Here is a 53,855-nt window from a genome sequence, read left to right on the forward strand (position 1 = left end):
ACCTGAGCCTCCATGGTTATGCCCAAGTGTCCGGTCGAAACGGGGGCCAGTTCACCGTCGCCATCGGGATCAAGGCCCCGGACGAGGCAGCCGCCCTCCCACGGCTCGGCCGCCCCTTGGGCCAAAGCCAGCGCCGGCGCCAGGGCAGCGCAGGCCACGATCACGCGCAGAGCCTTATGAAGCATCACACCCTCCCCAGTGCAAAACCCTTGGCGATGTAGTTTCTGACGAACCAGATCACGAGGCCGCCCGGGATCAGCGTCAGCACGCCGGCCGCCGCCAGCACGCCCCAGTCGAGGCCCGAGGCCGAGACCGTCCGCGTCATGGTGGCCGCGATGGGCTTGGCGTTCACCGAGGTCAGCGTGCGCGACAGGAGCAACTCCACCCAGCTGAACATGAAGCAGAAGAAGGCCGCCACTCCGATCCCGCTGGCGATCAGCGGCATGAAGATCTTCACGAAGAAGCGCGGGAAGGAATAGCCGTCGATATAGGCGGTCTCGTCGATCTCCTTCGGCACGCCGCGCATGAAGCCCTCGAGGATCCAGACCGCCAGCGGCACGTTGAAGAGGCAATGGGCCAGCGCCACCGCAATGTGGGTGTCGAACAGGCCCACCGACGAATAGAGCTGGAAGAAGGGCAGCGCGAAGACCGCGGGCGGCGCCATGCGGTTCGTCAGCAGCCAGAAGAACAGGTGCTTGTCGCCCATGAAGCGGTAGCGCGAGAAGGCATAGGCCGCGGGCAGGGCCACCGTGATCGAGATCGCGGTGTTCATCACCACATAGGTCAGCGAGTTCACATAGCCCATGTACCAGGCCGGATCGGTGAGGATCGTCCGGTAGTTCTGGAACGTCAGGTCATGCGGCCAGAGGGTGAAGCTGCGCGTGATCTCGGCGTTGGTCTTCAGGCTCATGTTCACGAGCCAGTAGATCGGGATCAGCAGGAACAGCAGATAGAGCACCATCACGAGGGCCGAGCCGGGGCGCTTCATGGCCGGACCTCCGTCGGGCTGCGGGCGGGGCGGGCGGTCATGGCCGGTCCTCGCGGTCGAGATTGGTCATCACGGTGTAGAACACCCACGAGATCAGCAGGATAACGAGAAAGTAGATGATCGAGAAGGCGGCGGCGGGGCCGAGGTCGAATTGCCCGATGGCCATCTTCACGAGGTCGATCGACAGGAACGTGGTCGAATTGCCGGGCCCGCCGCCTGTCACCACGAAAGGCTCGGTGTAGATCATGAAACTGTCCATGAAGCGCAAGAGCACCGCGATCAGCAGGACGCCCCGCATCTTGGGCAGCTCGATGTGGCGGAAGACGGCCCAGCGGCTCGCCTGGTCGATCTTGGCCGCCTGGTAATAGGCCTCGGGGATGGACTGGAGCCCGGCGTAGCACAGGAGCGCCACCAGCGACGTCCAGTGCCACACATCCATCACGATCACCGTGACCCAGGCGTCGAGCCAGTCGTTCGTGTAGTTGTAGTCGATCCCCATCGCCGTCAGCGTCCGGCCCAGAAGGCCGATGTCCACCCGGCCGAAGATCTGCCAGATCGTGCCCACCACGTTGAACGGGATCAGCAGCGGCATCGCCATCAGGATCAGGCAGAGGCTGGCCCAGAAGCCTTTCCTGGGCATGTTGAGGGCCACGAAGATCCCCAGCGGCACTTCGATGGCAAGGATGATCGCGGTGAACAGCACCTGCCGGCCAAGCGCCGCATGGATGCGCTCGGAGGTGATGGTCTCCTCGAACCATTCGAGCCCCGCCCAGAAGAACTCGTTGTTTCCGAACGTGTCCTGCACCGAATAGTTGACAACTGTCATCAGCGGGATGACGGCGGAGAAGGCCACCAGCAGCAGCACCGGCAGCACGAGGAACCAGGCGCGGTTGTTCCAGCTCTTGTCCATCAGGCGGCCCTTCGGTCGCCGACCGGCTGCACGCGCCAGTCGTCGGCATAGACGTTGATCTTCTCGGGGGCGAGATGCAGGAAGGCGCTCCCGGTGGTGGCGGGCCGATCCTCGGGCAGCAGCAGGTACACGGGCTGGCCGAAGGCCTCGCCGCGCAGGATCCGGTGGCGGCCCACATCCTCGACGCGGCGGATGGTGACCGGAAGGCCCGCGTCGGCGAGCGAGACGAACTCGGGCCGGATGCCGATCTGCACCCGCCCGCCGGTGGGCGGGTAGGTCGCGCCGAGCGGGACAGGGTGGCCCATGACGCGGGCCATGTCGCCCGACACCTCCGCCTCGAAGAGGTTCATGCCGGGCGAGCCGATGAAATAGCCCACGAACGTGTGGCCCGGCGTCTCGAACAGCTCTTCCGGCGTGCCGGTCTGCACCACGCGCCCCTCGTGCATCACCACCACCTTGTCGGCGAAAGTCAGCGCCTCGGTCTGATCGTGCGTGACATAGATCATCGTGTGCCCGAACTCGCGGTGCAGCCGCTTGAGCTGGGTGCGCAGCTCCCATTTCATGTGCGGGTCGATCACCGTCAGCGGCTCGTCGAAGAGGATCGCGTTCACATCCTCGCGCACCATGCCCCGGCCGAGGCTGATCTTCTGCTTGGCATCCGCGGTAAGTCCGCGGGCGCGGGTGTCGAGCGCGCCTTCCATGCCGATCATGCGGGCGATCTGGCCCACCCGCGCCTCGACATAGGCCGCATCCCGGCCGCGGTTGCGCAGCGGGAAGGCCAGGTTCTCGCGCACCGTCATCGTGTCGTACACCACGGGAAACTGGAACACCTGCGCGATGTTGCGCTCGGCGGTGGGGGCGTCGGTCACGTCGCGCTCGCCAAAGAGCACGCGGCCGCGGCTCGGGCGCAGGAGGCCCGAGATGATGTTCAGAAGCGTGGTCTTGCCGCAGCCTGAGGCGCCGAGCAGCGCATAGGCGCCCCCGTCCTGCCAGACATGGTCCATTTCCTTGAGGGCGAAATCGGCCTCGCCCCTGGGTTTCGGCAGGTAGCTGTGGGCGAGGTTGGAGAGGGTGATCCGTGCCATCCGTTTCTCCTCAGGCCGCGAGCGCATAGGCCGCAGGTGCGGCCAGCGCGCCTTCGGCATCGAACAGATAGACATGCGCCGGATCGAGCCAGACCGAGACCTCGCTGCCCGGTGCGAGCTCATGCACCCCCGGCACGAGCCCGACCCAGAGGTCCGCGCCGTGCGCCAGATGCAGGAAGGTCTCGGACCCGGTGATCTCGATGGCCGAAAGCCGGCAGGAAAAGGCCACCGCACGCCCCGAATGACGGTTGAGCGCCAGATGGTTCGCCCGAAACCCCGCGAGGTAGTGCCCGTCGGCGAGGCGGGCGAAGGCGCCTTCGGCCGGGGCATGGGCGAGATGGCCGAAGCTCAGCCGCGCGCCGGTCTTGGTGACCGGCAGGAAGTTCATCGGCGGATCGCTGAAAACCCGCGCCGTCGTCGCATCGACCGGCCGGCGATAGACCTGCGGGGTCGGGCCGAACTGCGTCACGCGCCCCTGCCAGAGCGTCGCCGTGTTGCCGCCAAGCAGCAGCGCCTCTTCGGGCTCGGTGGTGGCATAAACGAAGATCGCGCCCGAAGCCTCGAAGATCCTTGGAATTTCCAGCCGCAGCTCTTCGCGCAGCTTGTAGTCGAGGTTCGCCAGCGGCTCGTCGAGCAGCACGAGCCCCGCCCCCTTCACCAGCGCCCGTGCCAGTGCGCACCGCTGCTGCTGCCCGCCCGACAACTCCAGGGGCTTGCGCTTGAGCATGGGCGTCAGCTTGAGCATCTCGGCCACGCCGCGCACCTCGCGGTCGATCTCGGCGCGGCTGCGGCCCTGCAGGCGCAGGGGCGAGGCGATGTTCTCGTAAACGCTCATCGAGGGATAGTTGATGAACTGCTGATAGACCATCGCCACCCGACGATCCTGCACGCGCACGCCCGTCACGTCGCGCCCGTCCCAGAGGATGCGGCCCTCGGCCGGGGCGTCGAGCCCCGCCATCAGCCGCATGAGGCTGGTCTTGCCCGACAACGTGGGGCCGAGCAGCACGTTCATCGTGCCGCCCTCCAGCACGAGATCGGTGGGGTGGATGTGCACCCGCCCGCCGACCACGCGCGAAACCCCCTGGAGTTCCAGAGCCATTCTCCCCCCTGACTTCCCGCCCGGCTGCGCCGGATCTTGTTGCCGGCCGGGCCGCCCCTCCTCGAGCCGCCCGTCCGGGTGCGTCTGCCGCCGATGCGGACCCGTGGGCCCGCACCGGATCTTCAGCCTGTGCCGGCCCTGCCGGCCGCCCTGTCCTCGCCGGAGGCCTGCCGCATCCAGTCGTCCAGCGCCGCGATCTCGTCGGACGTCATCCGCAAGCCGAGCTTGCTGCGCCGCCACACGACATCCTCGGCCCGCCGGGCGTATTCGTGCCGCATCAGCCAGCGCACCTCGGCCTCTGTGAGCGTAGCACCGAAGTCCCGCCCCAGATCAAGCACGTTGCGCGCAGAACCGAGCAGATTTCGCGCGTCGGTCCCGTAGGCCCGCACCAGCCGGAGCGCCCAACGCTCGTCAAGGAAGGCAAAGTCGCGCCGCAGCCCCTCGGCCAGCGCCGGGGCGCCGTCCCACGGGAAATCCCCGCCCGGCAGGGCAACCCGCGCCGACCAGGCGCCGCGGGCTTGCGGAAAGTGCGGCGAAAGCCGCGCCATCGCGCTTTCGGCCAGCCGCCGGTAGGTGGTGATCTTGCCGCCGAAGACGCTGAGAAGCGGAGGCCCCTTGGCATCGAGCGACAGGACATAGTCGCGCGTGGCGGCCGTGGCCGACTGCGCCCCGTCGTCATAGAGAGGGCGCACGCCGGAATAGGTCCAGACGATGTCCGCGCGCGTGATCGGCTGGCGGAAGTAGTCCGAGGCGAAGGCGCAGAGATAGTCCTGCTCCTCGGGGGTGCAGCGCGCTTCGTCGGGCGCGCCGTGATGATCCTGATCGGTCGTGCCGATCAGGGTGAAATCGGTCTCGTAGGGGATGGCGAAGATGATCCGCCCGTCCTTGCCCTGAAAGAAATAGCAGCGGTCGTGGTCGAACAGCCGCCGCGTCACGATATGGCTGCCGCGGACCAGGCGGACCCCTTCGGTCGAGGGAAGCGACAGGGTCTCGCGGATGATGCGGGCGACCCACGGGCCGCCGGCGTTGACAAGGGCGCGGGCGAGATGCTGGCGCCGCCCCTCGGTGCCCTCGGTGGTGACGTGCCACACGTCGCCCTGCCGCTCGGCCGCGACCACGCGGGTCCGGGTGAGGATCGTCGCGCCGCGGTTCTCAGCGTCGCGGGCGTTCAGCACCACGAGGCGCGAGTCCTCCACCCAGCAGTCGGAATATTCCCAGCCCCGCGTGAAGCGGGGTTGCAGCGGCGCGCCGGCCGGGTCGCGCGTCAGATCGACGGGCCGGGCCGGGGGCAGGATCCTGCGCCCGCCAAGCCGGTCGTAGGTCTCGAGCGCAAGGCGGATCAGCCAGGCCGGGCGGCGTCCGCGGGTCCAGGGCATCAGCCGGCCCAGCAGCCGCGCGGTGGGCGTGTCGCCGGCAAAGCGCATCTCGGGCTGCCAGGGCAGGACGAAGCGCATGGGCCAGGAGATGTGCGGCATGGCCACGAGCAGCGTCTCGCGCTCTTCCAGCGCCTCGCGCACGAGGCGGAACTCGAAATATTCCAGATAGCGCAGCCCACCGTGGAAAAGCTTGGTCGAGGCCGAGGAGGTCGCCTGTGCCAGATCGCCCATCTCGGCGAGCGTGACGCTCAGCCCGCGGCCCGCGGCGTCGCGGGCGATCCCGCAGCCGTTGATGCCGCCACCGATGATGAAAAGATCCACCGGATCCTCTCCGGCTCGTGCGTGACCCACGCGCATGCTCCCGCTGTCGTGCAGGAAGGAAGCCCGGACTGCGGCGTTCTGTCAATAAAGATTCTCGAAAATGCGCGAAACGCGGGAAAGCGAACATCTTGCGCGGGCGGCGTGGGGCCGCCCGTGCGGGGGAGCGGCCGCCCTTGCGGGCGACCGCTGGTCCTCAGTCGGCCGGGGCCGTCGCCGGAGGGGCGGGGGCATTGTCGGCCGAGGCCGGGCTGTTGCCGCCGACGCTGCCGGCCGGCGCCGCGGCCCCGGTTTCGCCGGTGCGGCCATCCATCTGCACATCGGCGCCCTGGGGCGGATTGCCCTCGGCCACCTCATAGCCGAACCACCAGACGAGGTAGCCCAGGGCGAAGATCACCACGACGGCAATCCCGATCAGCGGTCCCCGGTGGCGACGCTTCTGCTTGTCGATGTTGTTGTCGGATGCGGACATTCGCGGCTCCTCGCGTAGGGCCGGCCGATGCGGCCGGCAATCGGGTCTCAACCGGAGGCGCCGCGCAAGGTTCCCCCGCGGCATGCGCACGTCTGCGTGCGGATCGGCAGCGGGCATGGGGTGGAGGGGGGCGCTGGAACAAGCCCGGCGGCCGCAGGTTCCCGCCCGAGGATCAGCAAGAGGAACGTCTGATGGCTCAGGAGAGACCGGACCGGACCGCGTCCGGCAGCAGCACCACGCCCGAGGCTCCGGCGGCGGGGCAGGATACCAGCGCGCGCCTTCGCGCCGACATCGACCGTGGCGCGACCGGGGACAAGGTGCCCTTCATGGACCCGGCCGCGGCGCCGCTGGGCACCGATGACGAGGCGGCGGGAACGCCGCCCAGCCCCGAGCAGATCGCCCGCGCCCGCGAGATGGAGGGGCGGATCGCGCACGCCACGGCCAACGCCTCGGCGCGTCCGCGGACGGTGGGCGAGCTGGCCGGAAACGAGACACGCCGCGGGCTTCGGCCGATCCTGATCTTCGGCGTCATCATGGTGCTGGTGGTGATCGTGGCGCTCGCCCTCTGAGACGAGGCGGGGCCGGCAGGTGTCTGCCGGCCCTCGGGTCAGTCGGGAAGGGCGTAGGCGATCACATGATCGCCCGGCTTCGTGCCCACCGAGCCATGACCGCCGGCCACCATGACGAGATACTGCCGCCCGTCCTGCTCGTAGGTCATGGGCGTGGACTGCCCGCCCGCCGGCAGGCGCGCGCGCCAGAGTTCATCGCCCGTCGTCAGGTCGTAGGCCCTGAGATAGTCATCCACCGTCGCGCCGAGGAAGACCACGCCGCCGCGGGTGATGATCGGCCCGCCGATCCCCGGCACGCCCACCTTGAAGGGCAGCGGTAGCGGAGTCATGTCCCGCACCGTGCCGTTGCGGCGCTGGTAGGCGATCTCGCCGGTGCGCAGGTCCGCCCCCGCGACGAAGCCCCACGGCGGCGCCGAGCAGGGAACCTGCAGTGGCCCGAGGAACGGGCCCATGATGACGCCGTAGGGCGCGCCCTCGTTGCGGTTGAGGCCCTGCTCGCTGGCCGTCTCGTTGGCGCCCGGCGGCGGGATCTCCGCTTCGGGGACGAGTTCGACGGTGAAGGGCAGGTAGGTCGGCATCCCGAACATGACCTGACGCTGCGGATCGACCGCAACCGAGCCCCAGTTGAAGGTGCCGAAATTGCCGGGATAGACGATGGTGCCGTTCAGCGACGGGGGAGTGTATCGGCCCTGGTAGTTCAGCCGGTGATACTGGATCCGGCAGGCGAGCTGGTCGTAGATCGTGATGCCCCACATGTCCCGCTCGCGCAGCGGATCGGGCGCGAAGCTGAGCGACGAGACGGGCTGCGTGGGGGCGAGGGTCTCCTCGGCGAGGCCACCCTCCTGCGGGGCGGGCACCTCCGATACGGGCAGAACCGGCTCGCCCGTCTCGCGGTTGAGCACATAGATGTCGCCCTGCTTGGTAGGCTGGACAAGCGCGGGCACCGTCTCGCCCTCGATTTCCAGGTCGATCAGCACGGGCTGCGCCGGCACGTCCATGTCCCACAGGTCATGGTGGACGGTCTGGAACACCCACGCCTTCTGCCCCGTCGCCACGTCCAGCGCCACGACCGACGAGGAATGTTCCTCGACCGCCTCCGACCGGCCCATCCCGAGCTGGTCGGGCACCTGGTTGCCGAGCGGGATATAGACGAGCCCCCGCTCTTCATCGACCGAGAACACGGACCAGGAGTTCGGGGAGTTCGGGGTGTAGGTCTCGCCGTTCATCCAGTCGATCGGCGCGGTGCTGTCGGGATTGCCGCTGTCCCAGTTCCACAGGAGCGCGCCGGTGTTGGCGTCAAAGGCCCGGATCACGCCCGACTGCGAGTAGATCGAGAAATTGTCGTTGACCGCGCCGCCGATGATGATGCGCCCGCCCACCGCGACAGGCGGCGAGGTCGAGTAGTAGAAACCCGCGGGCGTGTAGGGCATCCCGTGTTCGAGGTGGAGCGTCCCGTTCTCGGCGAAGAAGTCGCACAGCGCGCCCGAGTTGGCGTCGAGGGCGATCAGCCGCGCGTCGGCCGTCGGCATGTAGACACGGGCCGCGCACAGCTCGCCCTCTTCCCGGCCCGGATCGCGCCAGTAGGTGACGCCCCGGCAGGTCTGGTGCTGGCGGTCGGGCTCGAGGCCGGAATTGGCGTCGAAGCGCCACGCCTCCTTGCCGGTGGCCGCATCGAGCGCGATGGCCAGATTGTGCGGCGTGCAGATGTAGAGCCGGTTGTTCACCTTGAGCGGCGTGACCTGGTAGGTGGTTTCGGTCACGTCCTCGGGCAGCTTCACGTCGCCGGTCTGATAATGCCAGACCTGCTCGAGGTCGGCGACATTCTGGATGTTGATCTGATCGAGCGGCGAATACCGCTGGCCGTATTGCGTGCGGCCATACTGGTGCCATTCGCCCGGCGGCGCCGTCGGTCCCAGATCGGGCTCGGCGCTGACCACCTCGGTCGGAAGCGCGCCCTCGCGGCTGGCCTCGTCGCCGGTCCAGGACCAGATCGCCACCCCGATCGCCGCGATCAGCGGAAGGGCGAGCGGCAGGCCGGGCGCGGGACGGTGGTCCTCGGTCAGAAGCTGGCGGCGCATGAAGGGCAGGTAGAGCCAGATGCCCAGAACCGCGATCACGCCTCCGCGCGGGACCAGTTGCCACCAGTCGAAGCCGATCTCCCAGATCGACCAGAGAAGCGCGCCGAGGATGAGCGCGCCATAGGTCCATTCGGCAGCGGAAGAGCGCCGCTGCACCTGCCAGGCCGACAGCAGCATGACGGCGCCGGCCGCGGCGTAGAACCAGCTTCCGCCGAGGGTGGCGAGCCACACTCCCGGGATCAGGAGGCCCAGGCCCGCCAGGGCGAGGACGATGGCGGTGATCGTGACGGTCAAGTTCGGGCTCCTCCGGTGGCGGTGTCGCTGGGGCAACCGGACAGGCCCGGAATAGGTTCCTTCCATCGCACCGAAGGACGGACTGCGTGTCCCGCGGAACGCAAAAGGCGCGCAGGTTGCCCCGCGCGCCTGAAGAGTTTGTCCGTCCGGTGGATTACTCGACGGCCGTGTATTCCGGCAGCGACTCGAGTTCCTCGCGCGTCATGGGCACATAGACCCGGACGTCGCTCTGGTCTTCGTTGGTGTAGATCTGCAGATCCTCGAAGGGCAGGGCGACGTTGCGCGCGCCGATCCCGAGGAAGCCGCCCACGTCGAAGATCACCTGTTCGATCTTGCCGTCCTGGGCCACCACGAAGTCCGAGATGCTGCTGACCGACTCGTCGTTCATGGAATAGACGTCGGCATCCTGCAGGTTCTCGGCCGTCATCGGCTCGCCCGAGTAGAGCGTGAAGCCTTCCGGCACCTGCATGCCGCCGGCCATCGTGCCATCGGTGCCCATCATGCCGGTGTCGGTCGTGGTGGTGCCCGTCATGCCGGTGCCCGTGGTGTCGGTTCCGGTCATGCCGGTGCCGGTGGTGGTGTCGGTGCCGGTCATGCCGGTATCGGTATCGGTTCCGGTCATCCCGGTGCCGGTGGCGCCATCGGTCGTCGGTGCCGTCTCGGTGCCGGTCGCCGGCGGAGTCGTGGTGTCAGTGGCTGCGGGCGGAGTCGTCGCGCCTGCGTCGGGCGTCGTCGCGTCCTGAGCCAGTGCCGAATAAGCGGTGGTCGAAGCCAGAAGTGCCGAGAGGGCAATGACTTTTTTCATTGTGCGATCCTTTCGCCTTGGGAGACTAATTGGACAGAGCCGTTGAGGCCTGCTGCGGATCCAACGGGTCTCGGCGGGTATGGTTTCCCCCCACTGGCACCGATGCCGGGGGCACTCCCGTGTAGGCGGAAAATGGCCGAAATGGGCGAATACCATAAGCGGATTGCCGCGCATCAGCCCGTATCAAGCTGACGTGATGGAACAAAATTCCCGTTTTCGCGTGGGAACCGCCGGGCCGCGACCCTGTTGAGGGATGATCGGCAGCGGCGTCCCCACATCCGTCGTCTCGCCGATGTCTTCCCTTGACTCAACTCCCGCCGATCCCCCGGCGGGAGTTTTTTCTTGTCATGCTGCGGATGATTGAAAAAGCGGCACGCCAAAGGGCATGCCGCTTCAGGGGTGCGCGCGCGTGACGCGGTGTCAGAAGGATTCGACCATCTGGCAGACCTGGGTCCAGGACGTCAGCGAGACCGAGGCCGAATCGAACTCCTGCGTGCCCGGTGTCGCCGGCGAGCCCGGCGCTCCGGTGTCGGCGGTGTTGGTGGCGTTCACGCTGCCGGCGCCCGCGCCCACGGTCGCACCCTCGGCGGGCGGGTTGGTGGTTGCGCCGGTGCCCGTGGTCTGGGGCACGTCCTCGCGCAGGGCCTGCTCGACCGCCGTCACCCGCTCGTCCGAGGTGCCGGGCCCGGCGGTGGTGCCCATGTCGTCGGTGGTCGCATCACTTTCGCCGACGGTGCTGACCTTGGTGTCGGGGTGACCCGTCGTGTCATGGGTCGGCGTCGAGTCCGCCCCGGCGGCCCGCTCGCCGGTGGGCTGTCCGATCGGGCTTGCGGCGCCGCCGCTCTCCGGCTGGGTCGCGTCCGTCGGGGCGGTGGTGCCGGTGGCTGTCATGTCGGTCGCGGCGGCCCCGCCGGTGTCGGTCGTGGCGCTTGCGCCGGCATCGGCCGAGGCCGGGTCCGTGGCTCCTGCATCGTCGGCCGGCGGGGCACCGGCGCCCTGGGTGCCGAAGGCGGCGCAGTCATCCCGAACCTGCTGCTTCTGCTCTTCCGAGAGCGAGTCCCAGCTCGAGCGGATCTCGGAGCTGGTGCGCAGCGTGTTCGAGCCGCCGGGATTGAAGAACGTGTCCACGATGGGCGCGTCCCAGTCGCGTCCCATGGTGGTGCCTTGCGCGGTGGTCGTCTGCGCCGCGGCGCTGGTGGCCAGCAGCGCGGCCATACCGGCAATGGCGGGGGTGCGGAAAAGCTTCATGTTCATCCTCTCTGTCTGGTGGCGTCAGGGGGAGGGCGGCCTGCCGGCCGCCCCGCTCAGGCCTGCGTGTTGCGCGTGCCGCCGAGCGTCTCTTCGCTCAGGCCGCTGTCGGTCCCGCCGGGACCCGAGAGGCCGCTGCCCGACTGGCCGGTGGTCGCGCCGCCGAGCGTGCCCGCACCGCTGCCCGAACCGCTGCCCGAGCCGCCCATCGGATCCCGGACGCGCAGGTTGTTCTGGACATGGCGCACGCCCGACACTGAGTCGGCGCAATCTTCCGCACGGCGCTTCTCGATCTTCGAGCTGACATTCCCCGAGAGGGTGACTTCGCCACTCTCCACCGACACCTCGATGTCCGAGGCGTCCACGCGCGGGTCGTCGCTCAGGCGGTCGTTGACGTCGCCGTGGATGCGCTCGTCGGAACGCTGGTAGCCGCGCGGGCCCTTGCCGCGGTGGTCGGCCTCGCGGCGGCGGCTGGCGTCCTCATCGCCCACCCAGGACATGACCTCGTCGGCGGCGCGCTCCATGAATCCGCGCTCGCCGGCGGAATCGTGGAAGCGCGGGCCGCCACGGCCGGTGCGCTCGGTGTAGGTCTGGCCCCGCCGCTCCCATTCGCGCCCCATCTGCGGGCCGTAACCCCAGGAGCGGTCGTCGTGCGAGCCGCGCTCGGAATAGGGATCGTAGCCGCGGTCATAGTCGCGGTCGGACGCGCCGTAGCCGCCGCGCCGCTGGTCGCGGTCGCGCGGGTCGAAGCCCGCCGCGCCGAAGCCGTAGCCGCTGGCGGCATCCATCCCCGAGCCCTCGCGCCAGCGATCGCGGCCGCCGCCCTGATCCTCCTGGCCGCGGTCCTGGTAGCGGGCGTCGAACCGGTCCCGGAAGCGGTCGCGCTCGTCGCGCCCCGACCTCCAGCCGCTTCTCTGTTCGTCGCCGCGATCGTCCCGGTAGCCGCGGTGCGAGTCGTCATCGTTCCAGCCGCGCTGGCGGGGGTCGAATCTCGAATGTGCCATGTCTGATCCTCCATCGAGCCTTGCGGGCAAACAGGCACGTCTCCCGCGTTTTCAGACGGCCCATGCAACGGGCGCTTGCGGTGAAAGTTCCCGCAGGCGGCAGCTCCGCCCATCACGGAGGGGGCACGAAAACGGCATTCCCGCGCGACCGGCTTTGGCCGCACCGCCCCGCGCGCAACCGCGTCGGTCACGGCCCGGTCACCCCGCGGTGAACGAACAAGGGAACCTTCCTCGGCCGCTCTGCATTGACGGCGGGAAGGGAGAGGAAGCAGCCGCATCGCTTTCCCGGAAATAGCCAGAGGACAGCCCATGACGTCGTCAGTTCCCCGGCCACCGCCGGGCGAGAATCCCGAGCCTCTCACGGACCCGGATGTGACGCCGGGCCCGCTGCCGGCACCGGGCGAAAGCCCGGACCTGCCACCGACCGAGCCCGACCTTCCGGGCGAAGGCCCAGGCGTCCCGCCGACCGTTCCGGTCTGAACCAGCCTCTGAAGAACGTGACAAGGAGTGAGAAGTGAACAGCATCATCTATATCGTGGGCCTCGTGGTCATCGTCATCGCCATCCTGTCCTTCCTCGGCTTGCGCTGAGGCCGGATCGGCCGATGCCCGTGCGAGTGACCGGCCCGTGAATTGACGTGGGGCCGGGGACGAGTAGGCAAGTTACCAGTATCAGGTGCGAGTAACCGGGCCCTGCGATGACGCGGGGCCTTCGGCACGACCTTCCGGCGCGCGCACCACCGCAGCGGGCGCCGGCATGGCCCGCGAGGCTCCTGCGATCTAGGGCTCCTGCAGCAGCCTTTCGAGCATGGTGGAAATCGCCACCGCCGTCACGGGCTTCTCCAGCACATCCACATCCGCAAGATCCTCGGGGATGGCTTCCCGCGCCTCGCCGGTGACGAAGGCGAAGGGGATGCCGCGGACCCGCAGGGTGCGCGCCAGTCCGAAGCAGGTGCCGTCCTTGAGCCGCAGGTCGAGGAGGGCCGCATCCACCGCCTGATGCCCTACGAGACGCGCGCCCTCGGCGGCCGAGCGGGTCGGTCCCACGATCTCGAACCCCGAGGCGCGAAGCTCATCCACCATCGTCATGGCGAGCACGAGATCATCCTCGGCGAGAAGGATGCGCGGGGCGTGCGGCGTGTCGGCGAGGGGCATTGCGGAACCTCCGGTGTTGCCGGACAAGACCCGCCCGGCGCCTTGGGTTCCGTCGCGCCGGCGTCTTTGTGCGGAACCGGCGGCCGGCGCGGAACGAGGGGCGGGGGCCGCGCGTTTCCAAGGGCTTTGATCGGCAGGTCGTCATGGTGCAATTGCTTCAGGATTTTCTCGCGCAGGACCTTGTGCTGCCCATGTTCAGCAGTCTGCTGACGGGCCTCCTGATCGGGTTTGACCGGGAGATGCGCGGCAAGCCCGCAGGTCTCAGAACCCATGCCCTCGTCTGTTTCGCGGCAACCATCCTGACGCTTGCGGCGGCGCGTCAGGCGGAATGGACGGTGTCGTTCCTGGGGGACACGCAGATCGTCGCCGATCCCGCCCGCATGGCGCACGGCATCCTGACCGGCATCGGCTTTCTCGGCGCGGGCGTGATCTTCCGCGAGGGGGCCTCGGTCCACGGGCTGACCACGGCCGCCTCGCTCTGGGTCACGTCCGCCATCGGGATCGTCTATGGCGTGGGCATGTATTGGCTGGCGGTGGCCGCCACGGCCGCCACGCTGGTGGTGCTGGTGGCGCTGCGGCTGTTCTACGCGGCTCTGCCGGTGCGGACCGAGGTCCGCCTGCGGGTGACGGTGCGGCTGGGATCGCGGTTCGACGCGCGCCGCCTGACCGAGATCCTTCGGAGCGAGGGGCTCGAGGTCGGGCCGGTCAGCCGGAGCCTCAGCCGCCCCTCCGAGCGCCTGAGGCTGTCCACGGCGACCCATGCCCGGCGCGAGGCGGCGCTGGACAGGCTCGCCCGTGCGTTGACGGACGAGGAGGATGTGCTGTCCTTCGACATCATGCCGGTCGAGGATCCCGCGGGCCGGCCCTTGCCCGATCCGCTGGCCGAGCGCGACTGACCCCCGGCCTCCCGCCTCGTCACCGGCCCGGCGCGATCCCCCCGCCAAAGCGGTCGGCCTCGTCGCGGATGCACCGGATCTCCTCGGCCAGCGCCACCTCGATGCCCACGCCCGGCGCGGGCACGGCGCCCGGATCCTCCTGATTGTCCTGCATGACGCTGCGCTCCTCGAGCCAGGCCCGCAGCTCGTCGTTGTCCGCAAGCGCCACCAGCCGCGACAGCACCTTGCGCTGCGCGATCAGCCGGCCCTCGATCGTCTCTGTCGTCAACCCGGTCATGTCCCCTCCTTGGATTGCGTCACCCGTCGTTCAAGCCGGCCGATCACCGTCCGCCCGAGTGTCACGGGGCGGGCCTCGGCCAGCGGGCAGGGGCCCTCGAGCCGCTCGCGGATCGAGCGGATCGTCCAGTCTCCGGCCGAGCGGGCGCGGGCCAGTTCGTCCCATGTGACCGGGGTCGCCACCGTCGCTCCGGGCCGTGCGCGCAGGCTGTAGGGGGCGACGGCGGTCGAGCCGCGGTCGTTGCGCAGCCAGTCGATGAAGATCCGGCCCTTGCGTCCGGCCTTGGCCATCGCGGCGGTGTAGCGATCGGGCGCCTCTTGCGCGAGCAGGGTCGAGAGCGCGCGCGTGAAGAGCTTCACGCTCTCCCATTCGGCGGCGGGCTTCAGCGGCACGATCACATGCACGCCCTTGCCCCCCGACAGCATCGGGACCGCGGGCAGGCCCAGATCGTCGAGACGCGCGCGCAGCTCTTCGGCCGCCTCGCGCACGCGGGCGAAGTCGAGACCCTCGTCGGGATCGAGGTCGAAAACCATCCGGTCCGGCCGCTCGAGGCGCCGGTTGCGCGATCCCCAGATGTGGAACTCGAGCGCGCCCATCTGCGCCGCCCCGACGAGGGCCGGGACATCGGGGAGGGTGATGTAATCCTCGGGCCCGGACTTCGTCTCGACTTTCACGGTGCGGATCGACGAGGGCATGCCGCGGGTCCGGTGCTTCTGGAAGAAGCACTCGCCCGCCGCGCCGTCCGGGCAGCGCACCAGCGACACCGGCCTGTCGCGCAGGAACGGCAGCATCCGCGGGCCGAGTGCTTCGTAATGCTCGGCCACCTCGCGCTTGGTGGCGGCCGGCCGGTCGTAGATCCTGCGGTCGGGATTGCTGATGCGGATGCCGGCCACCCGCACCTCGCTGCCGGCTTGTGGCATGGGATCCTCGTTCGTCCTGTCCTTGCGCGGCGCGCGGGCCTCGCGCGCCGGCGGCTTCGGGGGGGCTGCATCCTCGGCCCGGGCGTCCTCCGGCGCCTCGAGCCGCACCTCGCGGGCGGGCTTGTCGTCGCGCAGGCCCGCGAAGACCCCGTGGCGGATGTGCCCGTCGCGGGTCAGCTCGGTGAAGGTCACCTCGGCCACCAGATCGGGGCGCAACCAGCGCGCGCCCTCGGCCCCCTCAGGGACATGGCCGAACGGAGAGGTCGCGCGCGCGCGCCCGGCCAGCAGGGGCTTCAGCTCGCGGAAGGTCCGCGCGTCAAAGCCGCTGCCGACCGCGCCCCTGTAGGTCAGGCGGCCCTTCTCGTAGCTGCCCATCACCAGCGAGGCGAAGGGGCGGCCGGGCTTGTCCGACGCCTTCCAGCCGCAGATCACGAACTCCTGCCGGAGGCCGCATTTCACCTTGAGCCAGTCGCCGTTCCGCGCGCCGGAGTAGGGGGCCTCGACCCGCTTGGAGATGATCCCCTCCTGCCCGGCGGCGCACATCCGCTCGTGCACCTCGGGCCCGTGGCCCCGGATGTGGGTCGAGTAGTGGACCGCGCCCGTCTCTCCCTCCAGAAGGCTCTCGAGCTGCGCCTTGCGCTCCAGCAGGGGCAGGCCGGTCAGATCCTCGTCATCGAGGGCCAGCAGGTCGAAGGCCATGAAGGCCAGCGCCCCCCCGGTCTTGAGGCGCGCCTGCAGTTCGGAGAAGGCGCCGCTCGCCTCTCCGGGGGCAATCACCTCGCCGTCGATCAGCGCCCGCCCGACCGCAAGACGCGCGAGGTCGGGCACCAGCGCGCCGAACTTGTCCGTCCAGTCCAGCCCCGAACGGGTATGAAGGCGCACCTGACCATCCGCGAGCGCGGCGAGGCAGCGATAGCCGTCGAACTTCGTCTCGTGCAGCCAGTCCGGCCCGTCCGGCGCGGCCGGCACGAGGCGCGCAAGCTGGAGGGGCCGGAACCGGGGCAGGGCGGCCGGCTTGCGGCGCTTGCGCGGCGCGCGCCCCTCGGCGATCTCCTCCATGCGACGGCCGCTCTCGACAGAGGTCACATGGGCCTCGACCAGCCCCTCGGGCCCCGGCCGTTCATGCGCGTCATGCTCCTTGATCAGCAGCCAGTTTTCGCCCTTCTCGCCCGCGCGCGGCTTGAGGCGGACGAGCATCCAGCCACCGCGCATCCGCTCGCCTTCGAGGCGGAACTTGAGCCGGCCCTCGCTCAGGCCCTTGTCGGCGTCGCCGAGCGCCTCCCACGTCCCGCGATCCCAGAGCATGACGGTGCCCCCGCCATATTCGCCCTTGGGAATGGTGCCCTCGAAGCCGGCATAGTCGATCGGGTGATCCTCCGTGCGGACGGCCAGGCGGCGGGCGGACGGGTCGGCCGATGGCCCGCGCGTGACGGCCCAGCTGAGCAGCACCCCGTTCCATTCCAGCCGGAAGTCCCAATGGAGGCGGCGGGCGGCGTGTTTCTGCACCACGAAGCGGAGCGCGCCCGCGCGATCCTCGGGCACCCGGCCGTCGGGCTCCGGCGTGCGGGCGAAGTCGCGCTTGGCCCGGTAGCGTTCGAGATCCTGGGGGCGCGCGGCTTCGGACATGGGACGACGGACTCCGCTGAAGGCCCTGTCCAAACGTGGCGGGGCCGTGACAGTTCCTGCGACGCGCCCTTCACCCCGCCGTCCGGCCTTCGTGTGGCCGTCAGGGTTCGTTCGGAAAATAATCGCGCAGCGGAGGAACCCGAAGCTGAGGAAGCGTGTTCCCTCGCCAGCGTGGGGCGGCTTCGGACAGGTGGAATGGGTGATTGCGACAGGGAGTGTCTGGCCGGGCCGGGGTTTCCCGCAGGGACTCGCCACCAGAACCAGAGGCCCGGCGCAAGGGAGATTGCCCATGCGTCAGCCTGAGGACCCCCTCAACCCGGACACCGCCCTGAACGCCGCGTCGATTGCGCGGGATTCATCTCGGGATGTGCTGCAGGCGGACGGAACAAAAGCCGGACAGGACTCTTGTCATGCGACAGTCACAAGACAAGAACCCGAGGCCATGTTTCCTTTCATGCAGGACAGCCAGGGTGAAGACCTGGTCAACAAACATGTCGAGGACAACCTTCGACGCACTTACTCCGTCTCGTCAGCCGAGCAGACGACGGACGATCGCTTTGCGTCGCTGCTGCGGCGCCTCTCGGAAAAACAGGTGCGGTCGGGTCAGACCTGACCTTCCCCGCATCGGCCGGGGCGGCCCCGGCGGGCCGCCTCTCGCTCAGGAATCGCCTTCATTCACGGCTTCGCGCGGTGCCAGCAGGACGGGATCCCCGACCATCTGGGACCCCAGCGCGCAGGCGAGGCGGCGGGCCAGCACCTGAATCGGCTCCGGCACCGGCTCGGCCTCGATGGCGCGCAGCAGTTCCTCGCTCAGGTCCTTCAATTCGTCCGGCCCCATGTGCGGACCTTCGTGTTCCTTTGGCTTTACCATCATCCCACCTGCCCCTGACCCGTTTTGCGCCGACCGGCCGCGAAGCGCAACGTCAAAGACGGAACCGCCCCCGCAACTCGGCGTTGATTTCCGAAAACGAAGCCGTGAAGAGCCAGGGAGCCGCCCGTGACGGACCAGACCCCCCCGCGATCGATCATACCCGATGTGGTCGAGCTGATTCCGGCGCTGCGTGCCTATGCGCGATCGCTGAGCCGGAACCAGGCGGATGCCGACGATCTCGTGCAGGAAACCCTTCTCAAGGCCATTGCGAACGTTGACAAGTTTCAGCCGGGCACACGGCTCAGGGCCTGGCTTTTCACCATTCTCCGCAACACCTTCTACACCCGGATCCGGGTCTCGGCGCGCGAGCGCACGGGGACGGCCGACTGCGTCTCGGGCGAGATGTCGGTTCAGCCGTCGCAGGAATGGACGGTGCGCGGGCGCGAGCTGATGGCCGCCATCGACCGGCTGCCCGCCCATTACCGAGAGATCCTGATCCTGGTCGTCATGCTGGGCGAGAGTTACGAGGAGGCCGCCCGGATCTGCGACTGCGCCATCGGCACCGTCAAGAGCCGCGTCAGCCGGGCCCGCCAGCTTGTCATGAACGACCTCGAGGGCGGCGGGACCTGAGCCGCCGCACCGGCGACGCGAAGGGCACCTGACGCCGGCTTTCGCCGCGGGTTCCGGCCCGGGCCCGGGTCATCGCACGACCGTCCGCAGGCTCGAACCCCCCGCCCGGTTCCCGTCGCAGCCCTGCCATCCGATCCAGGCGGAGAGCGGAGGCATGATCCGTCCCCGAGCCTCCGTCCTCACTGACGCGCGCCTCGCGTGCGCGGGGGCGGCGGCTTGAGGCCGAAGCGCGCAGCCCACGGGGCGGCGATTGCGCGCCCTTCGGGGTCGGGCTATGTGCCGTGCCACGAGGAGCAAAGGAGAACCGAGCCATGAGCCGCGCATTCGTGTTTCCCGGGCAGGGCGCCCAGACCATCGGGATGGGCCGCGCCCTCGCCGAGGCCTATCCGGCGGCCCGGGCGGTGTTCGAGGAAGTGGACGAGGCGCTTGGCGAGAAGCTCTCGGCGTTGATCTGGGAAGGCTCGATTGACGAGCTGACGCTTACGCAGAACGCCCAGCCGGCCCTGATGGCCACGTCGATGGCGGCGCTGGCGGCACTGGAGGCCGAGGGGCTTGGGATTGCCACGGCTTCGTTCGTGGCCGGCCATTCGCTCGGGGAATATTCGGCGCTGTGCGCGGCGCGGTCGCTCAAGCTGGCCGATACGACGCGGCTGCTGCGCATCCGCGGCCAGGCGATGCAGGAGGCGGTTCCGGTCGGCGTGGGGGCGATGGCGGCGCTTCTGGGTCTCGATTACGGGACGGCGGTCGAGGTGGCGCACGAGGCGGCGCAGGGCGAGGTCTGTCAGGCGGCCAATGACAACGATCCGGCGCAGGTGGTCGTCTCGGGCCACAAGGCGGCGGTCGAGCGGGCCGTCGAGATCGCCAAGGGCCGGGGCGCCAAGCGGGCCATCCTTCTGCCGGTGAGCGCACCCTTCCATTGCGCGCTGATGCAGCATGCGGCGAGCGTCATGTCCGAGGCGCTGGCGGCGGTCGTGATCGAGGCCCCGGTCTGTCCGGTCGTGGTGAACGTCCGCGCCGAGGCCGTGTCCGAGCCCGACCGGATCCGGGCGCTGCTGGTGGCGCAGGTCACGGGCGCGGTCCGCTGGCGCGAGAGCGTGATGTGGATGGAGAATGCGGGCGTGACCGAGTTCTGGGAGATCGGCGCGGGCAAGGCGCTGTCGGGGATGATCAAGCGGATCGCGAAGGGCGCTGCGACGCGCGCCATCGGGACGCCGGACGATGTGACGGCCGCCGCGGCGGTCTGACCGGGGGTGCCGCCCGCGGGGGCATCGAACCCCCGCAGGCGGCGCTGCCGCGGACGAGACCTTTGGCAGGGCCCTTGCGGCCAACCGGCGGAGGGGCGGCGCGCGCTTCAGGCGCGCGGATGGGCTCTCGCATAGACTTCCATCAGCCGCGCGCCGTCCACCGCCGTATAGACCTGCGTCGTCGAGAGCGACGCGTGCCCCAGAAGCTCCTGGATCGCGCGGAGGTCGCCCCCGGCGTTCAGCAGATGTGTGGCGAAGGAGTGGCGCAGCGCGTGGGGCGTCGCGGTCGGCGGCAGGCCGAGCGTCGCGCGGGCACGCTCCATGACCTTGGCCACGAGCCGCGGATTGAGAGCCCCTCCGCGCGCGCCCCGGAACAGCGGGCCGGAGGTGAGATCGAACGGGCAGAGGGCCGCGTAGCGGGCCACCGCCTCGCGCGCCGCAGGGATGGCGGGCACCAGCCGTTCCTTGCTGCCCTTGCCGAGGATGCGCAGCACCTCGGGCAGGGGATGGGCGGTGGCCGGCAGCCCCAACGCCTCGGAGATCCGCAGGCCGCAGCCATAGAGCAGCGTCACCACCGCAAGATCGCGCGCCCGTATCCAGTCTTCCGCGCCGTCCTCGGCCACGGTGAGGAGGAGCGCCTTCGCATCTCTCTCGGAGAGGGGGCGGGGCAGTTTGCGCCGGAACTTGGGTCCGCGCGCCGAGAGGACGGCGGTCGCGTCCACCCCCTCGCGCTCGGCCAGCCAGCCGGTGAACCGGCGCACGGCCGAGAGCGAGCGCGCCAGCGAACGGGCGCCGAGGCCGCGGGCGCGCTCGTGCGCCATCCAGGCGCGCAGGTCGGCATGGGGCACCGAGGCCAGCGCCGGCAGACCGTAGCCTTCGCCCAGATGACCGGCGAGAAAGGCGAGCCACCCCGCGACGTCCGCCGCATAGGCCCGGATCGTGTGGGGTGAGGCGCCCTCGATCACCCGCTGGTGGGTGAGCCACGCCTCGAGCGCGTCGCGCGCCGCCGGCGGGATCGCCAGGCTCACGAGAGCCAGCGGCGCATCGTCCGCTCGAACACGCCGGCGAAGAAGGCCAGGAGGTCGGTGCCCTGCGTCGGCTTGAAATGGTCGGCATCGGCCGAGCCCATGGCCAGCATCCCCGGCAGCCGCCCGCGCCCGAAGTCGAGCCGCATGAGCGCCTCGGAGGCCATGCCGGGCGAAGCCTCGCCGTAGAGCATCGTGTCCGGCAGGGTGCGCCGCAGCGTGACGGGGCGCAGCGGCACGTTGCGCCCCCCGGCCACATAGTCGGCGACGAAGCCCGGCTCGGCCACATGGAGCACCTCGCCGAGCCGCCCGAGCGCGGGATCGGCGTCGCGCTGCGCGGTCTCGAGCACGAGCCGGATGCAATCCACCCGCAGGGTCTGCGCCACCTCGGTCGAGAGGTTGAGCAGGAACTCCTCGAAACCCAGCGGATCCAGCATCTGCAGGATCGCCCGGTGGATCAGGTTGGTCCCGGCGAGGTTCTCGTAGGCCGCTGCGATGACCGAGCGATGGGTGTCCTCGAGCCGGTCCAGCCGCCCTTCGAGCCGCTCCATCGCGATGCCGCGCAGGTCGATCACATTGGCCCCCATCGCGCGCTCGTTCGCCGCGATGAGGGCCTTCATCAGGTCGCGGTCCTCGAGGATCATCTCGGGGGTCGCGATCAGCTTGTCGCGCAGGTCCTGTTCGATCATGCCGCCCTCGCCGGTGCCGCTGTCACAGGGACAGGATGGTCTGCCCGGTCTTGGCCCAGTCGGCGTCGAACATCTCGAGACCCTTGTCGGTCAGGACATGGTTGGCGAGGCCCTTGATGACCGCAGGCGGCGCGGTGATCACGTCGGCGCCGATGCGGGCGCATTGCGCGACATGGTTCGGCGTGCGGATCGAGGCGGCCAGCACCTCGGTCTGGAAGTCGTAGTTGTCATAGACCTGACGGATGTCGGCGATCAGCTCGAGCCCGTCGAGGTTGATATCGTCCAGCCGGCCGATGAAGGGCGAGATGAAGGTCGCGCCCGCCTTGGCGGCCAGCAGCGCCTGGTTGACCGAGAAGCAGAGCGTCACATTGACCATGCGGCCTTCGTCCGTCAGCACCTTGCAGGCCTTCAGCCCGTCCCAGGTCAGCGGCACCTTGACGGTGATGTTCGGCGCGATCTCGGCCAGCTTGCGGCCTTCCTCGATCATGTCGTCCGCCTTGGCGGCCACGACCTCGGCCGAAACGGGGCCCGCGACCAGCTCGCAGATCTCGCGCGTCACCTCGAGGATGTTGCGCCCCGACTTCAGGATCAGCGACGGGTTCGTCGTGACACCGTCCACCATGCCGAGGGCATTGAGTTCGGCAATCGCCGCGACGTCGGCGGAGTCGACGAAGAATTTCATGAGGATCTTCCTTGGCTCGGGGTTCCGCGGGGGTGTCGTCCCCGCCGTCTGCGGTGTAATAGCGCATCGGGACGCGAGGGAAAAGGGAAGCCGGCGTGACGGGGCGCTTTGCAGAGGGCGAACGGGTGGGGGTTCTGACGACCGAACCGCTGGGCCGGGTGCTCGACTACCGCGCCCCCGAGGGTGGCTGCGGCTCCGGCGATTATGTGGTGGTGCCGCTGGGGCCCCGGCATGTGATGGGCGTGGTCTGGGGGCCGGGCGAGGGCGGTTTCGACGCGGCGAAGCTGCGCGGCGTGGAACGGGTGCTCGATGCCGCGCCGATGCGCGAGGAGATGCGTGTCTTCCTGGCCCGTGCGGCCGACTACACGCTGACGCCGCTGCCCGCGATGCTGCGGCTGGCCACCCGCGCTCCGGGGCTGGGCGATCCGCCGACGGTGCGCCGCGTCTATCGGGCCTCGGGTCACGAGCCGGCGCGCCTGACCGGGCCGCGCCAGCGGGTGCTCGATGCGCTGGAGGCCTATGGCGGCGCGCCGGTGACGCTGGCCGAGCTGTCGGCCGAGGCGGGCGTGACCGGCTCGGTCGTCAAGGGGCTGGTGAAGGCGGGCGCGATCCTCGAGGAGGAGGCGCCGCGCGATCTGCCCTATCCGCCGCTCGATCCCGGCGCGGCGGCGGTGCGGCTCGAGGGCGATCAGGTGGCGGCGGCCGAGGCCCTCGTCGCGGCGGTGGCGGCCGACCGCTACAGCACCACGCTTCTGAAGGGCGTGACCGGATCGGGCAAGACCGAGGTCTATCTCGAGGCGGTGGCCGAGTGCCTGCGCCGCGGCCGGCAGGCGCTGGTGCTGCTGCCCGAGATCGCGCTCACCTCGGAGTTCCTCGCCCGCGTCGAGGCCCGCTTTGGCGCGCGCCCCGCGGAATGGCACTCGGGCGTGACCGCGACCGAGCGGCGGCGGCTCTGGCGGATGGTCTCGGAAAGCGGCGCGCAGTTCGTGGCGGGCGCGCGTTCGGCGCTGTTCCTGCCGTTCCGCGACCTTGGCCTGATCGTCGTCGATGAGGAGCACGACACCTCCTACAAGCAGGAGGAGGGCGCGCTCTACAACGCCCGCGACATGGCGGTGCTGCGGGCCTCGATCTGCGGCTGCCCGGCGGTGCTGGCCTCGGCCACGCCCTCGCTGGAAAGCTGGGTGAACGCCGCGCAGGGCCGCTACGGCCGGCTCGACCTCGGCGCCCGCTTTGGTGCGGCCGAACTGCCCGAGATGCACGCGCTCGACATGCGCCCCGAGAAACTGCCCGCGAACCGCTGGATCTCGGAACCGCTCGCACGGTCGGTCGAGGCGCGGATCGCGCGGGGCGAGCAGTCGCTCCTGTTCCTGAACCGCCGCGGCTATGCGCCGGTCACGATCTGCCGCGCCTGCGGCCACCAGATCGGCTGCGACCATTGCGATGCGCGGATGGTCGAGCACCGCTTCCAGAAGCGGCTGGTCTGCCATCAGTGCGGCGCGACCAAGCCCATGCCCGAGGCCTGCCCCTCCTGCGGGGTCGAGGAACGGATGGCGCCGGTGGGGCCGGGGGTCGAGCGGCTGGCCGAAGAGGTGGGGACGCGCTTTCCGCAGGCGCGGGTGGCGGTGCTGTCCTCGGACCTGTTCGGATCGGCGCGCGCGCTGAAGGAGCAGATCGCGGCCATCGCCGAGGGCGGCGCCGAGATCATCATCGGCACGCAGATCGTGGCCAAGGGGCACAATTTCCCGCTGCTCACGCTGGTGGGCGTGATCGACGCGGATCTGGGCCTGCAGGGGTCGGACCTGCGCGCGGCCGAGCGCACCTTCCAGCTCGTGCGGCAGGTGGCGGGGCGGGCCGGGCGCGCGGCCGGAAAACGCGGCGTGGCGCTGGTGCAGACCTACCAGCCCGAACATCCGGTGATCCGGGCGATCCTCGGCGGCGACGAAGAGGCCTTCTGGCGCGCCGAGGCCGAGGAGCGGCGCGTGGCCGGGATGCCGCCCTACGGCCGTCTTGCGGGGATCATCCTGTCGTCGCCCGACGTGGGGCAGGTGTTCGAGATCGGCGCGGAGCTTGCGCGCGCGGACGCGCCGCTGCGCCGGATCGGAGCGCAGGTCTTCGGCCCCGCGCCCGCGCCCATCGCCCGCGTGCGAGGGCGGCACCGGGTTCGCCTGCTGGTCAAGGCGCAGAAGGGGGCGCCGCTGCAGGCGGCCCTCGCCGAGTGGATCGCGCAGGTGAAGCTGCCGGCAAACCTGCGCCTCGCCGTGGACATCGATCCGCAGAGCTTCCTCTGAAGGCCGCCCGTCTGCGCGGCGCTGGCGTGACCGTGATCGCCGGGGCCTCCGGGTGCCGCCAGCGTGACTCGCACCGCCGGACGGGCGGGCCTATATTCGAGGCCTGTCAACCGGAGGCCGCATCATGTTCCTGCTCAACCGTAAGAAGTCCGAGATGGTCTCTCCCGCCGAGGCGCTGTCCGGCCGACCCGATCCGATCCCCACCGCCGAGACGCATTTCCTGTCCGGCCTGCCGCTCAAGTCGCCGGTGCCCGCGGGCATGGCCGAGGCGGTCTTCGGCATGGGCTGTTTCTGGGGCGTCGAGCGCAAGTTCTGGCAGGTGCCCGAGGGGGTCTGGCTCACGATGGTGGGCTATGCCGGCGGCTACACGCCGAACCCGACCTACGAGGAGGTCTGCTCGGGCCGCACCGGCCATACCGAGGTCGTGCGCGTGATCTACGACCCCTCGGTGATCTCCTACGAGATGCTCCTCAAGCTCTTCTGGGAGAACCACGATCCGACGCAAGGCATGCGGCAGGGCAACGACACGGGCACGCAGTATCGCTCGGCGATCTACACCTATGGCGAGGCGCAGGCCGAGGCCGCGCGTGCGAGCCTTGCGGCCTATCAGGGGGCGCTGACCGCGGCCGGCCGCGGCCGGATCACCACCGAGATCGGTCCGGCCCCCGCCTTCCATTTCGCCGAAGCCTATCATCAGCAGTATCTGGCCAAGAACCCGGCCGGCTATTGCGGGATCGGCGGCACCGGGGTCTCCTGCCCGATCGGGACCGGGGTCGGGGCGGCGGCGCCCGCACGCTGAGGGGCGCTTGACGCGGGGCAGGGGCGGGGTTAGGCCCGCCCGGACCGCACCGGAGGCTGCCCCATGCCCACCTATTCCGCCCTGACCACGCTTGAAGGCGAGGAGGCCGCCGAGGCCCTCGCGGACGCTCTCGAGAAGATGGAGCCCGAGCCGACCGGCGTGGGCGTGTTCGAGATCGAGGACGGCTCGGGCCTCTGGGAGGTCGGGGCCTATTTCCTCGAGGCGCCGTCCGAGGCGGTGCTCGAACTGCTGGCGACGGCGTTCGGCGCCCGGCCCTTCGCCCTGTCCGAACTGCCCGAGATCGACTGGGTCGCCAAGGTCCGCCGCGAGCTGTCGCCGGTCGAGGCCGGGCGCTTCTTCGTCCACGGCAGCCACGACGCCGACAAGGTGCCCGAGGGCCGGATCGCGCTGCAGATCGAGGCGACGGTGGCCTTCGGCACCGGCCACCACGGCACGACGCTGGGCTGCCTGCGCGCCCTCGACCGGCTGGTGGATGCGGGCTTCGCGCCCGCCAAGGTGGCCGACGTGGGCTGCGGGACCGCCGTCCTGGCCATGGCGGCCGCAAGCGTCTTCCCCGAGGCTCTGGTGATCGCCTCGGACATCGACGAGGTGGCCGTCGAGGTGGCCGAGGCGAATGTCGCGATCAACGGGCTCGGCGGGCGCGTCGCCTGCCTCGAGGCCGCAGGCTTCGACCATCCGCGTCTGGCGGCCGAGGCCCCGTTCGATCTGGTCTTTGCCAACATCCTCAAGGGCCCGCTGATCGAGCTTGCGCCGGCCATGGCGGCCCATGTGGCGCCGGGGGGCGGGCTTGCCATCCTCTCGGGCCTGCTGGTGGTGCAGGCGGCCTCGATCACCGAGGCCTATCTTGCCGAGGGTTTCGAGCTTGCCGCGCGCGAGGATCTGGGCGAGTGGTGCTGCCTCGTGATGCGGCGCCCCTGAGGGGGGCGGTTCATCCGGCAGCCGCTCCGTCTCCTTTCGCCCGCCTCGCTTTCGCCATGATCCGCGCCTAGATCCCTTCGATCCGGGAGCGGTGTTTGTGGGTGCGGGCGTAGCGATGGATCAGAATCTGGCCGATTTCCGCCGGCGCGTCGCCCGGATCGAGGCGGCCCATGCGCGCGGGTTCGGCTTCGAGGCTCAGGGCACACTCGGCCGGTCCCACTACGTCAAGCCCCGACGGCGCCGGCCGCGGCTCATCGGGCCGCTGCTCGTCGTGATCCTGTGCGGGCTGGGACTGAAGGGCGTGCTGCTCTGGCAGATCGGCGCGGGCCCCTACGAGGCGCGCGTGGCCCGGCTCGCCGCGGGAGAGAGCTTCGACCGGATCGGCAGCGCCCTGCTCAGGCCCGACCCGGGATCGCGGTTCGTGGCCAAGAGCCTGAAGGACTTCCTTGCCTCGCGCTGAGACCGCGGCGCGCTATCGCTGCGCCCGCTGGCGGGGCCTGTTCCGATGCAAACGAAAAGGCCGCATCCCGGGGGGGAGCGGCCTTTGGCAGATGGTCCGGGAGAGAGCGTCCCGTCCCCTGCTGTTCCTCAGCGGCGGAGCGCGCAGATCGCATCGATGTCGCCGCGGCACAGACCGATGTCGTCCAGCTCGCGGTCGCTGAGCTTCGACAGGGCGGCGCGGGTGGCGCGCGCATCGTTCCAGGCCGCGACGGCGGCGACGAGGTCGCTCACGCGCTGGATGAGGTGGAAGGTGGAGATGGCGCCGAAGGGCGCCGGGCGGGTCGTCTCGAAGGCGGCCATGGCGTCTGTCCTTTTCATTCTGCTGAAGATCACAGCAATCGCTGCGTCTGAGCGGCAAATAATCCGGCAGCGCGATGTCGGCAATCGACACCGGAGCAATGCCGCATTGCAGAAAACGCAAGGCTCGATGTCACGAAACCGTCTTGTTTTCCGGGCCTTCGCAAAACCCGGTCGGCCCGTCGTATCGGATTGCCGATGTGTCGCTTTTTGACCATGCCTGCGGCCGCCTCGGGGAAGGCGGCGGAAGGCGCTGGCGGGTGTTCCCGCTTCGTGCTAGCCCTTGCGGCAACAGGAAGCAGGGGGTGCCATGAGGGTTCTGGGGATCGACCCCGGTCTGCGGAACATGGGCTGGGGGGTGATCGACGTCTCGGGCACCCGCCTGGCCCATGTGGCGAACGGGATCTGCCATTCTGATTCGGGCGACCTGGCCCAACGACTTCTGTCCCTGCACACGCAGCTGACCGACATCATCGCCCGGTTCGCCCCCGACACGGCCGCGGTCGAACATACGTTCGTGAACAAGGATGGCGTGGCCACGCTGAAGCTGGGCCAGGCGCGGGGGATCGCGCTGCTGGTTCCGGCGCAGGCCGGGCTCGAGGTCGGGGAATATGCGCCCAACGCGGTGAAGAAGACCGTAGTGGGCGTGGGCCATGCCGCTAAGGAGCAGATCCAGCACATGGTTCGCCTGCATCTGCCGGGGGTCGAGCTTGCGGGCGCCGACGCGGCCGATGCGCTCGCGGTCGCGATCTGCCACGCGCATCATGTGCAATCCTCGGGCCGGCTCGAGGCCGCACTGGCGAGGGCTGCACGATGATCGGCAAGATCTCGGGGATCCTCGACGTCCGCGGGCCTGACCATGTGCTGATCGACGTGCGCGGCGTGGGTTACATCGTCCATGTCTCGGACCGGACACTGGCCGCCATGCCCGCTCCGGGCGAGGGGGTTGCGCTCTATACCGAACTCGTGGTGCGCGAGGATCTGCTCCAGCTTTTCGGCTTTCCCACCCTGATCGAAAAGGAATGGCACCGGCTGCTGATGACGGTGCAGGGGGTGGGAGCCAAGGCCGGCATGGCCATCCTTGGCGCGCTCGGGGCCGACGGGGTCGCGCGGGCGATCAGCCTGGGCGACGCGCGCTCGATCCAGGCCGCGCCGGGCATCGGGCCCAAGATCGCGCAGCGCGTCGTGCTGGAACTGAAGTCCAAGGCGCCGGCGCTGATGGTGATGGGGGGGGCCACCCCGGCGCGCGCCCCGGCGGTGGTGGAGGAGACGCCGCAAGATCCGGCGCCGCGCCGCAAGCCCTCGGCCAGGGCCGCCCCCCCCGCGCCGGTTGCGAACCACACCGGGGACGCGCTCTCGGCGCTGACCAACCTCGGCTACCAGCCGTCGGACGCGGCGCAGGCCGTGGCGCAGGCCTCGGGCGACCATCCGCAGGCCGACGCCGCGGCGCTGATCCGGGCCGCGCTGAAGCTGCTCGCCCCGAGATCCTGACAGCCGTCGCACGGGCGGCCCGCCGATCTTGCGGTGGGGCCCTTGTGCGCCCATATCCCCCGCGTTCCGGGTAATGGGAGAAGCATGGATGGGTTACGTTCGCACCGGCATCCTGATGGCGGTCATGACGGCGCTGTTTCTTGGCGTCGGCGCCCTGATCGGGGGGCAGAGCGGCGCGATCATCGCCTTGATCGTGGCGGCGCTGATGAACCTCTTCACCTTCTGGAACTCGGACAAGGCGGTGCTGTCCATGCACGGCGCCCATGAGGTCGATCCCCGCGCCGCGCCCGATCTTCACAACATGGTGCGGGGGCTGGCCGAGCGGGCGGGCATGCCGATGCCGCGGCTCTACCTGATCGAGACCGACCAGCCCAACGCCTTCGCGACCGGCCGCAACCCCGAGAACGCCGCGGTGGCGGTGACGCGCGGCCTGCTTCGGGCGCTTTCGCCCGAGGAGGTGGCGGGGGTGGTGGCGCATGAGCTGGCCCATATCAAGAACCGCGACACGCTGCTGATGACCGTGACGGCGACCTTCGCCGGGGCGATCTCGATGCTGGCCAACTTTGCCTTCTTCTTCGGCGGCGGCTCCAATCAGGAGGGCGAGCGGCCCATGGGCATCCTGGGCACGCTTGCGCTGATGATCCTTGCGCCACTGGCGGCGGGCCTCGTGCAGATGGCGATCTCGCGGTCGCGCGAATATGAGGCGGACCGGATCGGGGCCGAGATCTGCGGCCGACCGCTCTGGCTGGCCTCGGCGCTCGGCAAGATCGAGGGGCTGGCGCAGCGCATCGACAACACGCGCGCCGAGCGCAACCCGGCGACGGCCCACATGTTCATCATCAACCCGCTTCATGCGATGTCGCACGACCGGCTCTTTGCCACGCACCCGAACACCGCGAACCGCATCGCGGCGCTGCGGGCCATGGCGGGGGCGGGCGCCGAGCCGTCCTCGATGCCGCGCGTCCCCCGTCGCGGCCCCTGGCGCTGACGCCCGGCCTGCGCTTCGCGCTTGCATCCCCCGGCCCGTTCGGGGAATGTTCCGGCAAAGCCCGAGCGAGCGCATGACCAGTTCCGATCCGACCCTCCGCCCCGAGCGGCTGCCCGAAGACATGGACCGCGCGCTGCGCCCGCAGTCGCTGGAAGAATTCGTGGGCCAGGCCGAGGCGCGGGCCAACCTGCGCGTCTTCATCGAAAGCGCCCGGATGCGGGGCGAGGCGATGGACCACACACTGTTTCACGGCCCGCCGGGCCTGGGCAAGACGACGCTGGCGCAGATCATGGCGCGCGAGCTGGGGGTGGGCTTCCGCATGACCTCGGGGCCGGTGCTGGCCAAGCCCGGCGACCTTGCGGCGATCCTGACCAACCTCGAGCCGCGCGATGTGCTCTTCATCGACGAGATCCACCGCCTCTCGCCCGTGGTCGAGGAGGTGCTCTATCCCGCGCTCGAGGATTTCGCGCTGGATCTGGTGATCGGCGAGGGGCCGGCGGCGCGCACGGTGCGCATCGAGTTGCAGCCCTTCACGCTGGTGGGGGCGACAACGCGGCTCGGCCTGCTGACCACGCCGCTGCGCGACCGCTTCGGCATCCCCACGCGCCTCCAGTTCTACACCGAGGCCGAGCTGACCCTGATCGTGGCTCGGGGTGCGCGCATGATGGGCGTGGACACCGATCCCGAAGGCACGCAGGAGATCGCCCGGCGCGCGCGCGGAACGCCGCGGATCGCGGGCCGCCTGCTGCGCCGGGTGGTCGATTTCGCGCTGGTCGAGGGCGACGGGCGGCTGACGCAGGCGATCGCCGACCGGGCGCTGACGCGGCTCGGGGTGGATCATCTGGGGCTGGATCTGGGCGACCGCCGCTACCTGAGCCTGATCGCCGAGAATTACGGCGGCGGGCCCGTGGGGATCGAGACCATCGCCGCGGCCCTGTCCGAAAGCCGCGACGCCGTCGAGGAGGTGATCGAGCCTTACCTACTCCAGCAGGGCCTGATCCAGCGCACGCCGCGCGGGCGGATGCTCGCCCACAAGGCCTGGCGGCACCTCGGGCTCGAGGCGCCGAAGGGGCCGGGGCAGGCGGACCTCTTCGGCTGAGAGCGCGCTCCTAGTGCGGGATGGTCTTCGAGAAGAGGTTCACGGCCAGAACGCCCGCAAGGATCAGCCCGAGCCCGATGAGGGCGGGCAGGTCCAGCCGCTCGTCATAGACGAGCCACCCGATGGCCGCGATGAAGACGATGCCCAGCCCGGACCAGAGCGCATAGACGACGCCGGTCGGCATCACCTTCAGGGTGACCGACAGGCAGGCGAAGGCGATGCTGTAGCCGACGACGGTGATGACGCTCGGCCAGAGCCGGGAGAACCCGTCCGAGCGCGCCAGTGCGGTCGTGGCCACGACCTCGGCGAAGATGGCGAAGACGAGGAAGGCATAGGTGGTCGCAAGCGGCATGGCTGTCTCCGAGGGGCAAGCCGCCATCCTGTCCGCGCCCGCCGCGTTGTCAATCGCGCGCGTGCGGGTGGTGCCGCCGAGGGTTTCCCGGATACTCGCACGCGGCGAGGCCATGCCCGGAAAAGGCCGGTCCCCACGCCCCGGGCCCGTTGCCGCTGCCGCTCAAACCGCCTATGTCCCGGCCGGACCGCAGGGGAGGGCAGCCATGACACCGGCCGACATCGAGGCGAACTTTGCCGCCGCCGACGGCAGCTACCGCTTCGCTCGCTGGGGCCGGCCGATCGTGCCCGTCGTCTTTGGCGTCGAGGAGACGAGCCTCGCCACGATCAAGGGGGCGATCGAGGCGGTGGTCACGCTGGCCGGACACCGGATGGCCGAGACCGATCCCGAACTGGGCGTGAACCTGATGATCTTCTTCTTTCGCGACTGGGAGGAACTGCCGCAGGTGCCGAACCTCGACCGGATGATCCCGGATCTGGCGCCGCTCTGCGCACGGCTGGCGGCGGCCGGGGCCAACCAGTATCGGCTGTTCCGCTTCGATCCGGCGGGGGCGATCCGCGCCTGCTTTGTCTTCCTGCGGATGGACGAGCATCTGTCGGCCGTTCCGGCCGATGCGCTGGCGCTGGGGCAGGCGGTGCAGTCGATGCTGCTCTGGTCCGAGGGCGCCTTCGCCGACCGCTCTCCCCTTGCCGATGCGGGCGGGCACCTGATCCTGCGGCCCGAGATCGCGGCCTTGGTCCGGGCGGCCTATGATCCGGTCCTGCCGGCGGCGGCGTGCGACCCGAGCCACGCGCTGCGTCTGGCGGCGCGGCTCGGCTGAGGCATCGTCGGATCAGCGCGCGGCGGCGAGCAGCGGCTCCAGCGCCGCAAGCGCGCGGGCCTGCACCTCCTCGGGCGTGCCCGAGGCGTCGATGACGGCGTGACGCTCGGGATCGCGAGCCGCCTGCGCCCGGAACGACTGGCGGATGCGCTCGTGAAAGGCGAGGTCGAGGCTCTCGAACCGGCCCTCGTCGATGGCGGAGCCGGTCAGGCGGCGGCGGCTGCGGGCGAGGCCGGTTGCCGCGTCCAGATCGAGGATCAGCGTGAGGTCAGGCCAGAGATCGCCGGTGGCTTCCGCATGAAGCGCGCGGATGAAGCTTTCGGACAGGCCGCGGCCGGTGCCCTGATAGGCCAGCGTCGATCCGGCGTAGCGGTCGGACAGCACGATGCGCCCCGCCTCGAGCGCCGGGGCGATCACGCGCCGGACATGCTGCACCCGGGCCGCCGTCATCAGCAGAAGCTCGGCCATCGGATCCCATGCCTCGTCGGCGCCGGCGAGGACAAGGCCGCGGATCGCCTCGCCCTCGGGCGTGCCGCCGGGCTCGCGCGTGACGACCACCTCGCGGCCGTGCGCCCTCAGACGCGCCGCAAGATGCTGCACGATCCCCGACTTGCCAGAGCCGTCGATCCCCTCGACCGCCAGAAAGAGCCCGCCCTGCGCGCGCATCGGATGGCCCGCTCAGCTCGCTGGCGCCTCCTCCAGAAAGCGGCGGTAGAGCACCTTGGCAGCGGTCATGAGCCGGACCTGCAGCCCGCCGCTTCCGACGCTGCCCTCGGCCACCAGCGGCACGCGCGCATCGGGAAGGTCGGGGACGTGGATCACCAGTTCGGCCAGTTCCTGCCCGGCGGCGATCGGGGCCCGCAGCGGCCCGGTGTAGCTCACCTCGGCCGTCACCCCTTCCTGCGCCAGCGCGGGCAGCAGCAGCTTCACGTCATCGGCCGGCACCAGCCCCACGCGCGAGGCATTGCCGAGCCAGACGTCGGCCTCGGCCACCCGCTGGCCCTTTTTCACCAGCGTCTTCTGGACGAACTGACGAAAGGCCCAGTTCACGATCTGCTCGCCTTCCTGCGCGCGGTCTGCCTCGGTCGCGAGGCCCGTCAGCACGAAGACGATGCGGCGGCCGTCCTTCTGCACCGCCGAGCCGACAAGCCCGTAGCCCGCCTCCTGCGTGTGGCCGGTCTTGAGCCCGTCCGCCGTCCAGTCGCCATCGGGCCCGAGCCGCAGCAGCGGGTTGCGGTTGTTCGCGTTCGAGGGGACGCGGTCCTTGTAGTTGAACTCGGTGTGGGCGAAATAGGGGTAGTATTCCGGGAATTCCTCGATCAGCCGCACTGCGAGGATGCCGAGGTCATGCACGCTCATCCGGTGATCGGGCTCCGGCCAGCCCGAGGAGTTCGTGAAGGTCGAGTCGTTCATTCCCAGCGCCCTGGCGCGGACCGTCATGGCGCGGGAAAAGTCGCTTTCGGTGCCGTTGAGCCCTTCGGCCACCACCACGCAGGCATCGTTGCCGGAGTTCACCACGATGCCGTGGATCAGATCTTCCACCGTGGGTCGGTCGCGTTCCTCGACGAACATCTTCGAGCCGCCCATCTGCTTGGCCTTGGTCGAGACGGCGAAGGTCGTGTTCATCGTCACGCGGCCGTCGCGCAGCGCCTCGAACAGCATGTTGAGCGTCATGAGCTTGGACATCGACGCGGGCGGCAGCGGCTCGTGCGCGTTCTTGTCAAGGAGGACCGTCCGGGTGGTCACGTCATAGACCCAGGCGGCGCGGGCGCGCGTGTCGAAGGCCAGCGCGGGCAGTGCGGTGAGCAGGCCGAATGTCAGGGCAAGCAAGAGGCGGGGCAGCGACACGGGTGCGTCCTTTCCTGTCAGCGGGCGAGAAGGTAGGCGTCCTGAAAACCAAGGTCCTTGACCCTGGCCAGCAGGGATGGGGCATCGGCCGGGGTCGCGGGTCCGGCGAGGACGGTCCAGAACGACCGGTCGCCCTGCCGGGCCTCGGCGACGCGGGCGGTCACGCCGCCCTCGGCCAGCCGGTCGGCCGCGCGCCGGGCATTGTCCTGCTGGCTGAAGGTCCCGACGCGGATGGTGCGGCCACCGGCCACGGGGGCCGGTGCGGTCGCCGGTGCGGCAACGGCCGGTGCACTGGCCGGCGCGGCAACGGCCGTTGCACTGGCCGCCGGGGTTGCCACGGGCGCGGGCGCGGCGGCAACGGCGGGGGGCGCCTCCTTGCGGCGGAGCGCGGTGACGCGGATCGTGGCCGGCTGCCCGGCCAGCAGCCCGAGCGCCTCGGCCGCATCCGAGGACAGCTGCAGCTTGGGGCCCGGATTCTCGCGCTCGCGCCGGAAGAGGGCGCCCTTGACCGACCGGCCGTTCGCCGGATTGACCATCAGCACCCGCTCGGGTGTCTTCACGTCCGAGGCGGCGACCCAGATCCCGCCGAGCGAGGGCCTGCCGTCCCACAGCGCCCGGTCCGTGGTCTGGTAGGCCTCGGGCGCTTCGACATCGGCCCCCACGGGGGCGCCGGGCGCCGCGGTGACGGGCGGTCCCTCGCCGTCGTCCATGCCCGTGGCCTGCCGCATCGTATCGCAGCCCATCAGGGCCAGCCCGGCGGCCGCGGTGAAGATCAGGTTCCGGACGCCCGGATGTGACATTGCTCGCCCCCATCGTGCGCGGGTTCAGTCCGCGTCTGTTGCCGGACCGCCTTGCGGACGGTCTCATGTCCCCGCCGCTTGTCCCTCGCGGCGGCGGCATCATAGCCACGATGGCCAGTGCTGGAAAGGGTGCGGACCCCGGCGCCCGAGCGGCCGGGGCGCCGCCACCATCACCTTCCCGTGGGCAGGCGCCAGTCGGGGCGCGCCGTGCCCGTGGACAGGCGGGCGAGGGCCGATCTAGGCTTCGGGCCGGAAGAAGGCCGGGCGATCCGGCCAGCCTCAGGAGACGGACGGACCATGACGAGCACTCTCAAGGACATGATGGCCGCAGCCAACGCGGTGGTGGAGCGCATCGATGCAGAGCGGGCCCGGGCGCTTGTCGCCGAGCAAGGGGCACTGCTGCTCGATGTCCGTGACGCCCCCGAGATCGAGAAGACCGGACGCGCGCAGGGATCGCACCATATCCCGCGCGGGATGCTGGAGTTCCGCGCCGACCCGGAGTCGCCCTACCACGACGCCGAACTGCGCAAGGATCGGCCGATCGTGCTGCACTGCGCCTCGGGCGGCAGGGCGGCGCTGGCGGGGAAGCTGCTGAAGGACATGGGCTTTTCCGAGGTTTACAACCTCGGTGGCCTCAAGGACTGGATCGAGGGCGGCGGATCGGTGGACGGCGCGATCGACCCCGGCATGTAGGACAGGGGCGGGCGGCCGCGCCCCGCATGGCGCGGGGCCGCCCGCCGCGAAAGCCCGCGCATTTCACGCTTCGCGATTCGCACGCTGCCCGCAAAAGCGGACTTCCGGCTGAGCATTTATTCACCAGGGTGGCGTTCCCTGCGGCCATTTCGCCGGGCGATTGTGCGGGCTCGCCCTTTGTGCGAAGCGGGTCGGCAAGCAGGTTGGACTTGTAGCCCCGAAGGGGCGAACATGAATTGTGACAGTACGATGAAGACGGAGGTCTGGTGATGGACATATCCGCGGCAGGTTCCGGCGCAGCGGCCGAGCGCGGTGAGGAGTATCTCACGCTCGACGCGCTGTGCGAGATCGCCAAGCTTCTGACCGGCGCCAGCGACCCGATTGCCCACATGCCCGCGGTCTTTGGCGTGCTCGCCTCGTTCATGGGGCTGAAGCACGGGGCGCTTGCCCTGCTGCAGGAAGGGGCGCAGGGCGAATCGTCCCGCAACGCGCGCCACATCAATCCCTATGTCGTGGCGGCGACGGCGACCGGCGTGCCCGTGCCCGGCGACTGCGGCGCCATCCCGGCGCAGGCGGCGCGGCATGTCTTCCGCAACGGGGTCTCGCTCGTCTCGTGCGACATCGTCGAGGAGTTCGGGTCTGACGCCCTTCCGCCCGGCATCGAGGACAGGCGGCAGGCGCTGATCGCCGTGCCGATCCGGGATCAGGCCAATTCGCCCTTCGTGCTGGGCGTGCTCTGCGCCTACCGCGGCCTCAGGGACAATGGCGCGCGGTTTCTCGACACCGATCTCCGGGTGCTGAACATGGTCGCCTCCGTGCTCGAGCAGTCGATCCGCTTCCGCAGGCTGGTGGCGCGCGATCGCGACCGGATCGTGCAGGAAGCGCGCGAGGCGATCCGCGCCGCGGCCGAGGCCACCTCGGCCGCGCCCGCCGAACTGCCCGCGGCCGAGCTGGATGGGGTGATCGGCTCCTCGGCCGCGATCCAGCGGGTGATCGGCCAGATCCGCAAGGTCGCGGGCACCCATACGCCCGTCCTGCTGCGGGGCGAGAGCGGCACCGGCAAGGAAGTCTTCGCCCGCGCCCTCCACTCCCTGTCGGACCGGCGCGACCGGCCCTTCATCAAGGTCAACTGTGCTGCGCTGAGCCAGTCGCTGCTCGAATCCGAGCTGTTCGGCCACGAGAAGGGCTCGTTCACCGGGGCTGTGCAGCAGAAGAAGGGCCGGTTCGAGCTGGCTGACGGCGGCACGCTCTTTCTCGACGAGATCGGCGAGATCAGCCTCGAGTTCCAGGCCAAGCTCCTGCGCATCCTGCAGGAAGGCGAGTTCGAGCGCGTGGGCGGCTCGCGCACGCTGAAGGTGGACGTGCGGCTTGTGACCGCCACCAACAAGGATCTGGAGCGGGCGGTGGCGAACGGGACCTTCCGCGCCGACCTCTATTTCCGCATCTGCGTCGTACCGATCGTCCTGCCGCCGCTGCGCGAACGCAAGGAGGACATCGGGCCGCTGGCCCAGGGGCTGCTCGAGCGGTTTAACAAGCGCAACGGCATGAAGAAGCGGCTGCATCCCTCGGCGATCTCGGCGCTGGCCGAGTGCAACTTTCCCGGCAACGTCCGCGAGCTGGAAAACTGCATCGCCCGCGTGGCCGCCCTCTCGCCCGAGTCGGTGATCCACGCCGACGATCTGGCCTGCCACCACGACCATTGCCTCTCGGCCGATCTCTGGCGGCTGCAGACGGGCGGCGCCTCGCCGGTGGGCGGGCTCGCGCAGGGGCCGCTGGAACTGCCCGTGCTGGGCAGCCGGCCGCCGGCGCCCGCGGCGCCGGAAGGGGCCGCCGCTCCGCCCGCATCGCCCGCGCGACCTGCACCGCTCGACAGCGAGGCGTCCGAGCGCGAGGCGCTGATCGAGGCGATGGAGCGCGCGGGATGGGTGCAGGCCAAGGCCGCCCGGCTGCGCGGCATGACCCCGCGCCAGATCGGCTACGCGCTCAGGAAACACAACATCCGCGTCGAGAAGTTCTGACACGGCCGCCTGCCGTCGGAACAGGTCGGCTTCCGTCCCGGTGGAAGACGACCATCCGGTGCGCCGGCTGTGTCGGCTTTGCGACCTTCGCGGACCGCGGCCGGACCGGGATTCCCTGAAATGCCTGATCTCCGGCGCTTGGCATGGCGCGTGCTTCTCGGAATCCCGACACAGCACAGGCGGAGGCGCGGAACATGGCCAACATCATCTCGCTGGGCGGACTTCAGGTCGCGTCGCGTGACGAGCTTGGGCAGGCGATGGGGGGCGGCTGCACCGCGTCCTCCTGCGGGACCAAGGCGGGACCGGCGGACATGGACCCGGCGATCTGGGCCAAGGTGAAGGATCACCCCTGCTACTCGGAAGAGGCGCACCATTACTTCGCCCGGATGCATGTCTCGGTGGCCCCGGCCTGCAACATCCAGTGCAACTACTGCAACCGCAAGTATGACTGCGCCAACGAAAGCCGCCCCGGCGTCGTGTCCGAACGCCTGACGCCCGAGCAGGCCGCCCGCAAGGTGCTGGCCGTGGCCGCCGAGGTTCCGCAGCTTTCGGTTCTGGGGATCGCGGGGCCGGGCGATGCCGCCTACGACTGGAAGAAGACGAAGGCCACCTTCGATCTGGTCCAGACCCAGCTTCCCGACATCAAGCTCTGCCTCTCGTCGAACGGTCTGGCCGTGCCGGACCATGTCGAGGAGATCGTGGCCATGAACATCGATCACGTGACGCTGACAATCAACACGCTCGATCCCGAGGTGGGGGCGAAGATCTATCCGTGGGTCTTCTTCCGCGGCAAGCGCCACGAGGGGGTGGAGGGGGCGGCGATCCTCCTCGCCCGCCAGATGGAGGCGCTCGAGATGCTGGTCGCGCGCGGCGTGCTGGTGAAGGTCAACTCCGTCCTCATCCCCGGCATCAACGAGGCCGGCATGGTCGAGCTGAACCGGGTCGTGAAGGCCAGGGGCGCGTTCCTGCACAACATCATGCCCCTGATCTCGGATCCGGCGCACGGGACCCATTTCGGCCTGACCGGCCAGCGCGGACCGTCCGCGGCCGAGTTGCGGGCGGTGCAGGACCAGTGCGGCGACGGGGCCAACCTGATGAAGCACTGCCGCCAGTGCCGCGCCGACGCGGTGGGGATGCTGGGCGAGGATCGCGGGCAGGAGTTCACGCTGGACAAGCTGCCCGAGACCATCGCCGAGGATGGCGAGGAAAAGCGCGCGGCCTACCGCGACTGGGTCGCCCGCGAGCGCGCCGACCGGCGGGCGTCGGCCGAGGCCGCGCAGGCCGAGGCCGCCTTCGTGGCCGCGCCTCCGCTTCTCGTCGGGGTCTGCACCAAGGGCGGCGGGCGCATCAACCAGCATTTCGGCCACGCGACCGAGTTCCAGATCTACGAGGTCGATGCCTCGGGCGTCCGCTTCATCACCCACCGCCGGGCCGACAACTACTGCGTCGGCGGCCACGGCGAGGGCGACCGGCTGGCCGAGATCATCCGCACGCTCGAGGGGGTGCCGGTGGTGCTCTGCGCCCGCATCGGTGAGGCGCCGCGCGCGAAGATGGCCGCAGTTGGGATCGAGGTCATCGACGCCTGCGCGATGGACTACATCGAGACCGCGCTGCTCGACCTCTATGCCGAGCGTCACCGCAGCCCCGAGACGGGCGCGCTCATCGCCTGAGAGGAGAGGCCGCCCATGCCCTACCGGATCGTCACGCCGCAATGCACCGCCTGCGGGGCCTGCGAGATCGAATGCCCCAGCTCGGCCATCGGCTTCACGGGGGCGGCCTACAGCATCGACGCCGCCCTCTGCACCGAATGCGCGGGACGGTTCGAGACGCCGCAATGCGCCTCGGTCTGTCCGGTGCCCCAGACCTGCGTGCCGGCCTGATGCCCGAGGGCCCCGAGCCCCTCGACTGGCAGGGCGCCGCGATCGACTGCGGCGCCTGCCGCCACGCCGCGCGCCTGCCGCAGGGCCTCTGCGGTCCGGCGTGGGCCTGCGTGAACGACCGCTACGCGCGGCGGATCGAGCGGTTCTTCCTGCTCGGCCCCGAGCTGGCCGATGGCTTCCTCACCCATCCCTATTTCGAGGTCCGGGCGCAGGCCGCGCGGCGCGCGAACCTGTTCCGGCTGCCGCACCTGCTCGAGGATCCCGACCCGGCCGTCCGCTCCGTGGCGATCCTGCGGCTGCCGCCGGCGCAAGGCCGCCGGCTGATCGGCGATCCCGACCGGGCGGTGCGGATCGCGGTGGCCCATCGGCTGCCGCCGGCCGACCTGCATCTGATGATGCGCGATGAGGATCCGGCCGTGCGGCTCGTGATCGCCCGCCGCGCCGAGGCGGGGGCGCTGCCCGTCCTCGCCCATGATCCCGATCCCGAGGTCCGCCGGGCCGTGGCGCGGCGCGTCGATCCGGCCTGGCTCATCCACTTCAGCGGCGACCCCGAGCCGCTGGTGCGCCGCACCGCGGCCGAACGGATCGAGCCCGCCCATCTCGGCGCCTTCGCGTCCGATCCCGACCTGCGGGTGCGTCATGCGGTGGCCGAACGTGCGGCCCGGCCCGTCGCCCTCCGCCTGGCCGAGGACGAAGACCCCCTGATCCGCGAGGCCGCGCTCCTGCGGCTCGCCCAGCTGCGCGAGGAAAGCGATGCCTGAACCGGACGATACCGTCGAGATCTACGCGCCCCCGCTGTTCGAACCCGGCGAGAAGGTGCAGTCCCGCTTCACCGTCAAGAACGACGGCACCATGTGGGACGCCGAACTGGGCGAGGTCGTCGTCCACAAGGGCGACGTGGGCTATGTGCGCGACATCGGCACCTACCTGCAACGCTACTACATCTATGCGGTCGAGTTTGTCGGACGCCAACGCATCGTGGGGATGCGCGGGCGCGAGCTGATCGGCCTCGACATCCAGCAGGAGGGATCGCGATGAAGGTGATGATCAGCGAAGGCGCGAAGGGCTTCGTGGCCTATGTGGCCAGGAAGGACCTCGAGGAGCCGGTGGTGGCGACGGAGAAGCCCGGCATGTGGGGCGGCTGGGCTAGGCTCGGCAACGGCTGGATCTTCCAGATGCCCGCCTACGACACGCCCCCCGCGCTGCCGATCACGGTCGAGGCGCGTCGCCTCACCGACATGGAGGACTGAGCCCATGACGCGCGAGATGCTGCGGGTCGCTCTCGAGGCGGTGGGGCAGGGGCGGGTCGTGCCCTATCTCGGCGCCGGGGTCGCGGCACTCGGCGGGGCCTTGGCCTCGCCCGCGGCGCTCTCGGCCCGGATCGAGGCGGAGGTGCGGGTGCCGAAACGGGCGCAGGGCAACCTCTGGGCCGCGGCGCAGTTCGTCGAGACGCGCCGCTTCCGCGCCACGCTCGAAAAGATGGTGGTCGCGGCCTTCGCTCCGCCCTCGGGCCCGAACCCGATCCACGACTGGCTCGCTCGCGTGCGCCCCCCGATGGTGATCGACGCTTGGTATGATCCGGGCCTCGTCCGCCGCTTCCGCGAGGGCCCCGCCGACTGGGGCCTCGTCCACGGCGTCAGCCGCAACGGAGAATGGGCCGAGATCTGGCATCGCGCCTACGGCCCCGACGACAGCCCGCTGCGCCAGGGGGCCGATCCGGGCTGGCGCACGCTCCTCTACAAGCCGCACGGCATGGCGGTTCCCGGACATTCCTTCCTCGTCTCCGACAGCGACTATGTCGAGGTCCTGACCGAGATCGACATCCAGAGCCCGATCCCCGAAGAGGTCCAGAACCGCCGCAGCGGCCGCGGTTTCCTCTTCCTCGGCTGCCGGTTCGACGACCAGCTCCTGCGCACCTACGCCCGCCAGATCGCGAAACGCTCGGGCCAGGGGCATGTGGCGGTGATCGAAGGCCCCCTCACCCGCATGGAGCGGCTGTTCCTCGAGGAACTCGCCATCGAGCGCATCGACCTGCCGCTCGAGGCCGTGATCGGGGAGTTGAAGTCCCTGGGCGCGTCCGCCGCCTGAGCTGCCGCAACGCGGCCCGCTGCTCGCGCGCCCCAAAGGGCCCGCTCCGGCCGGGCGGGCCCCACCGCCCTCCCAACCTTCACCTGCCGAGGCCCTCGCGCCTCTCCTGCCGCCATCGGGCCTTGCGCCACGCGCGCCCGCGGCTGACCCCCGTCATCCCCTCCTTTCATTCTCGCTCAAATATCCCGCGGGGTCCGGGGGCGCGCAGCCCCCGGCTTCTCCGTCGGCCGCAACGCGCCGTCCCTCCCGCCCCAAGCCCGCGAGATCCGCCATTGTCGGGGAATTGTCGGCTTTCGCACAAGGCCCGAACGGCGCCCACCCGCGCCGCGTCACCGAACCAAACATCGGAATCTAAACGAAAAACCAGAATCGTGCCCGCTTGGCACGGCGGCTGCTTTTCAGATGCCGAGACCGGCGGGCACCGCCGCCTTCACCAGAGACACCCTTTCGCAGAAGGACATGAACATGGGAAAACTCCGGCAGATCGCATTCTACGGCAAGGGCGGGATCGGCAAGTCGACGACCTCGCAAAACACGCTCGCGGCGCTGGTCGAGATGGGTCAGAAGATCCTGATCGTCGGCTGCGACCCCAAGGCTGACTCCACCCGCCTGATCCTGAACACCAAGCTTCAGGACACCGTGCTCCATCTCGCCGCCGAAGCGGGCTCCGTTGAGGATCTCGAGCTCGAGGACGTGGTCAAGATCGGCTACAAGGGCATCAAATGCACCGAGGCCGGCGGCCCCGAGCCGGGCGTCGGCTGCGCCGGCCGCGGCGTGATCACCGCTATCAACTTCCTGGAAGAGAATGGCGCCTACGACGACGTGGACTACGTCTCCTACGACGTTCTGGGCGACGTGGTCTGCGGCGGCTTCGCCATGCCGATCCGCGAGAACAAGGCCCAGGAAATCTACATCGTCATGTCGGGCGAGATGATGGCGCTCTACGCCGCCAACAACATCGCCAAGGGCATCCTGAAATACGCCAACTCGGGCGGCGTCCGCCTCGGCGGCCTGATCTGCAACGAGCGCAAGACCGACCGCGAACTGGAACTGGCCGAGGCGCTGGCCGCCAAGCTCGGCTGCAAGATGATCCACTTCGTCCCGCGCGACAATATCGTGCAGCACGCCGAACTCCGCCGCGAGACGGTGATCCAGTATGCGCCCGAGAGCAAGCAGGCCAACGAATACCGCGAACTGGCCCGCAAGATCCACGAGAACTCGGGCAAGGGCGTGATCCCGACCCCGATCACCATGGAAGAGCTGGAAGAGATGCTGATGGATTTCGGCATCATGCAGTCCGAGGAAGACCGGCTCGCCGCCATCGCCGCCGCCGAGGCCTGATCCGATCGGGGGCCGGGCGCTGCCCGGTCCCTTCCCCTCCCTGCCGAATGGAGCCCGCCCCATGGCGAAAGACATTGCAGATTCTGCGGAAGCCAACATGAAGCTGATCGAGGAGGTGCTTGCCGCCTATCCCGACAAGGCCAGGAAGAAACGCGCCAAGCACCTTGGCGTCGCCGAGACGATTGCCGATGCCGAGCCCGGCATCCAGTCGAAATGCGACACCGTGAAGTCGAACATCAAGTCGGTTCCCGGCGTGATGACGATCCGCGGCTGCGCCTATGCCGGCTCGAAGGGCGTGGTCTGGGGCCCGGTCAAGGACATGCTGCACATCAGCCACGGCCCGGTGGGCTGCGGCCACTACAGCTGGTCCCAGCGCCGCAACTACTATACCGGCACCACCGGCATCGACAGCTTCGTGACCATGCAGGTCACCACCGACTTCCAGGAAAACGACATCGTCTTCGGCGGTGACAAGAAGCTGGAAAAGTCGATCGACGAGCTGAACACCCTGTTCCCGCTGAACAAGGGCATCTCGATCCAGTCGGAATGCCCGATCGGCCTGATCGGCGACGACATCGAGGCGGTGTCGAAGAAGAAGGCCAAGGACATCGAGAAGCGCGTCATCCCGGTGCGCTGCGAGGGTTTCCGTGGCGTGTCGCAGTCGCTGGGCCACCACATCGCGAACGACATGATCCGCGACTGGGTGCTGGAAGCGGGCGAGGGCGCGCGCGCGGGCTACGAGGCCGGCCCCTATGACGTCAACATCATCGGCGACTACAACATCGGCGGCGACGCCTGGTCGAGCCGGATCCTGCTGGAAGAGATCGGCCTGAACGTGATCGCCCAATGGTCGGGCGACGCCACCATCGCCGAGATGGAGCGGGCGCCGGCGGCCAGGCTGAACCTCATCCACTGCTACCGCTCGATGAGCTACATCTGCCGGCACATGGAAGAGAAGCACGGCGTGCCGTGGATGGAATACAACTTCTTCGGCCCCAGCCAGATCGCAGCCAGCCTGCGCGCCATCGCCGCGAAGTTCGACGCCACCATCCAGGCCAATGCCGAGGCGGTGATCGCGAAATACCAGCCGCTCGTCGATGCGGTGAACGCGAAGTATCGCCCGCGCCTCGAAGGCAAGACGGTGATGCTGTATGTCGGCGGCCTGCGTCCGCGCCACGTCGTCGATGCCTACCATGACCTCGGCATGGTGATCGTCGGCACGGGCTATGAATTCGCCCACAACGACGACTACAAGCGCACCGGCCACTACATCAAGGAAGGCACGCTGATCTACGACGACGTCTCGGGCTACGAGCTTGAGAAGTTCATCGAAGGGATCCGTCCCGACCTCGTCGGCTCGGGCATCAAGGAGAAGTACAACACGCAGAAGATGGGCATTCCGTTCCGTCAGATGCACTCGTGGGACTACTCCGGCCCCTACCACGGCTACGACGGCTACGCGATCTTCGCGCGCGACATGGATCTTGCGATCAACAACCCGGTCTGGGGCATGTTCGACGCGCCCTGGAAGAAGACGGCCTGAGCCGAAGCCGGGGGGCCTGCTCCCGCCCCCCGGACCCCCTCCCATTCTCAGCTCGCGGTGCGTCCCGGAATGAGGACGGCCAGCAGAAGGACACTTCCCATGCCCCAATCCGCCGAGAACATTCTCGATCACAAGGATCTGTTCAAGGAACCCGAATACCAGGCGATGCTGGAGAAGAAGCGCGCCACCTACGAGAACGCCACCCCGGCCGAGAAGGTCGAGGAAGTCGCCGACTGGACGAAGTCCTGGGACTACCGCGAGAAGAACCTCGCCCGCTCCTGCGTGACGATCAACCCGGCCAAGGCCTGCCAGCCGCTTGGCGCCGTCTTCGCCGCCGCGGGCTATGACAGCACCATGAGCTTCGTGCACGGCTCGCAGGGCTGCGTGGCCTATTACCGCTCGCACCTGGCCCGCCACTTCAAGGAACCCTCGTCGGCGGTCTCGTCCTCGATGACCGAGGACGCGGCGGTGTTCGGCGGCCTGAACAACATGATCGAGGGCCTGGCCAACACCTATGCCCTCTACAGCCCGAAGATGATCGCGGTCTCGACCACCTGCATGGCGGAAGTCATCGGCGACGACCTGAACTCGTTCATCCTGAAGTCGAAGGAAAAGGAAAGCGTCCCGGCCGATTTCCCGGTGCCCTTCGCCCATACCCCGGCCTTCGTCGGCAGCCATGTCGACGGCTACGACAACATGCAGAAGGGCATCCTGTCGAACTTCTGGAAGGACGCGCCGCGCACCGCCGGCGAGGGGATCAACATCATCCCGGGCTTCGACGGCTACTGCGTCGCCAACATCCGCGAGATGAAGCGGATGCTGGGCCTGATGGGCGTCGAGGCGACGGTTCTCGGCGATGCCTCGGACGTCTATGACACGCCCTCGGACGGCGAGTTCCGCATGTATGCCGGCGGCACCACGCAGGACGAGATCAAGGCCGCGCTGAACGCCAAGGCTACGCTGTCGCTGCAGGAATACTGCACCCGCAAGACGCTGGCCTATTGCGAGGAGCAGGGCCAGGAAACCGCCTCGTTCCACTACCCGATGGGCGTGCAGGCCACCGACGAGTTCCTGATGAAGGTCTCGGAGCTGACCGGCAAGGAGATCCCCGAACAGCTGCGGCTGGAGCGTGGCCGTCTGATCGACGCCATGGCCGACAGCCAGGCCTATCTGCACGGCAAGACCTACGCCATCTATGGCGACCCGGACTTCGTCTATGCGATGGCCCGCTTCGTGATGGAGATGGGCGGCGAGCCGAAGCACTGCCTCGCCACCAACGGCGGCAAGGACTGGGAAGCGCAGATGACCGCGCTGCTGGCCTCGTCGCCCTTCGGCGAAGGCTGCCAGGTCTGGGCCGGCAAGGACCTCTGGCACCTGCGCTCGATCCTTGCGACCGAGCCTGCGGACCTGCTGATCGGCAACAGCTACGGCAAGTATCTGGAGAAGGACTGCAATATCCCGCTGATCCGCCTGACCTTCCCGATCTTCGACCGTCACCACCACCACCGCTTCCCGACCTTCGGCTATCAGGGCGCGATCGGGGTGCTGGTGAAGATCCTCGACACGATCTTCGACAAGCTCGACACGGAATCGGACATCTCGTTCGACCTGACCCGCTGAGCCCCGCGCGGCGCGCCTTCGGGCGCCCGTGCCAGCCAGGCGCAGAACGGCCGGTGCCCCCCGCACCGGCCGTTTCCGTTCAAGGGATCGTGTCAGGGATGCGACACGGATGTGGGGCCGGGGACAAGCCGTGGCGCACGACGCGGCTTCCGCATCGGGCGGATCTCGCCGCCGCGCCGGATTTCCCTTCCAATGCAATGCCCTCTGGCCGTTTCCGCAACCTTGGCACGCTACGTGCTTTCCCCTCCGGTGACGGGACAGGAGCCGCGCATGTCGGAAGCCTTGAAGCAGAAGATCCAGGACGCCTTTCACGAGCCCGGCTGTGCGACCAACGCCGCCAAGCCCGAGGGTGAGCGCAAGAAGGGCTGCGCCAAGCAGCTCACCCCCGGCGCCGCGGCCGGCGGCTGCGCCTTCGACGGCGCCATGATCGCGCTGCAACCGATCACCGACGTGGCCCATCTCGTCCACGCCCCGCTCGCCTGCTGGGGCAACGGCTGGGACAACCGCGGCTCGGCCTCGTCGGGGTCCGAGCTTTACCGCAGGGGCTTCACCACCGACCTCACCGAACTCGACATCGTGATGGGAAACGGTGAGAAGAAGCTCTTCCGCGCCATCCGCGAGGTGATAGCCCAGGAAGATCCCGCGGCCGTCTTCGTCTATGCCACCTGTGTCACCGCGCTGATCGGCGACGACATCCACGCCGTCTGCAAGGCCGCCGCCGAACGGTTCGGCCGCCCGGTCATCCCGGTCAATGTGCCGGGCTATGTCGGCTCGAAGAACCTCGGCAACAAGCTGGGCGTGGATGCGCTGGTCGAGCATGTCGTGGGCACGATGGAGCCCGCCGAGCCGGGTCTGACCGACATCAACATCATCGGCGACTTCAACCTGTCGGGCGAACTCTGGCAGGTGAAGCCGCTTCTCGACCGGCTGGGCATCCGCATCCTCGGCAGCGTCTCGGGCGATGCGCGCTATGCCCAGGTCGCCATGATGCACCGCGCGCGGGTGACGATGCTGGTCTGCTCGCACGCCTTCATGGCCATCGCCCGCAAGCTGGAGGAGCGCCACGGCATCCCGTGGTTCGAGGGCAGCTTCTACGGCATTTCCGACACCTCCGCCGCGCTGCGCACCCTGTGCCGGATGCTGGTGGAGCGCGGCGCCCCCGCCGACCTTCTTCCCCGCTGCGAAGCCCTCATCGCCGAGGAAGAGGCGCGGACCCGGGCGGAGCTTGCTCCCCTTCGCCCGCGGGTCGAGGGGCGCCGCGTGCTGCTCTACACCGGCGGGCACAAGACCTGGTCGGTGGTCTCGGCGCTCCAGGAACTCGGGATCGAGGTGGTCGGCACCTCGATGCGGAAAGCGACCGACGGCGACCGCGAGCGCGTCACCGAGATCATGGGCACCGACGCCCACATGTATGAGAACATGGCGCCGGCCGAGATGTATCGCCTGCTGCGCGAGGCGCGGGCGGACGTGCTGATGTCGGGCGGGCGGTCGCAGTTCGTGGCGCTGAAGGCACGGGTGCCCTGGATCGACGTGAATCAGGAAAAACACGAACCCTACGCCGGTTACATGGGCATGGTCGAACTGGTCCGCGCCATCGACCGGGCGGTGAACAACCCGATGTGGGCCGACCTGCGGGACCCCGCGCCGTGGGAGATGCCGGCCTGCGACGCCCCGGACGAACCCTTCGTGCTGGCCGCCGTGCCCGGCTCGAAAGCCGATTTCGAGGATTGCTGATGGCCCGCCTGATCCACCCCGACCGTGCGCTGTCCACCAACCCGCTTAAGGTCTCGGCGCCCCTCGGCGCGGCCATGGCCTATTTGGGCATCGAGGGCGCCATCCCGCTCTTTCACGGCGCGCAGGGCTGCACCGCCTTCGCGATGGTCCACATGGTCCGCCACTTCAAGGAGGCGATCCCGCTTCAGACCACCGCGATGAACGAGGTCTCCGCGATCCTCGGCGGCGGCGAGCAGATCGAGGAGGCGATCGAGAACATCCGCAAGCGCGCGAGGCCCCGCTTCATCGGCATCGCCTCGACCGCGCTGGTCGAGACCCGCGGTGAGGACGTGGCGGGCGAGCTGCGCGAGATGCTGCGCCGGCGCACCGACTTTGCCGATACGGCGGTGGTCTATGCCGCGACGCCCGACTTTGCGGGTGGGCTCGAGGACGGCTGGGCCCGTGCGGTGGAGGCGATCATCGACGCGCTGGCGGTCGAGGCGCCGCGGCGCGCGCGGCAGGTGAACCTGCTGCCGGGCGCCAACATGACCGCCGCCGACATCGAGGAGGTGGGGGGCATGATCCGCGCCTTCGGCCTGACGCCGGTGATCCTGCCCGACCTGTCCCTGTCGCTCGATGGCCATCTGGCCGAGGACTGGCGCGGCCATTCCTTGGGCGGCACGCGGCTGGCCGACATTGCCACGATGGGCGGCTCGGTCGCGACGCTGGCCATCGGCGAGGCGATGCGCCCGGCGGCGGACAGGCTCGCGGCCTTGGGCGTGCCGGCGCATGTCTTTCCGTCGCTCACCGGCCTCAAGGCCGTGGATGCCTTCGTGGCGACCCTGATGCGGCTCTCGGGGGCCGAGGTTCCGGCCAGCCTCCGGCGCGACCGGGCGCGGCTGTCGGACGCGATGCTGGACGCGCATTTTCACATCGGCGGCCTCAGGGTCGCGATGGGGCTGGAGCCGGATCTCGGCTTCGCCCTCGGCACGACGCTGGCCGCGATGGAGGCCGAGCTGACCTGCGTCACCACCACCGGGACGGCGGCGGCCGAGCGGCTGCCCGTGGCCGAGGTGGTGGTGGGCGATCTGGGCGATCTGGAGCGGGCGGCCGAGCGTGACGGCTGTCAGCTTCTGCTGACCCACGCCCACGGCCGCATGATGGCCGAGCGGCTGGGCCTGCCGCATGTCCGCGCGGGTTTTCCGATCTTCGACCGGCTGGGGGCGATGGATGCCTGCCGCACCGGCTATCGCGGCACGCGCGCCTTCCTCTTCGAGGTCGCCAACGCCGTCCTTTCGCACCCGCACCGGCCGCGCCCGGAGCATTTCGGCGCCGCCCGCATCTCCCCGGAGTTCGACCATGCCCCCCCGTCGCCTTCGCATCATTGAACCGGAGCCCACCATGACCGACCCGGCCGACACGCCCCTCAGGATCGCCATCGCCTCGAACGACCTCGAACATCTCGACGCGCATTTCGGCTCGTGCCGCAGTTTCGCGATCTGGGAAGTTTCCGCGAAAAGCGCCCGCTTCGTGGAGGCGATCGAGTTCGACGCCACCACCGATCAGGGCGGCAGACATGACGACAGCGCCGACCGCATCACGCCGAAGGTGGAGGCGCTGACCGGCTGCGCGCTGCTGTTCGTGCTGGCCATCGGCGGCCCGGCCGCGGCCAAGGTGGTGCGCGCCGGCGTCCACCCGATCAAGCGCAAGGAGCCCGAGCCGATCGCGGCCGTGATCGGGCAGGTTCAGACCATGCTGAACGGCAACATCCCGCCGTTCCTGCGCAAAGTGCTCGGCCGGCCCAACGCCAGCTTCATCGGGGAGGATGTGTGATGAGCGAGACCGCAACCCTTCCGCGCGGGGGCCTCTATCCGGCGAGCGACTATCTCGACCAGCTCGCCTCGATCGTCCGGGCGCAGGACAGCTATGGCCACTGGGACGGCAAGTCCGATGCCGAGCTGCTGGCGGACTACATCCTCACCCCCGAGGAACGCCGCGAGATGCCGATCATCAGCGACCCCGAGCCCGAGACCATCGCCCGGATCGAGAAGTTCTACGACGCCGTGGGCCTCCTCGTGGAAAAGCGCACCGGCGTCATGGCCGGCCAGATGGCGAAGTTCCACCACGAGGGCTTTGGCCGGGTGGTGCTGATCGGCGGCAGCCTCGTGCTGATCTCGAAGCACATGCGCGACGTCCATCGCTTCGGCTTTGCCACCTACGTGAAGCTGGCCGAGGCGGGCGAGAAGCTGACGGCCGATGCCGTGAGAAAGATCGAGACCCATCCCGAGGCCGCCCGCGACTGAAACGGCCCGCGTGCTGGTCCGGCCGGCCCGGGCCCCGAACCCATCCCGGCGCCCACAGCGCGCCCAGACAGGAGAGAACCTTGTTCATTACCGCTTACACCCGGGGCGGCGTCGAATACACGCCCAAGTTCCTGACCGCCATCGACATCGAGAAATGCATCGGCTGCGGCCGCTGCTACAAGGTCTGCGGCCGGGACGTGATGACGCTCCGCGGCGTCAACGAGGACGGCGATCTGGTCGAATGTTCGGAAGACGAGGATGACGATGACGACGAGATCCTCCGCAAGGTGATGATCATGGTCAACGCGGATGCCTGTGTCGGCTGCGGCGCCTGCAACCGGGTCTGCCCCAAGGATTGCCAGACCCATGAACCTGTGGAGCGCTGACCTCTTCGAGGACCACGACGCCGACCGGGCGGATTTCGCCGCGATCCTCGCCCATGCCCTGCGCGATCATGCGCGGGGCCGGGGCGAGCTGACCGACCTTCTGGGGCTCGAGCCGGCCGCGCTGCAGGCTCTGGCCGCGCGCTGGTGCCCCGGCCTTGCGCTGCCGTCGCTGTTGCCGCTGTCGGCTGTCCCGCTCGAGCAGGCGGATATTGCGACGCTGCTGCTGTGGCGCGGGGGGCGCGGGGGCGACGAGGCGCGCTGGCTGGCGGCGATCCTCGCCCGGCGGTCGCTGGAGCCGAGCCACCTGTGGGAGGATCTGGGCCTGCCGTCGCGCGCCCATCTGGGGCGGCTGATCGCGCGGCACTTCCCGCGCCTCCATGCCGCCAACAGCCGCAACATGCGGTGGAAACGCTTCTTCTACCGCCAGATCTGCAGCGACAATGGCGGTGCGATGTGCCTCGCGCCGCATTGCGACGACTGCGCCGAAAAGCCCCTCTGCTTCGGCCCCGACACCGATTGACGCCGGCCGGCTTAACCTCTGTCGCGAACCCGTCATTGTCGCGTTCCGGTCAGCACCTCTTCGTGCCGGGGTGGTGTGGCAAGCCCCTGACGGAACGGCATTTCCCTGCTTGGCATGGTGCGTGCTTCTACCTGGTCGGGAGCCCCGCGACATGCAGGAGAGTTCGGATGATCCAGATTACCCCCGCCGCCCAAGCCGCCATCAGGGGAGCCATCGAAGGCTCTGGCCAGCCCGTCATCGGCCTTCGCCTCATGGTGCAGTCCGGTGGATGTGCCGGGCTGAAATACGGCATGTCGCTGGAGCTGAAGGAGGCCGAGGACGATCTCGTGGTCGAGGCCGAGGGTGTGCGGGTGCTGATCGATCCGCAGAGCGGCGAGTATCTCAAGGGCGCCACCATCGACTTCGTGACCTCGATCGAGGGCACGGGCTTCGTGTTCGACAATCCCAACGCCAAGGGTGGCTGCGGTTGCGGCAAGTCTTTCTGCTGAGGTGATGGGATGCTCGACTTTTCGGAAAAGGCGCTCGACCATTTCTACAATCCGCGCAACGCAGGCCCGCTGGAGGCGGCCAATGCGGTGGGCAGCGCGGGCTCGCTGGAGGGCGGCGACGCGATCCGGCTGATGCTGCGGATCGAGGCCGGTGTGGTGGCCGAGGCCCGTTTTCAGGCATTCGGCGGGGAAGAGATCGTCTGCTGCTCGGCCCTGACGGTGATGGTGACGGGGCTCGGCCTCGAGGCGGCGCGGAGGCTGAGCGTCGATGCCCTCGACGCGGCCCTGGGCGGGCTGGGCGAACGGCGGCGGGCGGCGGAGCTTGCCTGGACGGCGCTGCAGATGGCGCTCTGCCAGTTCGAGGGGCGGAGCTTCGAGCCGCCCCGTGCCGCTCCGGCCCCCGCGGCGCCGGCGAAGCTTCTGGCGCCGCGGCATGAATCCAAGCCGCGCACGGTCCGGGACGTGCCGCTGTCGCCCGACGAGGAGGCCCGGCTGATCGCCGAAGTGATCGAGAGCGTCCGCCCGCGGCTGCGGGCCGATGGCGGGGACGTGACGCTGCTTGCGGTCGAGGGGTCGAAGGTGCGCGTCCATCTGACGGGCGCCTGTTCGGGCTGCCAGCTGGCGGCGCTCACGCTGGGCGGGTTGCAGAAGCGCTTGGCCGATGCGCTCGGCCGCCCGATCCGGGTGATCCCCGAAGAGAAACGGGCGCTCGTCGCGATCGCGGGGGCGCGGTGATGGAGCGGGTCTACCTCGACAACAACGCCACCACGCGGCTTGCGCCCGAGGTGCTCGAGGCGATGCTGCCCTTCCTGACCGACGAGTTTGGCAATCCCTCGTCGCTTCACGCGATGGGCCGTGGGCCCGCGCGCGCGCTCTCGGCGGCGCGGCGCGCGGTGCAGGAGCTGGTGGGGGCCGAGGTCGAGAGCGAGATCCTCTTCACCTCCGGCGGGACCGAGGCCGACACGACCGCGATCCGGTCGGCGCTGGCGGCCGATCCGGCCCGGCGCGAGATCGTGACCTCGACGGTCGAACATGCCGCCGTGCTCGCGCTGTGCGAGCAGCTCGAACGGCATGAGGGCGTCACCGTCCACCGCATCCCGGTGGACGGCGACGGCCGGCTCGACATCGACGCCTACCGCGCGGCGCTGTCGCCGCGGGTGGCGCTGGTCACGCTGATGTGGGCCAACAACGAGACCGGCACCGTTTTCCCGGTCGAGGGGCTGGCCGAGTTGGCGCATCGGGAGGGGGCGCTCTTTCACACCGATGCGGTGCAGGCCGTGGGCAAGGTGCCGGTGGCGCTGCGCGGCACCGACATCGACATGGCCTCGATCAGCGCGCACAAGTTCCACGGGCCCAAGGGCGTGGGCGCGCTATGGCTGCGCAAGGGCGTGCCGTTCCAGCCCCTGATCCGCGGCGGCAAGCAGGAGCGCGCGCGTCGCGCCGGCACCGAGAACATCCCCGGCATCGTGGGCCTTGGCCGCGCGGCCGAGCTGGCGCAGTCGGTGGACCACGGCGGGATGCGTCTGCTGCGCGACCGGCTGGAGCAGGGGATCCTCGCCCGCATCCCGAAGGTGCGCGTGCTGGGCGACCCGCTGGATCGTCTGCCCAACACCTCGTGCCTTGCCTTCGAGCTGGCCGAGGGCGAGGCGATCCTGATGCTGCTGGACCGCGCGGGGATCTGCGTCTCGTCGGGGGCGGCCTGCGCCTCGGGCGCGATGGAGCCGAGCCATGTCATCCGCGCGATGAAGGTGCCCTTCACGGCCGCCCACGGGGCGATCCGCTTCTCGCTCTCGCGCGGGACGACGGCTGCCGAGATCGACCGCGTCCTCGAGGCGCTGCCGCCGATCGTGGCGCAGCTGCGCGCGCTCTCGCCCTTCACGGCCGAGGAGGTGCGGTGATGTCACGACAACAGCCCGCGGCCAGCTTCCTGTCCCAGAGCCCGCTGGCCCCGGTCGCGCTCTGCGACACCACCCTGCGCGACGGCGAGCAGACGGCGGGCGTGGCCTTCTCCCGCGCCGAAAAGCGCGCGATCGCCGAGGCGCTGCAGGCCGCCGGGGTGGCCGAGATCGAGCTGGGCGTGCCCGCGATGGGCGAGGACGAGCGGGCCGACATCCGCGCGGTGGCGGCGGTGCTCAAGGGGGCGGCGCCCGTCGTCTGGTGCCGGCTGCGCGCCGAGGATCTGGCCGCCGCGCAGCGCACCGGGGTCGTGCGGCTCCATATCGGCGTGCCAACCTCCGAGCGGCAGATCACGGCCAAGCTCGGGAAGGACGCGGCCTGGGTGCGCGACAAGGTGGAAAAGCTGGTCCGCGCCGCTTCCTGGGCCGGGCACAAGGTCTCGGTGGGGGCCGAGGATGCCTCGCGCGCCGATCCGTTCTTTCTGGCCGAGATCGCCCATGTCGCGGCCGAGGCCGGCGCCATCCGCTTCCGCATCTCGGATACGCTGGGCGTGCTCGACCCGTTCGCCACCCATGATCTGGTGAGCCGGGTGGTGACGCGCTGCCCGCTGCCGGTCGAGTTCCACGGCCACAACGATCTGGGCATGGCCACGGCCAACAGCCTCGCGGCCGCCCGCGCGGGGGCCTCGCATCTGTCGGTGACGGTGAACGGCCTGGGCGAGCGGGCCGGCAACGCCGCGCTTGAGGAGGTGGCGGCCGCACTAGAGGCGTCGGGCCGGGCCACGGGGATCGCGCTCGGCCAGCTCTGCGGGCTCTCGGACCTCGTGGCGCGTGCCTCGGGCCGGCCCGTGCCGCTGCAGAAGCCGATCGTGGGCGAGGAGGTCTT

The 53,855-nt window shown here is 69.7% G+C and carries 57 protein-coding genes and 1 pseudogene (1 of these 58 running past the window's edge); 35 read left to right on the plus strand and 23 right to left on the minus strand.

Translation table 11 applies throughout. The features are described 5' to 3' along the window. From FG154_RS14820 to FG154_RS14850, 7 genes and pseudogenes are all read right to left on the minus strand, one after another. Window positions 1–185: pseudogene (locus tag FG154_RS14820) on the minus strand (hypothetical protein); the annotation flags it as partial. Continuing rightward, on the minus strand, window positions 185–988 hold the full coding sequence (locus tag FG154_RS14825) for a carbohydrate ABC transporter permease (RefSeq protein ID WP_145109518.1): 804 nt from the start codon (window positions 986–988) through the stop codon (window positions 185–187). The pseudogene FG154_RS14820 and the gene FG154_RS14825, both read right to left, overlap by 1 nt. Before the next feature lie 37 nt (window positions 989–1,025). After that, entirely contained in the window at window positions 1,026–1,898 is an 873-nt protein-coding gene (locus tag FG154_RS14830; RefSeq protein WP_145109521.1) for a carbohydrate ABC transporter permease, read from the minus strand. Then, window positions 1,898–2,983, minus strand: coding sequence for an ABC transporter ATP-binding protein (locus FG154_RS14835; protein WP_145109524.1), 1,086 nt, complete (start codon window positions 2,981–2,983; stop codon window positions 1,898–1,900). The genes FG154_RS14830 and FG154_RS14835 overlap by 1 nt, the downstream gene beginning before the upstream one ends. A gap of 10 nt (window positions 2,984–2,993) precedes the next feature. Then, window positions 2,994–4,082 carry an ABC transporter ATP-binding protein gene (locus FG154_RS14840; protein ID WP_145109527.1) on the minus strand — a complete coding sequence of 363 codons (1,089 nt, stop codon included), beginning with the start codon at window positions 4,080–4,082 and terminating at the stop codon, window positions 2,994–2,996. Window positions 4,083–4,204: 122 nt separating this feature from the next. Beyond that, a complete protein-coding gene (glpD, locus tag FG154_RS14845) occupies window positions 4,205–5,815 on the minus strand; it encodes a glycerol-3-phosphate dehydrogenase (protein WP_145109530.1) in 1,611 nt (536 codons plus the stop codon). Window positions 5,816–5,972: 157 nt separating this feature from the next. Beyond that, a complete protein-coding gene (locus tag FG154_RS14850; protein WP_145109533.1) occupies window positions 5,973–6,248 on the minus strand; it encodes a hypothetical protein in 276 nt (91 codons plus the stop codon). A gap of 191 nt (window positions 6,249–6,439) precedes the next feature. On the opposite strand from FG154_RS14850, the gene FG154_RS14855 reads away from it, so the two are divergent. Next, window positions 6,440–6,817, plus strand: coding sequence for a hypothetical protein (locus FG154_RS14855; RefSeq protein WP_145109536.1), 378 nt, complete (start codon window positions 6,440–6,442; stop codon window positions 6,815–6,817). A 38-nt stretch (window positions 6,818–6,855) separates the two neighbouring features. Here FG154_RS14855 and FG154_RS14860 read toward each other — a convergent pair whose 3' ends face one another. The 5 genes from FG154_RS14860 to FG154_RS14880 form a co-directional block, all read right to left on the minus strand. After that, a complete protein-coding gene (locus FG154_RS14860; protein WP_145109538.1) occupies window positions 6,856–9,189 on the minus strand; it encodes a glucose/quinate/shikimate family membrane-bound PQQ-dependent dehydrogenase in 2,334 nt (777 codons plus the stop codon). A 154-nt stretch (window positions 9,190–9,343) separates the two neighbouring features. Then, window positions 9,344–9,994 (minus strand): PRC-barrel domain-containing protein, encoded by a 651-nt coding sequence (locus FG154_RS14865; RefSeq protein WP_145109541.1) that lies wholly within the window; start codon window positions 9,992–9,994, stop codon window positions 9,344–9,346. Window positions 9,995–10,414: 420 nt separating this feature from the next. Next, window positions 10,415–11,248, minus strand: a complete 834-nt coding sequence (locus FG154_RS14870) for a hypothetical protein (protein ID WP_246100314.1) — start codon at window positions 11,246–11,248, stop codon at window positions 10,415–10,417. A 50-nt stretch (window positions 11,249–11,298) separates the two neighbouring features. Next, entirely contained in the window at window positions 11,299–12,246 is a 948-nt protein-coding gene (locus FG154_RS14875) for a BON domain-containing protein (RefSeq protein WP_145109544.1), read from the minus strand. A 778-nt stretch (window positions 12,247–13,024) separates the two neighbouring features. Further along, a complete protein-coding gene (locus FG154_RS14880; protein WP_145109547.1) occupies window positions 13,025–13,399 on the minus strand; it encodes a response regulator in 375 nt (124 codons plus the stop codon). Between the two features lie 143 nt (window positions 13,400–13,542). Between FG154_RS14880 and FG154_RS14885 the strand changes: the two genes are divergently transcribed. Next, window positions 13,543–14,295, plus strand: a complete 753-nt coding sequence (locus FG154_RS14885) for an MgtC/SapB family protein (protein WP_101340744.1) — start codon at window positions 13,543–13,545, stop codon at window positions 14,293–14,295. A 19-nt stretch (window positions 14,296–14,314) separates the two neighbouring features. Here FG154_RS14885 and FG154_RS14890 read toward each other — a convergent pair whose 3' ends face one another. Next, on the minus strand, window positions 14,315–14,572 hold the full coding sequence (locus FG154_RS14890) for a hypothetical protein (RefSeq protein WP_145109550.1): 258 nt from the start codon (window positions 14,570–14,572) through the stop codon (window positions 14,315–14,317). Then, a complete protein-coding gene (ligD, locus tag FG154_RS14895; protein WP_145109553.1) occupies window positions 14,569–17,118 on the minus strand; it encodes a DNA ligase D in 2,550 nt (849 codons plus the stop codon). The genes FG154_RS14890 and ligD overlap by 4 nt, the downstream gene beginning before the upstream one ends. A gap of 289 nt (window positions 17,119–17,407) precedes the next feature. Here ligD and FG154_RS14900 point away from each other — a divergent pair, with 289 nt between their 5' ends. After that, on the plus strand, window positions 17,408–17,731 hold the full coding sequence (locus FG154_RS14900; protein WP_145109556.1) for a hypothetical protein: 324 nt from the start codon (window positions 17,408–17,410) through the stop codon (window positions 17,729–17,731). A gap of 45 nt (window positions 17,732–17,776) precedes the next feature. Here FG154_RS14900 and FG154_RS14905 read toward each other — a convergent pair whose 3' ends face one another. Then, window positions 17,777–17,956 carry a hypothetical protein gene (locus tag FG154_RS14905; protein ID WP_246100316.1) on the minus strand — a complete coding sequence of 60 codons (180 nt, stop codon included), beginning with the start codon at window positions 17,954–17,956 and terminating at the stop codon, window positions 17,777–17,779. A gap of 159 nt (window positions 17,957–18,115) precedes the next feature. On the opposite strand from FG154_RS14905, the gene FG154_RS14910 reads away from it, so the two are divergent. Together FG154_RS14910 and fabD are read left to right on the plus strand one after the other, a co-directional pair. Then, the gene (locus FG154_RS14910; protein ID WP_145109562.1) at window positions 18,116–18,619 is read left to right on the plus strand and encodes a sigma-70 family RNA polymerase sigma factor; all 504 of its coding nucleotides are present in this window, start codon (window positions 18,116–18,118) and stop codon (window positions 18,617–18,619) included. Between the two features lie 311 nt (window positions 18,620–18,930). Then, entirely contained in the window at window positions 18,931–19,863 is a 933-nt protein-coding gene (gene fabD, locus FG154_RS14915) for an ACP S-malonyltransferase (RefSeq protein WP_145109563.1), read from the plus strand. A 107-nt stretch (window positions 19,864–19,970) separates the two neighbouring features. Here the strand turns inward: fabD and FG154_RS14920 are convergent, their stop codons facing one another. The 3 genes from FG154_RS14920 to fsa are packed head-to-tail and all read right to left on the minus strand — an operon-like array spanning window position 19,971 to window position 22,259. Then, window positions 19,971–20,891 (minus strand): tyrosine recombinase XerC, encoded by a 921-nt coding sequence (locus FG154_RS14920; RefSeq protein WP_108220760.1) that lies wholly within the window; start codon window positions 20,889–20,891, stop codon window positions 19,971–19,973. Further along, window positions 20,888–21,577 (minus strand): DUF484 family protein, encoded by a 690-nt coding sequence (locus FG154_RS14925; RefSeq protein WP_101340724.1) that lies wholly within the window; start codon window positions 21,575–21,577, stop codon window positions 20,888–20,890. Before FG154_RS14925 ends, FG154_RS14920 begins: the two co-directional genes overlap by 4 nt. Before the next feature lie 22 nt (window positions 21,578–21,599). Next, entirely contained in the window at window positions 21,600–22,259 is a 660-nt protein-coding gene (gene fsa / locus FG154_RS14930) for a fructose-6-phosphate aldolase (RefSeq protein ID WP_108220759.1), read from the minus strand. Between the two features lie 95 nt (window positions 22,260–22,354). On the opposite strand from fsa, the gene FG154_RS14935 reads away from it, so the two are divergent. The 4 genes from FG154_RS14935 (at window position 22,355) to FG154_RS14950 (ending at window position 26,745) form a co-directional block, all read left to right on the plus strand. Beyond that, on the plus strand, window positions 22,355–24,547 hold the full coding sequence (locus tag FG154_RS14935; RefSeq protein ID WP_145109566.1) for a primosomal protein N': 2,193 nt from the start codon (window positions 22,355–22,357) through the stop codon (window positions 24,545–24,547). A 124-nt stretch (window positions 24,548–24,671) separates the two neighbouring features. Next, the gene (gene msrA, locus FG154_RS14940; protein ID WP_145109568.1) at window positions 24,672–25,346 is read left to right on the plus strand and encodes a peptide-methionine (S)-S-oxide reductase MsrA; all 675 of its coding nucleotides are present in this window, start codon (window positions 24,672–24,674) and stop codon (window positions 25,344–25,346) included. Between the two features lie 63 nt (window positions 25,347–25,409). Further along, the gene (locus FG154_RS14945; RefSeq protein WP_145109571.1) at window positions 25,410–26,285 is read left to right on the plus strand and encodes a 50S ribosomal protein L11 methyltransferase; all 876 of its coding nucleotides are present in this window, start codon (window positions 25,410–25,412) and stop codon (window positions 26,283–26,285) included. A 115-nt stretch (window positions 26,286–26,400) separates the two neighbouring features. After that, the gene (locus FG154_RS14950) at window positions 26,401–26,745 is read left to right on the plus strand and encodes a hypothetical protein (protein ID WP_145109574.1); all 345 of its coding nucleotides are present in this window, start codon (window positions 26,401–26,403) and stop codon (window positions 26,743–26,745) included. Between the two features lie 128 nt (window positions 26,746–26,873). Here the strand turns inward: FG154_RS14950 and FG154_RS14955 are convergent, their stop codons facing one another. Then, window positions 26,874–27,086, minus strand: coding sequence for a DUF1127 domain-containing protein (locus FG154_RS14955; RefSeq protein ID WP_145109577.1), 213 nt, complete (start codon window positions 27,084–27,086; stop codon window positions 26,874–26,876). Window positions 27,087–27,393: 307 nt separating this feature from the next. On the opposite strand from FG154_RS14955, the gene ruvC reads away from it, so the two are divergent. From ruvC to ruvB, 4 genes are all read left to right on the plus strand, one after another. Continuing rightward, window positions 27,394–27,900 (plus strand): crossover junction endodeoxyribonuclease RuvC, encoded by a 507-nt coding sequence (gene ruvC, locus FG154_RS14960; RefSeq protein ID WP_145109580.1) that lies wholly within the window; start codon window positions 27,394–27,396, stop codon window positions 27,898–27,900. Next, window positions 27,897–28,574, plus strand: coding sequence for a Holliday junction branch migration protein RuvA (ruvA, locus tag FG154_RS14965; protein WP_145109582.1), 678 nt, complete (start codon window positions 27,897–27,899; stop codon window positions 28,572–28,574). The genes ruvC and ruvA overlap by 4 nt, the downstream gene beginning before the upstream one ends. Before the next feature lie 88 nt (window positions 28,575–28,662). Beyond that, on the plus strand, window positions 28,663–29,562 hold the full coding sequence (gene htpX, locus FG154_RS14970) for a zinc metalloprotease HtpX (protein WP_145109585.1): 900 nt from the start codon (window positions 28,663–28,665) through the stop codon (window positions 29,560–29,562). 73 nt (window positions 29,563–29,635) lie between these two features. Continuing rightward, complete coding sequence (gene ruvB, locus FG154_RS14975; RefSeq protein ID WP_145109588.1) at window positions 29,636–30,661, plus strand: Holliday junction branch migration DNA helicase RuvB; 1,026 nt, start codon at window positions 29,636–29,638, stop codon at window positions 30,659–30,661. 10 nt (window positions 30,662–30,671) lie between these two features. Here ruvB and FG154_RS14980 read toward each other — a convergent pair whose 3' ends face one another. Then, window positions 30,672–31,013, minus strand: a complete 342-nt coding sequence (locus tag FG154_RS14980) for an SMR family transporter (protein WP_145109591.1) — start codon at window positions 31,011–31,013, stop codon at window positions 30,672–30,674. Between the two features lie 205 nt (window positions 31,014–31,218). Between FG154_RS14980 and FG154_RS14985 the strand changes: the two genes are divergently transcribed. Further along, window positions 31,219–31,833, plus strand: coding sequence for a hypothetical protein (locus tag FG154_RS14985; protein ID WP_145109593.1), 615 nt, complete (start codon window positions 31,219–31,221; stop codon window positions 31,831–31,833). 12 nt (window positions 31,834–31,845) lie between these two features. Here the strand turns inward: FG154_RS14985 and tmk are convergent, their stop codons facing one another. From tmk to FG154_RS15000, 3 genes are read right to left on the minus strand one after another with little or no spacing between them, the layout of a single operon-like run. Next, the gene (gene tmk / locus FG154_RS14990) at window positions 31,846–32,499 is read right to left on the minus strand and encodes a dTMP kinase (protein ID WP_145109595.1); all 654 of its coding nucleotides are present in this window, start codon (window positions 32,497–32,499) and stop codon (window positions 31,846–31,848) included. Between the two features lie 12 nt (window positions 32,500–32,511). Next, window positions 32,512–33,681: a D-alanyl-D-alanine carboxypeptidase family protein gene (locus FG154_RS14995; RefSeq protein ID WP_145109598.1), complete on the minus strand. Its 1,170-nt coding sequence runs from the start codon at window positions 33,679–33,681 to the stop codon at window positions 32,512–32,514. 17 nt (window positions 33,682–33,698) lie between these two features. Beyond that, on the minus strand, window positions 33,699–34,481 hold the full coding sequence (locus tag FG154_RS15000) for an SPOR domain-containing protein (RefSeq protein WP_145109601.1): 783 nt from the start codon (window positions 34,479–34,481) through the stop codon (window positions 33,699–33,701). 297 nt (window positions 34,482–34,778) lie between these two features. Between FG154_RS15000 and FG154_RS15005 the strand changes: the two genes are divergently transcribed. From FG154_RS15005 to nifV, 21 genes are all read left to right on the plus strand, one after another. Next, a complete protein-coding gene (locus FG154_RS15005) occupies window positions 34,779–35,174 on the plus strand; it encodes a rhodanese-like domain-containing protein (RefSeq protein ID WP_145109604.1) in 396 nt (131 codons plus the stop codon). Between the two features lie 269 nt (window positions 35,175–35,443). Continuing rightward, window positions 35,444–37,192, plus strand: coding sequence for a nif-specific transcriptional activator NifA (gene nifA, locus FG154_RS15010; protein WP_145109607.1), 1,749 nt, complete (start codon window positions 35,444–35,446; stop codon window positions 37,190–37,192). A gap of 194 nt (window positions 37,193–37,386) precedes the next feature. After that, entirely contained in the window at window positions 37,387–38,862 is a 1,476-nt protein-coding gene (gene nifB / locus FG154_RS15015; protein WP_145109610.1) for a nitrogenase cofactor biosynthesis protein NifB, read from the plus strand. 15 nt (window positions 38,863–38,877) lie between these two features. Continuing rightward, entirely contained in the window at window positions 38,878–39,072 is a 195-nt protein-coding gene (locus FG154_RS15020) for a 4Fe-4S binding protein (protein WP_101340838.1), read from the plus strand. Then, complete coding sequence (locus FG154_RS15025) at window positions 39,072–39,833, plus strand: 4Fe4S-binding leucine-rich repeat protein (RefSeq protein WP_145109672.1); 762 nt, start codon at window positions 39,072–39,074, stop codon at window positions 39,831–39,833. Before FG154_RS15020 ends, FG154_RS15025 begins: the two co-directional genes overlap by 1 nt. Then, the gene (locus FG154_RS15030) at window positions 39,826–40,110 is read left to right on the plus strand and encodes a nitrogen fixation protein NifZ (RefSeq protein ID WP_011908281.1); all 285 of its coding nucleotides are present in this window, start codon (window positions 39,826–39,828) and stop codon (window positions 40,108–40,110) included. Before FG154_RS15025 ends, FG154_RS15030 begins: the two co-directional genes overlap by 8 nt. Then, window positions 40,107–40,322 carry a putative nitrogen fixation protein NifT gene (nifT, locus tag FG154_RS15035; protein WP_011908282.1) on the plus strand — a complete coding sequence of 72 codons (216 nt, stop codon included), beginning with the start codon at window positions 40,107–40,109 and terminating at the stop codon, window positions 40,320–40,322. The genes FG154_RS15030 and nifT overlap by 4 nt, the downstream gene beginning before the upstream one ends. A gap of 4 nt (window positions 40,323–40,326) precedes the next feature. Beyond that, a complete protein-coding gene (locus FG154_RS15040) occupies window positions 40,327–41,160 on the plus strand; it encodes an SIR2 family NAD-dependent protein deacylase (RefSeq protein ID WP_145109613.1) in 834 nt (277 codons plus the stop codon). 465 nt (window positions 41,161–41,625) lie between these two features. After that, a complete protein-coding gene (gene nifH, locus FG154_RS15045) occupies window positions 41,626–42,501 on the plus strand; it encodes a nitrogenase iron protein (RefSeq protein ID WP_044248637.1) in 876 nt (291 codons plus the stop codon). Window positions 42,502–42,562: 61 nt separating this feature from the next. Beyond that, window positions 42,563–44,044 (plus strand): nitrogenase molybdenum-iron protein alpha chain, encoded by a 1,482-nt coding sequence (nifD, locus tag FG154_RS15050; RefSeq protein WP_145109616.1) that lies wholly within the window; start codon window positions 42,563–42,565, stop codon window positions 44,042–44,044. Between the two features lie 99 nt (window positions 44,045–44,143). Beyond that, on the plus strand, window positions 44,144–45,664 hold the full coding sequence (nifK, locus tag FG154_RS15055; protein WP_145109619.1) for a nitrogenase molybdenum-iron protein subunit beta: 1,521 nt from the start codon (window positions 44,144–44,146) through the stop codon (window positions 45,662–45,664). Between the two features lie 270 nt (window positions 45,665–45,934). Then, the gene (gene nifE / locus FG154_RS15060) at window positions 45,935–47,398 is read left to right on the plus strand and encodes a nitrogenase iron-molybdenum cofactor biosynthesis protein NifE (RefSeq protein ID WP_145109622.1); all 1,464 of its coding nucleotides are present in this window, start codon (window positions 45,935–45,937) and stop codon (window positions 47,396–47,398) included. Then, on the plus strand, window positions 47,398–48,765 hold the full coding sequence (nifN, locus tag FG154_RS15065) for a nitrogenase iron-molybdenum cofactor biosynthesis protein NifN (protein ID WP_145109625.1): 1,368 nt from the start codon (window positions 47,398–47,400) through the stop codon (window positions 48,763–48,765). The genes nifE and nifN overlap by 1 nt, the downstream gene beginning before the upstream one ends. A 13-nt stretch (window positions 48,766–48,778) precedes the next feature. Continuing rightward, on the plus strand, window positions 48,779–49,210 hold the full coding sequence (nifX, locus tag FG154_RS15070) for a nitrogen fixation protein NifX (protein WP_186312385.1): 432 nt from the start codon (window positions 48,779–48,781) through the stop codon (window positions 49,208–49,210). Further along, entirely contained in the window at window positions 49,210–49,680 is a 471-nt protein-coding gene (locus tag FG154_RS15075) for a NifX-associated nitrogen fixation protein (protein ID WP_145109631.1), read from the plus strand. The genes nifX and FG154_RS15075 overlap by 1 nt, the downstream gene beginning before the upstream one ends. 80 nt (window positions 49,681–49,760) lie before the next feature. Then, window positions 49,761–50,066 (plus strand): ferredoxin III, nif-specific, encoded by a 306-nt coding sequence (gene fdxB, locus FG154_RS15080; RefSeq protein WP_145109634.1) that lies wholly within the window; start codon window positions 49,761–49,763, stop codon window positions 50,064–50,066. Continuing rightward, on the plus strand, window positions 50,047–50,586 hold the full coding sequence (locus FG154_RS15085) for a nitrogen fixation protein NifQ (RefSeq protein WP_145109636.1): 540 nt from the start codon (window positions 50,047–50,049) through the stop codon (window positions 50,584–50,586). The genes fdxB and FG154_RS15085 overlap by 20 nt, the downstream gene beginning before the upstream one ends. A 167-nt stretch (window positions 50,587–50,753) precedes the next feature. After that, on the plus strand, window positions 50,754–51,074 hold the full coding sequence (locus FG154_RS15090; RefSeq protein WP_145109639.1) for a HesB/IscA family protein: 321 nt from the start codon (window positions 50,754–50,756) through the stop codon (window positions 51,072–51,074). A 9-nt stretch (window positions 51,075–51,083) separates the two neighbouring features. Continuing rightward, window positions 51,084–51,809 (plus strand): iron-sulfur cluster assembly scaffold protein, encoded by a 726-nt coding sequence (locus FG154_RS15095; protein WP_145109642.1) that lies wholly within the window; start codon window positions 51,084–51,086, stop codon window positions 51,807–51,809. Then, entirely contained in the window at window positions 51,809–52,972 is a 1,164-nt protein-coding gene (gene nifS / locus FG154_RS15100) for a cysteine desulfurase NifS (protein ID WP_186312386.1), read from the plus strand. The genes FG154_RS15095 and nifS overlap by 1 nt, the downstream gene beginning before the upstream one ends. Next, on the plus strand, window positions 52,972–53,855 hold the 5' portion of the coding sequence (gene nifV / locus FG154_RS15105; RefSeq protein ID WP_145109648.1) for a homocitrate synthase. 289 nt of this gene lie beyond the right edge of the window; 884 of the gene's 1,173 nt are visible here — the first part of the coding sequence; its start codon is at window positions 52,972–52,974; its stop codon lies off the right edge, out of view. Before nifS ends, nifV begins: the two co-directional genes overlap by 1 nt.

Source organism: Cereibacter sediminicola, assembly GCF_007668225.1.
In the GTDB taxonomy this organism is placed as follows: Bacteria; Pseudomonadota; Alphaproteobacteria; order Rhodobacterales; family Rhodobacteraceae; genus Cereibacter_A; species Cereibacter_A azotoformans.

What these genes read in the sequence shown, in the direction of transcription:
- nifK (WP_145109619.1), top strand. Translation starts at nt 44,144, where the DNA reads ATGCCCCAATCCGCCGAGAACATTCTCGATCACAAGGATCTGTTCAAG.
- FG154_RS14885 (WP_101340744.1), top strand. Translation starts at nt 13,543, where the DNA reads ATGGTGCAATTGCTTCAGGATTTTCTCGCGCAGGACCTTGTGCTGCCC.
- nifN (WP_145109625.1), top strand. Translation starts at nt 47,398, where the DNA reads ATGGCCCGCCTGATCCACCCCGACCGTGCGCTGTCCACCAACCCGCTT.
- nifA (WP_145109607.1), top strand. Translation starts at nt 35,444, where the DNA reads ATGGACATATCCGCGGCAGGTTCCGGCGCAGCGGCCGAGCGCGGTGAG.
- FG154_RS14900 (WP_145109556.1), top strand. Translation starts at nt 17,408, where the DNA reads ATGCGTCAGCCTGAGGACCCCCTCAACCCGGACACCGCCCTGAACGCC.
- nifB (WP_145109610.1), top strand. Translation starts at nt 37,387, where the DNA reads ATGGCCAACATCATCTCGCTGGGCGGACTTCAGGTCGCGTCGCGTGAC.
- FG154_RS14875 (WP_145109544.1), bottom strand. Translation starts at nt 12,246, where the DNA reads ATGGCACATTCGAGATTCGACCCCCGCCAGCGCGGCTGGAACGATGAC.
- FG154_RS15005 (WP_145109604.1), top strand. Translation starts at nt 34,779, where the DNA reads ATGACGAGCACTCTCAAGGACATGATGGCCGCAGCCAACGCGGTGGTG.
- FG154_RS15085 (WP_145109636.1), top strand. Translation starts at nt 50,047, where the DNA reads ATGAACCTGTGGAGCGCTGACCTCTTCGAGGACCACGACGCCGACCGG.
- ruvA (WP_145109582.1), top strand. Translation starts at nt 27,897, where the DNA reads ATGATCGGCAAGATCTCGGGGATCCTCGACGTCCGCGGGCCTGACCAT.
- htpX (WP_145109585.1), top strand. Translation starts at nt 28,663, where the DNA reads ATGGGTTACGTTCGCACCGGCATCCTGATGGCGGTCATGACGGCGCTG.
- FG154_RS14870 (WP_246100314.1), bottom strand. Translation starts at nt 11,248, where the DNA reads ATGAACATGAAGCTTTTCCGCACCCCCGCCATTGCCGGTATGGCCGCG.
- FG154_RS14880 (WP_145109547.1), bottom strand. Translation starts at nt 13,399, where the DNA reads ATGCCCCTCGCCGACACGCCGCACGCCCCGCGCATCCTTCTCGCCGAG.
- fsa (WP_108220759.1), bottom strand. Translation starts at nt 22,259, where the DNA reads ATGAAATTCTTCGTCGACTCCGCCGACGTCGCGGCGATTGCCGAACTC.
- FG154_RS14840 (WP_145109527.1), bottom strand. Translation starts at nt 4,082, where the DNA reads ATGGCTCTGGAACTCCAGGGGGTTTCGCGCGTGGTCGGCGGGCGGGTG.
- FG154_RS14830 (WP_145109521.1), bottom strand. Translation starts at nt 1,898, where the DNA reads ATGGACAAGAGCTGGAACAACCGCGCCTGGTTCCTCGTGCTGCCGGTG.
- nifE (WP_145109622.1), top strand. Translation starts at nt 45,935, where the DNA reads ATGTCGGAAGCCTTGAAGCAGAAGATCCAGGACGCCTTTCACGAGCCC.
- FG154_RS14925 (WP_101340724.1), bottom strand. Translation starts at nt 21,577, where the DNA reads ATGATCGAACAGGACCTGCGCGACAAGCTGATCGCGACCCCCGAGATG.
- FG154_RS15040 (WP_145109613.1), top strand. Translation starts at nt 40,327, where the DNA reads ATGACGCGCGAGATGCTGCGGGTCGCTCTCGAGGCGGTGGGGCAGGGG.
- nifS (WP_186312386.1), top strand. Translation starts at nt 51,809, where the DNA reads ATGGAGCGGGTCTACCTCGACAACAACGCCACCACGCGGCTTGCGCCC.
- FG154_RS14950 (WP_145109574.1), top strand. Translation starts at nt 26,401, where the DNA reads ATGGATCAGAATCTGGCCGATTTCCGCCGGCGCGTCGCCCGGATCGAG.
- FG154_RS14825 (WP_145109518.1), bottom strand. Translation starts at nt 988, where the DNA reads ATGAAGCGCCCCGGCTCGGCCCTCGTGATGGTGCTCTATCTGCTGTTC.
- nifX (WP_186312385.1), top strand. Translation starts at nt 48,779, where the DNA reads ATGACCGACCCGGCCGACACGCCCCTCAGGATCGCCATCGCCTCGAAC.
- FG154_RS14905 (WP_246100316.1), bottom strand. Translation starts at nt 17,956, where the DNA reads ATGGGGCCGGACGAATTGAAGGACCTGAGCGAGGAACTGCTGCGCGCC.
- nifD (WP_145109616.1), top strand. Translation starts at nt 42,563, where the DNA reads ATGGCGAAAGACATTGCAGATTCTGCGGAAGCCAACATGAAGCTGATC.
- FG154_RS15075 (WP_145109631.1), top strand. Translation starts at nt 49,210, where the DNA reads ATGAGCGAGACCGCAACCCTTCCGCGCGGGGGCCTCTATCCGGCGAGC.
- nifT (WP_011908282.1), top strand. Translation starts at nt 40,107, where the DNA reads ATGAAGGTGATGATCAGCGAAGGCGCGAAGGGCTTCGTGGCCTATGTG.
- ligD (WP_145109553.1), bottom strand. Translation starts at nt 17,118, where the DNA reads ATGTCCGAAGCCGCGCGCCCCCAGGATCTCGAACGCTACCGGGCCAAG.
- fabD (WP_145109563.1), top strand. Translation starts at nt 18,931, where the DNA reads ATGAGCCGCGCATTCGTGTTTCCCGGGCAGGGCGCCCAGACCATCGGG.
- msrA (WP_145109568.1), top strand. Translation starts at nt 24,672, where the DNA reads ATGTTCCTGCTCAACCGTAAGAAGTCCGAGATGGTCTCTCCCGCCGAG.
- FG154_RS15000 (WP_145109601.1), bottom strand. Translation starts at nt 34,481, where the DNA reads ATGTCACATCCGGGCGTCCGGAACCTGATCTTCACCGCGGCCGCCGGG.
- nifH (WP_044248637.1), top strand. Translation starts at nt 41,626, where the DNA reads ATGGGAAAACTCCGGCAGATCGCATTCTACGGCAAGGGCGGGATCGGC.
- FG154_RS15025 (WP_145109672.1), top strand. Translation starts at nt 39,072, where the DNA reads ATGCCCGAGGGCCCCGAGCCCCTCGACTGGCAGGGCGCCGCGATCGAC.
- ruvB (WP_145109588.1), top strand. Translation starts at nt 29,636, where the DNA reads ATGACCAGTTCCGATCCGACCCTCCGCCCCGAGCGGCTGCCCGAAGAC.
- FG154_RS15095 (WP_145109642.1), top strand. Translation starts at nt 51,084, where the DNA reads ATGCTCGACTTTTCGGAAAAGGCGCTCGACCATTTCTACAATCCGCGC.
- FG154_RS14955 (WP_145109577.1), bottom strand. Translation starts at nt 27,086, where the DNA reads ATGGCCGCCTTCGAGACGACCCGCCCGGCGCCCTTCGGCGCCATCTCC.
- FG154_RS14980 (WP_145109591.1), bottom strand. Translation starts at nt 31,013, where the DNA reads ATGCCGCTTGCGACCACCTATGCCTTCCTCGTCTTCGCCATCTTCGCC.
- glpD (WP_145109530.1), bottom strand. Translation starts at nt 5,815, where the DNA reads ATGCGCGTGGGTCACGCACGAGCCGGAGAGGATCCGGTGGATCTTTTC.
- FG154_RS15020 (WP_101340838.1), top strand. Translation starts at nt 38,878, where the DNA reads ATGCCCTACCGGATCGTCACGCCGCAATGCACCGCCTGCGGGGCCTGC.
- FG154_RS14855 (WP_145109536.1), top strand. Translation starts at nt 6,440, where the DNA reads ATGGCTCAGGAGAGACCGGACCGGACCGCGTCCGGCAGCAGCACCACG.
- FG154_RS14890 (WP_145109550.1), bottom strand. Translation starts at nt 14,572, where the DNA reads ATGACCGGGTTGACGACAGAGACGATCGAGGGCCGGCTGATCGCGCAG.
- FG154_RS15090 (WP_145109639.1), top strand. Translation starts at nt 50,754, where the DNA reads ATGATCCAGATTACCCCCGCCGCCCAAGCCGCCATCAGGGGAGCCATC.
- FG154_RS14865 (WP_145109541.1), bottom strand. Translation starts at nt 9,994, where the DNA reads ATGAAAAAAGTCATTGCCCTCTCGGCACTTCTGGCTTCGACCACCGCT.
- FG154_RS14985 (WP_145109593.1), top strand. Translation starts at nt 31,219, where the DNA reads ATGACACCGGCCGACATCGAGGCGAACTTTGCCGCCGCCGACGGCAGC.
- FG154_RS15030 (WP_011908281.1), top strand. Translation starts at nt 39,826, where the DNA reads ATGCCTGAACCGGACGATACCGTCGAGATCTACGCGCCCCCGCTGTTC.
- FG154_RS14945 (WP_145109571.1), top strand. Translation starts at nt 25,410, where the DNA reads ATGCCCACCTATTCCGCCCTGACCACGCTTGAAGGCGAGGAGGCCGCC.
- tmk (WP_145109595.1), bottom strand. Translation starts at nt 32,499, where the DNA reads ATGCGCGCGCAGGGCGGGCTCTTTCTGGCGGTCGAGGGGATCGACGGC.
- ruvC (WP_145109580.1), top strand. Translation starts at nt 27,394, where the DNA reads ATGAGGGTTCTGGGGATCGACCCCGGTCTGCGGAACATGGGCTGGGGG.
- FG154_RS14850 (WP_145109533.1), bottom strand. Translation starts at nt 6,248, where the DNA reads ATGTCCGCATCCGACAACAACATCGACAAGCAGAAGCGTCGCCACCGG.
- FG154_RS14835 (WP_145109524.1), bottom strand. Translation starts at nt 2,983, where the DNA reads ATGGCACGGATCACCCTCTCCAACCTCGCCCACAGCTACCTGCCGAAA.